This window comes from Achromobacter sp. ACM04 (assembly GCF_014851465.1).
GTDB classification, from domain to species: domain Bacteria; phylum Pseudomonadota; class Gammaproteobacteria; order Burkholderiales; family Burkholderiaceae_B; genus Achromobacter; species Achromobacter aegrifaciens.
On sequence record NZ_JACUZS010000003.1, the window covers coordinates 617381 to 672634 of the forward strand.

Below are 55254 nucleotides of genomic sequence, written 5' to 3' on the forward strand. Positions count from 1 at the left end.
TGTTCGCGCATTGCACGCAGGAGCAGTACCAGTACGCGCTGCAATGGGAGCCGGGCGACGTGGTCATGTGGGACAACCGCTGCGTGATGCACAAGGCCACCACCCGTGAACTGCCGGCCAGCATGCGGCGCACGATCTACCGCACCACGGTCATGGGCGAACGTCCCGTTTAGGCGCTGCCGATGTCCACCCGTCAGCCCTCAGGTCGCGCCGGTGGCGTGACGCAGTTGGAAGCCTTGCCATTGGACGGCGGGGGAACGCTGGCGCCGGTCCGGCTGGCCTGGGCCCGCTACGGTCCGCCGCCGGAGCGCGCGCGCGCCGTGGTGTTGCTGCTGCATGGCATATCCGGCAGCCACCAGGCCTTGCTTGCGGCCGAGGGAGAGGTCCATCCCGATGCCGGCTGGGCCAGTCCCTGGCTGGGGTCGGGAGCGGCGCTGGACACGCGCGATACCTGCGTGCTGGCGCCGAACGCGTTGGGATCCTGTTTCGGCAGCAGCGCGCCGATCGGGGCGGCCGCCAGCGCATTTCCTGACATATCGATTGCCGATGGCGTGCGCCTGCAGGGGGAATGGCTGCGCGCGATCGGCGTCGAGCGCCTGGATGCGGTGGTGGGTTATTCCTACGGCGGCTATCAGGCCTTCCAGTGGGCCGTGGCCGCGCCGCTGCCCGTCGGGCGGGTGGTGGCGCTGGCGTCGGCGCCGCGCGGCGGCGGCAGCATGGCGGACGCGCAGCGCCTGCGCCGCATCGCCGCCGCCCTCGACGCGGGCGATGCGCATGCCTGGAACGAATGGGTCGAATTGCGCTGCGCAACCCTGCGTCGCTATGGCTACGCGCAATGGCTGGCCGATGCGGGCGAACCCGCCGCGGAGCAGCGTTTGCGGGCCGAGGCGCAGGCCTGGGCGGCGCGTTTTTCACCGTGGTCCATGGCGGCGCTCAGGACGTCCGCCTGCCGCTACGACGTGCGCGACGCGCTGCTGGAAACCGCTACGCCCGTGCGTTGGCTGCGCTGCGTATCCGACGAGCTCTTTGCGCCCGACGACCCGGGCGCGGGGGCGCGGATCGCGTATCCCGCCCATATTGTCCAGACCAGCGTGGCTGGGCGCTACGGCCATCTGTCGCCGCTGCTGGAAGGCTGTCTGTGGGATGCCCAGCTGCGGCAGGCGCTGGCATAGCAGAGGCTGTGCCACTCCGGCGCAGGAAAACCCGGGCGAAAAAATGCCCGCTTGCGCGGGCATTTTTCATCTGTGCGGCAAGGCTTACTGGATCTTGGCCTTTTCGCGCAGTTCCTTCTGGTAGTCGGCCAGGGTTTGCTGGCGCAGCATTTCTTCCAGTTGCGGGCGCACCTGGTCGAGCGGCGGGAATTCCACCGGACGGGTGTCGTCGACCACGATGATGTGCCAGCCGTACTGGGTCTGGACCGGCTTGTCGACCATTTCGCCCTTCTTCAGCTGCGTCACGGCTTGCGCGAACGGCTGGACGTAGTTGGTCGGGGGAGCCCAACCCAGGTCGCCGCCCTTTTCGGCGCTGCCGGGGTCCTTGGAGTTCTTCTTGGCCAGATCGTTGAACTTGCTCTTGTTGCTCTTGATCTGGGCCAGCAGGTCATTCGCCGTCTTCTCGTCTTCGACGAGGATGTGGCGGACCTTGTATTCCATCTTGCCGGCCTGTTCCTTCTTGATCTTCTCGTATTCGGCCGTGACCTTGGCGTCCGACACGGGGTGCTTGGCCAGGTAGTCGGCCATCAGGGCGCGGACCAGGATGCCTTGGCGGGCCAGTTCGACTTCGGTCTGGACGTCGGCCTGCTTGGCGATACCGCTGGATTCGGCGGCTTGCACGAAGATCTGGCGGTTGATCATTTCCTGCTTGACCTGTTCGCGCAGTTGCGGCGAATCGGTGGCGCCCTGGCTGACCAGCAGCTTGACGAATTGATCCAGGCTCTTCTGCGAGATGGCCTTGCCGTTGACGGTAGCCACGTTCTGAGCGAAAGCCGGCACGGCGATGACGCAGGCCGCAGCCAGCATGACGATGCGTTTCATGAATATCCTTTTACTTTCTATTTGGGAGCCTGGGCATCTAGCGCAAGCGCATGAATCGGATAAGGGATCAAATCTTGCAAATGATGATACACCAGCCTATGCCGCGCAACGGGCGAAAGCCCCGCGAAGCAAGGCGCTACGATGATCACGCGATAGTGGCCGGCGCCGTTTTTACTGCCTTCGTGGCCGGCATGCAAATGCGAGTCGTCCAGAATGTCCAAACTGACAGGTTCCAGGGCGGCTAGCCGCTCCCGGATCAGGGAAATGCGGTCGGTGGTGTCTGACATGAGGAGTGAGGGTTGGTTCCGGCGCGGCGCGCCGGCCATGGATTTCGGAAGGGATCAGGGCTGGGGGGGCGGGGTGTCGGAGGAGGGGGCCTGTTCCTCCGTCTGGATATGCTTGCCCAGCCAGATCGACTGGCCGATCACGAAGACCACCATCAGGCCCATCAGGCCGAAGGCCTTGAAGCTGACCCACTGCGATTCGGTGAAGTGGCCGGAAAACGCCACATACAGGTTGAGCGCACCCGCGATCAGGAAGAAGCCGGCCCAGACCAGGTTCAGGCGTTCCCAGGCGGCGTCGGGCAGCTGGATCTGCTTTTCCATCAGGCGGCGGATCAGGTTGCGGCCGAACAGCAAGCGCGCAAAGACCAGCGCGCCGCCGAACAGCCAGTACAGCACCGTGGGCTTCCACTTGATGAAGACGTCGCTGTGCAGCCAGATCGTGGCCCCGCCGAACACCAGGATGACGGTCAAATTGATCCAATGCATGGCCTCGGTGGCGCGGCCCGTCGCTTTCAGCCAGACGATCTGCAGCACGGCCGCCGCCATGGCGACGCCCGTGGCGATGAAAATGTCCGTGTACCGATACGCAATGAAGAAAAGGAACAGCGGAAACAGGTCGAACAGGAACTTCTTCATTCAGTCTTCTATGGGTTCAAACGTCATCGACAGGGAATTGATGCAGTAGCGCAGTCCGGTGGGCTCGGGGCCGTCGGGGAAGACGTGTCCCAGATGCGAGTCGCAGACGTTGCACAGCACTTCGGTGCGGACCATGCCGTGGGTGGTGTCGCGCTCTTCGCGCACCAGTTCCGGGTCCAGCGGCTGGAAGTAGCTGGGCCAGCCGCAGCCAGCGTCGAATTTGGTGTCGGAAGCGAACAGCGCCGTGCCACAGCCCACGCAGCGGTAGATGCCGTGAGAGAACGTATTCCAGTAACGCCCGGTGAATGCCCGTTCGGTACCCTTTTCACGGGCGACGACGTATTCTTCGGGGGAAAGCTGGGCCCGCCATTCGGCGTCGGATTTTCGTACTTTGTCCATATGAGCTCTTGGAGTCCCGATGCCCGAAATGGTTCGGGCATAATCCCGCCCCATGTTAATCGAGTTTGACCAGGCGGTTGTTTCCACGCCCCAGGCGCAAGTGCTGAATGGGGTGAGCCTGACGCTGGCCGAACGACGCATTGGCATCGTCGGCCCCAATGGCGCCGGCAAGAGCACGCTGGCGCGCCTGATCAATGGGCTGGTCCTGCCCTCGGCCGGCAATGTGCGGGTGGGCGGGCTGGACACCCGGCGCGACTTGAAGGCCGTGCGCCGCCAGGTCGGGTTCGTGTTCCAGAACCCTGAAAACCAGATTGTCTTCCCCATCGTCCGCGAGGACCTGGCGTTCGGCCTGAAGCATCTGTCCCCGGACCGCCAGCAGCGCGAAGCCCGTATCGATGCGCAGTTGGGCAGCCTGGGCGTCGGTCACCTGGCGGACCGGACCAGCCACACGCTGTCCGGCGGCGAACGCCAACTGGTGGCGCTGGCGGCAGTGCTGGTGATGGAACCGGCGCTGATCGTGTTCGATGAACCCACCACCCAGCTGGACCTGCGCAATCGCAATCGCGTGCGCGACGCCATTGCGGGCCTGCCCCATGATGCCATCGTCGTCAGCCACGACCTGGAGCTGCTGGAGGATTTCGACCGCGTGGTGGTGGTGCGCGACGGTAACGTCGCGGCCGATGACCAGCCGGCCGCCGCGCTGCGTTGGTACCGGGAGCACTGCGCATGATGGAGCCGCTTTACGTCGCGGGAGATACCTTTCTGCACCGCCTGCCCGCCTGGCTGAAGCTGCTGGCGCTGATGGCGGCGGGCGCGGGCCTGTTCCTGCTGCGCGACCCGCGCTGGCTGGCGCCTGCCTTCCTGGCGGCCGCCGCGCTGGTCTGGTCCACGGGCGTGGCCGGGGCTGCCGTCTGGCGGCAGGTCAAGGGCTTGGCCTGGGTGCTGCTGGCCGTCGGCTTGTTCACGGCCTGGTTCCAGGGCGGCCTGGAGGCGCTGGCCGTGCTGCTGCGCGTAGGCGCGATGGTGGGACTGGCCCTGGCCGTCACGCTGGCCACGCGCACCTCGGATCTGATTGCCGTCTGCGAAAAGGCGCTGATGCCACTGGAACGCCTGAGGCTTGTCGATGCCGGCAAGGTTGCGCTGGCCTTGGCGCTGGCCCTGCGTTTCGTGCCGGAGATCTGGCGCAACTTCCAGGAAATCCGCGAAGCGCAGGCCGCGCGCGGCCTGGGCGCCAATCCGGTCGCGCTGATCGTGCCCTTGATCGTGCTGACGCTGAAAAGAGCGCAGGAAGTATCCGAAGCGATAGACGCGCGCAGCCACTGAGGCCCGCGCGCCCAGTTCCATCTCCCAAAGGGGAAAACCGTGAAATCCAGTAATACCGTGCTGATTGCGCTGTTCGCGGCGCTGATCGTCGTCCTGAGCCTGATCCCGCCGATTCCACTGCCCGCCATACCGGTGCCGGTCACGCTGCAAACCTTGGGTGCCATGCTGGCAGGCGCAATGCTCGGACCCGTCCGTGGCGCGCTGGCCTGCCTGCTGTACCTGGCGCTGGCGGCGGTCGGGTTGCCCGTCCTGCCGGGAGGCCGGGGAGGGCTGGGCGCCTTTTTCGGGCCTACCGGCGGCTTTCTCGTCGGCCTGGTGGCGGGCGCCTTCGTGACGGGCTGGCTGGCGCGCAGCCTGGCCGGCCGCGCCGCGGGCGGCTGGGGGAAGTTCGCCGGCTATTTGGCGGCATGCGTGGTGGGCGGCATCGCGGTGGTCTACGCCTGCGGCGTGCCCTGGCTGGCCGCCGTGACGAAAATGGGTTTGGCCAAGGCTGCGATGGCGGTCGCGGTGTTCCTGCCCGGCGACCTGGCCAAGGCCGTGGTTGCCGCCTGGGTGGCGTCGCGGGTGGAGCGCGTGTGGCCGATGTTGGGGCGTTGAGAGGCGCGCCGCAGTCCAAGGGAATCCCCCAACTGACGGCCGCAAAGCTTTTCTAGTACAAGTTCGCCATTAACGAATGCGTTTGCTGAATTGCGTTTTTCGTAGCACATCAGGGAATTACCGGAGTTGCGCATCGTCATTTGATACTGTTTTAACCCTATAATATTTTTTTCTGTATAACTTTAACTAGGCTCGCCCTGCCTCGACCGAGGCGCCTCAGAGCCACCACAGGAGACAAAAACATGCGCAAGCACTTCGGCTTGTCCGCGGCGGCTGCCGCCATTGCCCTGGCCCTGCCGCTACTGGCGAACGCCCAGGTCAAGGTTGGCGTGACCGTGTCCAGCACCGGCCCGGCTGCCTCGCTGGGTATCCCCGAGCGCAACACCGTGGCGCTGCTGCCCAAGGAAGTGGCTGGCCAGAAGATCGAATGGATCGTCCTGGACGACGCCACCGACACCACGCAAGCCGTCAAGAACTCGCGCAAGCTGGCCTCCGACGACAAGGTCGACGTGCTGATCGGCACCTCGGTCACGCCGGGCTCGCTCGCCATGGTCGACGTGGCTGCCGAAGCCAAAGTGCCGATGATCAGCGTGGCCGCCAGCGCCAAGATCGTCGAACCCGTGGACGACAAGCGCCGCTGGGTCTTCAAGACCCCGCAGAACGACGCCCTGATGGCCGGTGCCCTGGCTGACGCCATGGCCAAGTCCAAGGTCAAGACCCTGGGCTTCATCGGCTTTGCCGACGCCTACGGCGACGGCTGGCTGGACGTGATGCAAAAGGCCGCCAAGGCCAAGGGCATCGAGATCGTCGCCATCGAGAAATACAGCCGCACCGACACCAGCGTGACGGGCCAGGTGCTCAAGCTGGTCGGCGCCAAGCCCGACGCCATCCTGATCGCCGGCGCCGGCACTCCGTCGGCCCTGCCGCAAAAGGAACTGAAGGCCCGCAACTACGGCGGCACCATCTACCAGACGCACGGCGCCGCCAACAACGACGTGCTGCGCGTTTGCGGCAAGGACTGCGACGGCATGCTGCTGCCGGCCGGCCCGCTGCTGGTCGCGGCCCAGCTGCCCGATAGCAACCAGGTCAAGAAGTCGGCCCTGGCCTACGTCGAAGCCTATGAAAAGGCCAACGGCGCCGGCTCCACCAACACGTTCGGCGGCCACATGTGGGACGCCGGCCAGCTGGTCGTGGCCGCGCTGCCCGTGGCGCTGAAGTCGGGCGCCAAGCCCGGCACGCCGGAATTCCGCGTCGCCATGCGCGATGCCCTGGAAGGCGTGAAGGACCTGGCCGCGTCGCAAGGCGTGTTCAACATGTCGCCCACGGACCACGCTGGCTTTGACGAGCGTTCGCGCGTCATGGTCAAGGTGGAAGGCGGCAAGTGGGTCTACCAGCCCGGCCTGTAATCCTCCAGGATCGCCCGATCCAAGGGTGTGCAAAGCGCGGCGGCGCCCGCCGCGCGGCACCCTAGCAATGCTTCGCACCGGCCTTTCCGGCCGGTGTGTCGTATCAGTGTCCCGGGTGCGGCCGGAACACCAGAATAAATAAGGTTGTTAGATGGATTCCTCAATTGCGCTGATCCTGCTGCAAGACGGTGTCGTCAACGGCGCCATCTATGCCCTCCTGGGCATGGCTCTGGTGCTGGTGTTCGCCGTTACGCGCGTCATTTTCATTCCCCAGGGCGAGTTCGTGGCGTTCGGCGCCCTGACCCTGGCCATGCTGGTGGACGGCAAAGTGCCGGGCACCGCCTATCTCCTGCCGCTGCTGGGCATCGTCTGCCTGGCGCTCGAGCTGCTGCGCGCGCTGCGCACCCGCAGCGCAGCCGCCTTGCCCAAGGCCATCGCCACCTGTGTGGTTCTGCCGCTGGCGCTGCTCTGGCTGACCGTGACCTACACCGCACCCGGCAATTCGCTGTGGCTGAACATGCTGCTGACGCTGCTGCTGGTGATCCCGATGGGTCCGATGGTCTACCGCATCGTCTACCAGCCGCTGGCCGAAGCCACCGTGCTGGTGCTGCTGATCGTTTCCGTGGCCGTGCACTTCGCGCTCACCGGCCTGGCGCTGGTCTTCTTCGGCGCCGAAGGCTGGCGCACTCCGGCCTTCGTCAGCGGCCAGGTCGACCTGGGCTTCATGACCTGGTCGGCGCAAAGCCTGTTCGTGGTGGCGACATGCGCCATCCTGATCATCGGCCTGTGGCTGTTCTTCGGCAAGACGCTGTATGGCCGCGCGCTGCGCGCCACGGCCGTCAACCGCCGCGGCGCCCGCCTGGTCGGCATCAGCACCACCATGTCCGGCAGCCTGACCTTCACGCTGGCCGTTGCCATCGGCGCCATGTCCGGCATGCTGATCGCGCCCATCACCACCGTGTACTACGACACCGGCTTCCTGATCGGCCTGAAGGGCTTTGTCGGCGCCATCATCGGCGGGCTGGCCAGCTACCCCGTGGCGGCCGCGGGCTCGCTGCTGGTGGGCGTGCTGGAGTCCTTCTCGTCCTTCTGGGCCAGCGCCTACAAGGAAGTGATTGTCTTCACCCTGATTATCCCGGTTCTGGTCTGGCGTTCGTTCAGCACCCATCACGTGGACGAAGAGGAATAAACGTCATGAACCGCATTCTGCTTGCCGTCTTCATCGTCGTCCTGGCGGGCCTGCCACTGCTGCCGGTCACGCCCGAATTCTGGGTGACGCAACTCAATTACATCGGGCTGGCCAGCCTGGTGGTGCTGGGCCTGGTGCTCTTGACCGGCGTGGGCGGCCTGACCTCGTTCGGCCAGGCGGCGTTCGTGGGCCTGGGCGCCTACACCACCGCCTACCTGACCACGCAATACGATGTCTCGCCCTGGCTGGCGTTGCCGGCCGGGCTGATCCTGACGGCCGTCGTGGCCTACCTGCTGGGCGCGATCACCCTGCGCCTGTCGGGCCACTACCTGCCGCTGGGCACCATCGCCTGGGGCCTGTCGCTGTACTTCCTGTTCGGCAATATCGACTGGCTGGGCAAGCATGACGGCATCGCCGGCATCGAGCCCATCAGCATCTTCGGCATGTCCCTGGCCAGCGGCCGCCACATCTATTACCTGATCTGGGTGTTCGTGCTGCTGGCGTTGTGGGCGACCCGCAACCTGCTGAACTCGCGTCCGGGCCGCGCCATCCGCGCGCTCAAGAGCGGCGCCGGCATGGCCGAGTCCATGGGCGTGAACACCGCCGCCTACAAGGTCGTGATCTTCGTCTGGGCGGCGCTGCTGGCCTGCGTCTCGGGTTGGCTCTACGCGCACATGCAGCGCGCCGTCAGCCCCAGCCCGTTCGGCATCAACTACGGCATCGAGTACCTGTTCATGGCGGTGGTCGGCGGCGCCGGCTACGTCTGGGGCGCCCTGCTGGGCTCCAGCGTCATCCTGGTGCTGAAGGACCAGCTGCAGAACCTGCTGCCCAAGCTGCTGGACACCAACGCCAACTTCGAGATGATCGTCTTCGGCGTGCTGCTGATCCTGATGCTGCAATACGCCCGCAACGGCCTGTGGCCGATCCTGGCGGGCTGGTGGGACAGCATTACCGGCGCCGATAGCTCGCGCCGCAATCTGGCGCCGCCCGCGTCCGCGCCGGCCCTGCCGACGCGCGTGCGCCCGCAAGCCGGCCAGGTGGTGCTTGAAGTCGACGCCATCCGCAAGGAATTCGGCGGGCTGGTCGCCGTCAACGATATTTCCTTCAAGGTCGCGTCCGGCGAGATCATGGGCCTGATCGGTCCGAACGGCGCCGGCAAGAGCACGACCTTCAACCTGATCAGCGGCGTGCTGCCGGTGACGCGAGGCAAGGTTACCTTCATGGGCCAGCGCATCGACAGCCGTTCGGCGCGCGACATCGCCAAGCTGGGCGTGGGCCGCACCTTCCAGCACGTGCAGCTGCTGCCCGGCATGACCGTGCTGGAAAACGTGGCGCTGGGCGCGCACCTGCGCTCCGACGTCGGCGTGCTGGCGGGCGCCCTGCATTCGGACCGCGCCCGCGAGGCGCAGCTGCTGCACGAGGCCGCCGAGCAGATCAAGCGCGTCGGCCTGGGCGAGTACCTGTACGAGCAGGCCGGCAACCTGGCGCTGGGCCAGCAACGCATCCTGGAAATCGCGCGCGCCCTGGCCGCCGACCCCGTGCTGCTGCTGCTGGACGAACCCGCCGCCGGCCTGCGCTACAAGGAAAAGCAGGACCTGGCGCGCGTGCTGGAACAGTTGCGCGCCGAGGGCATGAGCATTCTGCTCGTCGAACACGATATGGATTTTGTGATGCGTCTGACCAACCACCTCGTGGTGATGGATTTCGGCACCAAGCTGGCGGAAGGCGTGCCGGCCGACGTGCAAAAGAACCCGGCGGTGCTGGAAGCCTACCTGGGCGGCATCGATGATGACCTGCCCGAAGCGGACCAGGCCAAGCCCGTGTCGGCAGGAGGCGTGTGATGAGCGCTCCCGTACTCGAAGTCAGCAACCTGTCCGCCCGCTACGGCAAGGTGGGCGCGCTGGTGGGCGCCTCTCTCACCGTGCCCGCCGGCAGCATCGTCACGGTGATCGGCGCCAACGGCGCCGGCAAGTCCACCATGCTGAACGCCATGATGGGCTCGCTGCCGCAGACCGGCCACGCGGCCGGCACCGTGCAATACGCCGGCACCGACGTATCGGGCTGGCAGGTCGAGCGCCGCGTCGCGGCTGGCATGTCGCTGGTGCCAGAGCGCCGCGAACTGTTCGGCACCATGTCGGTGGAAGACAACCTGCTGCTGGGCGGGTTCCGCCGCTACCGCGCCCGCGAAAGCGGCTGGCGCGACACGCTGAACGAAGTCTTCGACCTGTTCCCGCGGCTGCGCGAGCGCCGCGCCCAGCAGGCCGGCACGCTGTCGGGCGGCGAACGCCAGATGCTGGCCGTCGGCCGTGCATTGATGGCCAAGCCCAATCTGCTGATGCTCGATGAGCCCAGCCTGGGCCTGGCGCCGCGCATCGTGCGCGAGATCTTCCACATCATCGCGCGCCTGCGCGAGACCGGCGTGGCAATCCTGCTGGTGGAACAGAACGCGCGCGCGGCGTTGCAGGTGGCCGATTACGGCTACGTGCTGGAAACCGGCGAAGTCATCCTGCACGGCCCGGCGCGCGAGCTGGCCGGCGACCCGAAGGTCATCGAAAGCTATCTGGGCCTGGGCAAGGGCGGCGAGCAAAGCTGACCGACCCCGAGCGCACGAAGAGCCGGACGCCGCAGGGTGTCCGGCTTTTTTTTATCGTTCGAAGACCTCGACCACCCGGAACCGTTCGCACACCAGCACCAGGTCTGGCGCATAGCCGCCGTTGCGGTCGAAATAAGCAATGTGCGCATCGCGCCATGCCTCGTACGGGCCTTCGCCTTCGGCCAGCGCGAACGCCTCGTCCACCTGATCGAAGCGCTGGATCAGCACGCTGAGCGTCTCGATCACGCAAGCCGGGCGGCCCGAGCCGTCCAGCACCACGTCACGCCGACCGGCCTCGGGCACAGGTTCCTGTTCGTTGAAGTCGCGCAACGCGCCGCAGGTGGCGGTCTTCGTGCCGGCCAGCACCAGCGCAAGCAATTCGTCGGCTAACTCGGGCGAGTCGCCGAACTGGAAGGTCACGGCGTTTTCATAGGGAGCAGGTGGTTTCATGCCTGGGGTATCCATTGCAATATCAGCTCCTGTCCCATCGCGGGATCGGAAGTGGAGGGGGCGCCGGTTTCGATGCGGCCGGCCAGACGCCGCGTGTAGGTCGGATCGCCGCTTTCGCGCACGGTCAGGTCATACCATCCCGCACTGCGGGTCATGTCCCAGGACAGGCTGACCGTCTCGCCGGGAGCGAGCGTGGCATCCTCTTCCTGGGGATAGCCGTAGGCGTTGGCTTCCACCCGGAATGAACGGGCCTGCGGGGCGGGGTTGCGCAGCGTTAATTGCAGCGATGCGCCAGGCCCCTGGTAGGCGGCCAAGACCTCCAGCGCCGGCAGGCCGGCGCGGCCGGTGCAATGGCGATGGAAACCGTTGGGACCCAGCACCCACAGGTCGTAGCGTCCATCGTCAGCGGCGGTCTGCCATGCGCCCTCCAGATGCTTGCCGGCTTCCACGGTGTAGCGGCGCGGGCCGCGGTCCAGATGCAGCCGGTCATAGACGTGCAGCACCGCGCCCGCCGTGCCGCTGTTCTCGAAACGCAGCGTGACGCTTGCCGCGTCCGCGCGCGCGTGGACCTGCAACGCATAGGGCAGGGGGCGCGACGGGCGCGTGCCCGCCTGCTGCCGCGCCGGCCCCGGCTGCAGCGGCGCGGGCGGCGTGATGGTGCCCGGCAGCGCCGATGCGAGGCCGGCGCGTTCGGCGGTGGCTGGAAAGCCGCTGGGCAGGCCTGCGCCGTCCGGCGCGGCGAAATCGAAGATCGAGGTCAGGTCGCCACAGACCGCGCGCCGCCACGGCGAGATATTGGGCTCGGCCACGCCGAAGCGTTGCTCGATGAAGCGCAGCACGGAAGTGTGGTCGAACACTTGGGAGTTGACCCAGCCGCCCTTGGTCCAGGGCGACAGCACGTACATGGGCACGCGCGGACCCAGGCCGTAGACGCCGTGCAAATGCGCCAGCGTGTCGTCCTTCTCTGCGCCGGCGACGATCTCGTGATACTCGCCGCGCGTATTTACCGTGGACGCCCCGGCCAGCGCGCCCGATGCATCGCGCGCAGGCGGCGCGGGCGGCGGCATGTGGTCGAAGAAGCCGTCGTTTTCGTCGAACATCAGCAACAGGACGGTCTTGCTCCAGACCTCCGGGTTGGCCGTCAACGCATCCAGCACCCGGGCCGTGTAGTCAGCGCCTTGCGCCGGGCTGGACGGGCTGGGATGCTCGGAGCCGGCCTTGGTGGCGCAGATCCACGAGACCTGCGGCAGCGTGCCGTCCAGCACGTCCTGGCGTAGCAGGTCCAGGCCGCGGGTGGTGAGCGCCTTTTCCTTCAGCGCGGCCGCCGCGCCCGGCGCGCCATGATAGGCGTCGCGGTAGGCCTTGAAGCCGGCGGTCGGGTTCAGCGAATAATTGTCCGCCATGTTCTGGTAGATGCGCCAGCTGATGCCGGCGGCCTCCAGGCGTTCGGGATAGGTCGTCCAGGTGTAGGCGCGCGCCGGATCGCCGCCCGTGAGCTTGTTGTAGGTATTGCCCAAGGCCGGGCCGTTGCCGCGGCCCAGGCCGTCGTTGGTGCCGGTCCAGACGAACAGCCGGTTGGTGTTGGTGCCGCCGGTGAACGAGCAGTGATAGGCGTCGCAGACCGTGAAGGCGCGCGCCATGGCGTACTGGAAGGGCATGTCCTCGTCCGTGAAGTACGCCATCGAATGGTTCTTCTTGGCGGCCGGCCAGTTGCCCATGCGGCCCGCGTCCCAGGCGTCCTGCGCGTTGGACCAGGTGTGCGGCGTGCTGGCCACGCGCATGGTTTCGAAGGCCTCGCGCGTATCCAGATGGAAGGGCAGGACCGTGCGCGGCGCGCCTTCATCGGGTTTGTCGTTGTATTGCGCCCAGACGGTGCGATGGCGCGCGTCGGGGCTATCCGGCACGGGTATGGGAAAGCGGTCGCCAAACCCGCGTACGCCGGCCAGCGCGCCGAAGTAATGATCGAACGCGCGGTTCTCCTGCATGAAGATCACGATGTGTTCCACGTCGCGGATCGTGCCCGTGCGCCGCGCCGCGGGGATCGCGAGCGCGCGGCGGATGGAGGCGGGCAGCAGGGCCAGGGCGCTGCCGGCGCCGGCCAGCGTCGCGCCGCTGCGGAGAAAATCACGTCGGGTCTGCATGAGGCATTCCTGAGAACGACGCTGCCCGCACAGGGGCGGGCAGCAGGGAGGGGGCTGAAACGGCGGCGATCCTACTTCGCGCCGGTGCTTTCCGCGTAATCCATGTACAGCTTGTGCGCGCGGCGGGCCATGGGGCCGTATTCCAGCTGGCGGTCTTCCACGCGGTTCACGTGCACCACCTTGCCGTAGTTGCCGGACGAGAACACTTCATCGGCTTCCTCGATGTCGGCGCGGGTCAGGCTGCGTTCCTGCACGTCGACGCCGTCGGCCTTCAACAGCGCCAGCACGCGGCGGCGCGTGATGCCGTTCAGGAAGGTGCCGTTGTCGGCGGGCGTGGACACCACGCCGTTCTTGGCGATCCACAGGTTGCTGGTGGCGAATTCGGCGATGTTGCCCGCGCCGTCCAGCATGATGGCGTTGTCGAAGCCCTTTTCGGCGGCCTCGCGGATGGCGCGCTGGCCGTTGGGGTACAGGCAGGACGCCTTGGCGTCGGTGGGCGCCATGTTGGGCCAGGAACGTGCAAAGCTGGAGAAGCAGGCGGAGAAGCCCTGGTCGCCCGGCATCGGCACCTTGAACACGTGCAGCACGAACTGGGTCTTGTCGGCGTCCGGCAGCAGGAAGCCGTCGGCGCAATAGAACATGGGCTTGATGTAGAGTTCGCTGCCTTGCGGGAACTTGGCTACAGCCTGCAGGCACAGCTTTTGGATCTCTTCCCAGCCGATCTGGGGCTTCATCAGCATTTTTTCGGCCGAGCGCACCACGCGCTGGCAATGCAGATCCAGGTCGGGCGTCAGGCCGCGGAATGCGCGCGCGCCGTCGAACACCATGCTGGCCATCCAGAAGGCGTGGTCGGCCGGGCCGAGCAATTTGGGGTTTTCAGTGGTCCAGTGACCGTTGTGCCAGAACAAGGCATCCATGGTTGTCTTCCTTCACTTGAATTGGGGTGGCGCTATCGGCGCGCCGAAACGTCAGGATACATGAGGCAGCGGCCGGCTTCGCGCCGTCATTCGCGCGCCAGCGCCGCCTGCACGCGGTCGGCTGCCTGCGCCGGCATCCATTGCCGCCAGACCGGGCCGTACTGCTTGAGGAAATAGCGCGCGGCGTCCTCGGGTTCCTTGCCTTCGTTTTCCAGCCAGCCCAGGGTGGCGTCGATGGCGTCGCTGGGCACAGTCAGCTTGCCCAGGAATTCGGCGATCTGCGGCGCCTGTTTCGCGAACTCGGCGTTCACGCCGGTGACGACGGGGTTGGGCTTGAACTCGGTGGGCACGGGATTCGCGCACTTGGGATCGGTCATGCAGGTGTAGGCGGCCTGGTCGAACGCGGGCAGTTCCAGCTTCACCAGATCCAGCGCGCCGACCAGCGAGGTGGGCGTCCAGTAGTAGAAGACGATGTCGCGTTTGCGCTTGTAGGCGGACACGATGGCGGCTTTTTGCGCGGCGCCGGAGCCGGGCGCGAACATCGCGTAGTCCTTATCGAGCTTCAAGGCGCGCAGCAGGTTCTCGTTCAGGGTGCCGCAGGCCCAGCCCGCCGGGCAGCCGTAGATCCGGCCGCGGCCGGGTTCTTCGGGATCGGCGAACACGTCCTTGAAGCGCGCCAGGTCGGCCGCGGACTTCAGCTCGGGATGGCGCTCGACGGTGTAGCGAGGCACGTACCAGCCTTCGCCGGCGTCGTAGACGTGGCCCACGCCCAGCACCTTGCCGCTGGCCAGGGCCTTCTTCCATGCACCCTCGATCTGGCCAGGCCACACTTCCGGCGTGACGTCGACGTCGCCGCGTTGCAGCGCCGCCAGCATGGGCAGGGTTTCGCCGATTTCGACCGTGGTCTTGCAGCCGTAGCCGTGTTCCAGCACATAGCGTTCGATGCCGGCCAGCACCAGGTTGGATTCCCAGTTCAGGCCGCTGAAGCGGACGGGCCGTTTGACTTCGCATACCGGCGCGGCGGAATCCGCGGCTTGAGCAGCCGCGGGAAGGAGGGCTGCGGCCAGCGCCAGGGCGCCAAGGACGGGGGCGAGCGGATGCGGTTTGCGCATGGTCAGGCACCTGTTTGGTTGGGTGCCGTTCATTGTACGGGCGGCAGCCGCCGCGCCAAATGAAAACGGGGCCGCATAAAGCGGCCCCGTGCTTGCGCTGTCAGGATCAGGCGCGGGCGGCGCGGCGGCGATCGATGAAGGCGCCGACCTCGCCCACGATGCCGCGGCGGAAGGCCAGCACGCAGATCACGAAGATCAGGCCGATCACGATGGTGACCGATTCGCCCAGGCGCAGGAACCAGTCCACGCCGGTCAGGTTGGCCATCATCTGGCCGAAGTCGCCCACCTTGTTTTCCATCAGCACCACGATGAAGGCGCCGAGGATGGGACCGGTCAAGGTGCCCAGCCCGCCGATCAGCGTCATCAGGATGACCAGGCCGGACATCTGCCAGGTGGCATCGGACAAGGTGGCCGACACGAAGACCAGGGTCTTGGTGGCGCCCGCCAGGCCGGCCAGCGCGGCCGACAGCACGAAGGCCAGCAGCTTGAAGCGGTCGACGTCGTAGCCCAGCGAGATGGCCCGCGGTTCGTTTTCGCGCAGCGCCTGCAGCACCTGGCCGAAGGGCGAATTCACCGTGCGCCAGATGATGAAGTAGCCGATGACGAAGATGGCCATCACCACGTAGTACAGGTTCAGGTCCTTGGACAGGTCGATCAGCCCGAACAGGGTGCCGCGCGGCACGCTTTGCAGGCCGTCCTCGCCGCCGGTGAACTTCGCCTGGAGGAAGAAGAAGAACACCATCTGCGACAGCGCCAGGGTGATCATGGCGAAATAGATGCCGCTGCGGCGGATGGCGATGGCGCCCATCGCCAGGCCCAGCAGCCCCGCCACGGCCACGCCGAACAGCAGGCCGACCTCGGTGGGGAAGCCCCATACCTTGAGCGCGTGGCCGGTGGCGTAGGCCGCGCTGCCCAGGAAGGCGGCGTGGCCGAACGACAGCAGCCCGGTGAAACCCAGCAGCAGGTTGAATGCGCAGGCGAAGAGCGCGTAGCACATGATCTTCATGGCGAAGATCGGATAGACCCCGATAAAGGGAAGAATGGCCACCACGATGGCCAGTACCGCATAGCCCAGGAATTGACGATTCATTTTTCTTTTCCGAACAGCCCGGCCGGGCGGATCAACAGAACGATGGCCATGATGATGAACACGACCGTGCTGGAGGCCTCGGGCCAGAACACCTTGGTCAGTCCTTCGATCACGCCCAGGCCCAGACCGGTCACGATGGCGCCCATGATGGACCCCATGCCACCGATCACGACCACGGCGAACACGACGATGATGAGGTTGGAGCCCATCAGGGGGGAAATCTGCAGCACGGGCGCGGCCAGCACGCCGGCAAAGCCCGCCAGCGCCACGCCGAAGCCATAGGTCAGGGTGATCATGCGCGGCACGTTCACGCCGAAGGCCTCGACCAGGCGGGGGTTTTCGGTGCCGGCGCGCAACAGTGCGCCCAGGCGGGTGCGTTCGATGACGAACCAGGTTGCCAGACACACTACCAGGGAGGCTGCCACGACCCAGCCGCGGTAATTCGGCAGGATCATGAAGCCCAGGTTGGTGGCGCCGCGCAAGGCGTCAGGCGTGGGGTAGGGCTGACCCGAGACGCCGTAGAAGCTGCGGAACAGACCTTCGATGAGCAGCGTCAGGCCGAAGGTCAGCAGCAGCCCGTACAGGTGATCGAGCTTGTACAGATGTCGCAGCAACAGCTTTTCTATGATGATGCCGAACAGCCCGACGACCAGCGGCGCCAGGATCAGCATGACCCAGTAGTTCAACCCCAGGTACGACAGCCCCATCCAGGCGATGAACGCGCCCAGCATGTAGAGCGCGCCGTGCGCGAAGTTGATGACGTTCAGCAGCCCGAAGATGACGGCCAGCCCGAGCGACAGCATGGCGTAGAAGGAGCCGTTGACCAGGCCTAGCAAAAGCTGGCCGAACAAGGCCTGTATGGGGATGCCGAAAATGTCAGTCATCTTATGAAAATCCTGCGCGTACGGAGGGAAGCGAGCTAATCAAAACGCGGCCCGACGGGTAGGATCGCCGGGTCGCGTCTGGGGCACATGGGCTGGATTACTTCTTGACCAGCTTGCAGGTGGACTCGGACAACTTGGTGTAGACCTCGTCGCCGGGCAGCGTCGCCACGACCTTGTAATAGTCCCACGGGGCCTTGGATTCGGCCGGCGTCTTGACCTGCATCAGGTACATGTCGTGGATCATGCGGCCGTCTTCGCGCACATAACCGCCTTGCGCGAAGAAGTCGTTGACCTTGTTCGACTTCATCCACTTCATGACGGCGTCGCCGTCGTCCGTGCCGGTGGCCTTGATGGCGTTCAGGTAGAAAGCCGTGGCCGAGTAGTCGCCCGCCTGCAGCATGGAGGGCTTGCGGCCGACCTTGGCTTCGAACTTCTTGGACCAGGCGCGCGAGGCGTCGGATTGATCCCAGTACCAGCCGTCGGTCAGGTACATGCCTTGCGTGGCTTGCAGGCCCAGCGCGTGCACGTCGTTGATGAAGACCAGCAGGCCGGCCATCTTCATGGTCTTGGTCACGCCGAATTCATTGGCGGCCTTGATCGAGTTGATGGTGTCGCCGCCCGCGTTGGCCAGGCCCAGGATCTGCGCCTTGGACGATTGCGCCTGCAGCAGGAAGGACGAGAAGTCCGACGCGCCCAGCGGCGCCCGCACCTGGCCCTTGACCTCGCCGCCCGCGGCCTTGACCACGGCCATGGTGTCGCGCTCCAGCGCGTGGCCGAAGGCATAGTCAGCGGTCAGGAAGAACCAGCTCTTGCCGCCGTCTTTCACCACGGCGGAGCCGGTGCCGCGCGCCAGCGCCACGGTGTCGTAGGCGTAGTGCACGGTATAGGGCGAGCATTGGGCGTTGGTCAGGTCCGACGCGCCCGCGCCGATCGCCATGAAGGGCTTCTTCTTCGCTGCGGCCACGCCGGCCATGGCCAGGCTGGTCGACGAGTTGGTGCCGGCGATGATGACGTCCACCTTCTGCTCGTCGAACCATTCGCGCACGCGCGCCGAAGCCACGTCGGCCTTGTTCTGGTGGTCTGCGGAGACGACTTCGATCTTCTTGCCGTTGATCGAACCGCCGGCGTCCTCGATCGCCATGCGCACGGCTTCCAGACCGGCCTTGCCATCGATGTCCGAATACACGCCGGACATGTCAGTGATGAAGCCGATGCGGATGACATCGTCGGAGATACCTTGCGCGTGGGCGGTTGCCCCAGCAAATCCCAGGCCCGCCATGGCCAGTGCAGCAGTGATGGTGTGCAGCTTCATGGGATGACTCCTCTCTTCCCTACGGTGTAGTGTTGCCGGATTTCCGGCGGATGACACAGGTTCTAGACGCCCAGCAGTTCGTTGAGCGTGTCCTGTTTTTCTGAAAGTTCTGCGGCTTCGAAGTGCTCGACGATCTGGCCGTGCTCCATGACGTAGAAGCGGTCGGCCAGGGGCGCTGCGAAGCGGAAGTTCTGCTCCACCATGACGATGGTGTAGCCGCGCTGCTTCAGCGCCGTGATCATGCGAGCCAGCGCCTGCACGATGACAGGGGCGAGGCCTTCGGAGATTTCGTCGAGCAGCAGCAGGTTGGCGCCGGTGCGCAGGATGCGCGCCACGGCCAGCATTTGCTGTTCGCCGCCAGACAGGCGCGTGCCGGGAGAATTCCGGCGCTCCTGCAGATTGGGGAACATGTCGTAGATTTCTGCCAGCGACATGCCGCCGCCCAGCGAACCGACGACCGGAGGCAGCAGCAGATTTTCTTCGCAGGACAGGCTGGCGAAGATGCCGCGTTCCTCGGGGCAATAGCCCACGCCCAGATGGGCGATCTTGTAGGTGGGCAGGTCGATGGCTTCGGTGCCATGGATGCGCACCGAGCCCTTGCGCGATCCCGTCAGGCCCAGGATGGCCCGCAGGGTGGTGGTGCGCCCGGCGCCGTTGCGTCCGAGCAGCGTGACCACTTCGCCTTGTCCAACGCGCATATCCACGCCGTGCAGGATATGCGATTCCCCGTACCAGGCCTGCAGGCCCGAAATTTCCAGTGCCGGGGTGCTCATGCGTGCGCTCCTTGAAGTTCGCCGTCGGTGGTGCCCATGTAAGCCTGCATCACGGCCGGATGGCGGGAGACTTCGGCGTACGATCCTTCGGCCAGCACGCTGCCGCGCGCCAGCACAGTAATGGTGTTGGCGATGGAGGACACGACATTCATGTTGTGTTCCACCATCAGGATGGTGCGTCCGGCGCTGACGCGCTTGATCAGTTGCGTGACGCGGTCCACGTCCTCGTGGCCCATGCCTTGTGTGGGTTCGTCCAGCAGCATCAGCTCGGGTTCCATCGCCAGCGTGGTGGCGATTTCAAGCGCGCGCTTGCGGCCATAGGGCAGGTTTACAGTGGTTTCGTTGGCGAAGGCGCCCAGATCCACCTGCTCCAGCAGGTCGCGCGCCGGCTGATTCAGCACGGCGAGCTGCCTGTCGCTTTTCCAGAAGTGGAACGACAGGCCGGTCCTGCGCTGCAGCCCGATGCGCACGTTCTCCAGCACGGTCAGGTGCGGAAACACCGCCGAGATCTGGAATGAACGGATCACGCCGCGGCGCGCGATCTGCGCGGGCCGCTCGCCGGTAATGTCGATACCGTTGAACTTGATGCTTCCCGACGTGGGAGAAAGAAACTTGGTAAGCAGGTTGAAGCAAGTGGTCTTGCCGGCGCCGTTCGGCCCGATCAAGGCGTGAATCTCGCCCCGCTTGATACGCAAATCGACCCCATTGACCGCGACGAATCCGCGGAATTCCTTGGTGAGGCCTTTTGTCTCCAGGATCGTGTCGTCCATGTTCGCTGCACCGGCGTTGTATTTATTTCGGTCTCCACCTGCCGTCGTTGCGCCAGGTCCCCGCAGGGTCCGGAAAACTGTTCAGGAAATCGCAGTTTTCTTATGAGTTGCCGGCGAGTATGCGCACCTATTTATCAAAATTCCATGAGGGTTTGTCATAGGTTTTGCAGTGCGGAATGGGCAATTGTCGGCAGGCCGACAATGCTTGCGCCACAAGGGAATAAAGGCTTTCCATAATGGAAATGCAATGCAGCAAATATGCGTTGATCGTCATCAACGCCTGATGGATTTGAGAGGGAGGGAAAACCCGATTTGCGTGCACCGAATGCCGTGTCGGCGCGTAAGCTAACGCGCCGTCAGGCGGGCGTCTTCTGCTTGAATTCGCAGAGGTCGGAAATGCCGCATTGAGGGCATTTGGGTTTGCGCGCCACGCAGACGTAGCGGCCCAGCAGGATCAGCCAGTGGTGAGCGTCCTGCATGTATTCGCGCGGCACGAACTTTTCGAGTTTCTGTTCGACTTCCAGCACATTCTTGCCGGGCGCGATGCCGGTGCGGTTCGACACGCGGAAGATGTGCGTGTCCACCGCCATCGTGGGTTGTCCGAACGCCGTGTTGAGCACCACGTTGGCGGTCTTGCGCCCAACGCCGGGCAGGGCTTCGAGCGCTTCGCGAGTCTGCGGTACTTCGCCGCCGTGCTGCTCGATCAGGATCTTGCAGGTGGCGATGGTGTTCTTCGCCTTGGTGCGGTACAGGCCGATGGTCTTGATGTAGTCGGCCAAGCCTTCTTCGCCGAGCGCCAGCAGGGCTTGCGGCGTGCCGTAAGCGGGGAAGAATTTGCGCGTGGCGATGTTGACCGATTTGTCGGTCGCCTGCGCCGACAGCAGCACGGCAATCAGCAACTGGAACGGCGTGTCGTATTCGAGCTCGGTGGTCGGATGCGGGTTGGCGGCCTGCAGGCGGGCGAAGATCTCTCGGCGTTTGGCTGCGTTCATGATTGAGTGGGGTTGCGGCGGGCCCGGGCGCGGGCCAGCGCGGATTCAATGGCGGAACGCTTGCGGTCCTCATTGCGCGCCTCGTCGGCGGCGGGAGCGGAAGCGCTGGGCGCGGCAGCCGCTTCGGGCGCCATTAGGCGCGCGTTGTCGGCAGCCAGGCGTTCGGTGCGTGCCAGATGGCTGCGGTGGCGCTGGCGGCTGATGGCGGCATCCTGCGAATTCCAGGCGCGACCTGCCGGCACCATCTGGATGCAATCGACCGGACAGGGCGCCACGCACAGGTCGCAGCCGGTGCACCAGTCGGCCAGCACGGTATGCATATGCTTGTTGGCGCCCACGATGGCGTCCACGGGACAGGCCTGGATGCACAGCGTACAGCCGATGCAGTGCGCTTCGTCGATGCGCGCGACCAGCAGCGGGCCGGGTTCGCCGCGGGTGGCGTCCAGCGGCAGGATGGGGGTATCGAGCAGGACCGCCAGCGCGGCGATACCGTCGTCGCCGCCGGGCGGGCAGCGGTTGATCGGGGCGGAGCCGTCCGCGATGGCGTCGGCATAGGGCCGGCAGCCGTCGTATCCGCACTTGGTGCATTGCGTCTGGGGTAGCAAGGCATCGATGCGGTCGGCCAATGAGCGACAGGACATGGATGTGAAGATGAAATCGTGGGACGGGGGCGCGAAAGGCAGGAATCAGGGACCCCAAACGCGAATCGCGCGCAACCCATCAAACAGCGCTGAGATTTCCAGTCACCGCTGTTTGATGGGTTGCGCGCGTCGGAGGTCCGGATTCTAGTCCGGCTTGACTCGCGCTACACCCATCCTACGCAGATTGCCGGATGAATTCGGCAATTTTAGGACAGATCATTTCGCGCCAGCGGCGGCCCGAGAAAATGCCGTAGTGGCCGCAGTTGGGCGCCGTGTAGTGCGTCTTGCGCTCGGCCGGGATGTTCTTGCACAGCTTGATGGCAGCGCGCGTCTGGCCCTGGCCCGAGATGTCGTCCAGTTCGCCTTCGATGGTGAGCAGGGCGACCTTCTTGATGTCCGCCGGACGCACCAGCTTGCCGTCCACTTCCCAGGTGCCGTTGGGCAGCTGGAACTCCTGGAACACCATGCGGATCGTGTCCAGATAGAACTCGGCCGGCATGTCCAGCACGGCGTTGTATTCGTCATAGAAGCGGCGGTGCGCTTCGGCGTCGCTGTCGTCGCCGCGCAGCAGGTCCAGGTAGAAGTCGTAATGCGACTTCATGTGGCGGTCGGGGTTCATGGCCATGAACCCCGCGTGCTGCAGGAAACCCGGGTAGACCTTGCGGCCCGCGCCCGGATAGCGCGGCGGCACCGGATGGATGACCTGGTTCTCGAACCAGCCGTAGGGCTTGGTCGTGGCCAGGCGGTTGACCTGCGTGGGCGACTGGCGCGGGTCGATGGGACCACCCATCATCACCATGCTGCGCGGCTGACAGGGATCGTTGGCGGAGGCCATCAGCGAGACGGCGGCCAGCACCGGCACCGTCGGCTGGCACACGGAAATCACGTGCACGTCCGGACCCAGGTGGCGGATGAAATCCTGCACGTAGCGCACGTAGTCGTTCAGATGGAACGGACCGGCCGACAGCGGCACCATGCGGGCGTCGACCCAGTCGGTGACGTAGACGTCGTGGGCCGGCAGCAGGGCGCGCACGGTGTCGCGCAGCAGGGTGGCGTGGTGGCCGGACAGCGGCGCCACCAGCAGGACCTTGGGATCGTCGCGGCCCGTGTGGCGGACATCGCGCTGGAAGTGCAGCAGGCGGCAGAACGGCTTGTCGATGGCCACGCCTTCGATGACGCGGACGGACTTGCCGTTGATTTCGGTGGTGGGCAGGTTCCAGGCAGGCTTCTGGTATTCCTTGCCGATGCGGGTCATCAGCTCATACCCGGCTGCCATTTGGCGGGAGATCGGGGTATAGGCGAGAGGGCTGTAGGGACTGGAAAACAGCTGGGAACCGGCGTCCGTAAATGCAGCGAACGGAGTCAGGAAGGCGCGCTGCATTTCGTGCAATTGATACAGCATTTGAGAAAAGTCCTTCTGGGTCGTGCGTGTGTCCCGATTATTGCTCCGGGCACTAACGATATTTCTAAACAGCCTGAAGAAACGCCGACAAAAAAAGCAAATCTGTTGCTAAAAAGCGACCCAATACCCATTGAGCACCAGTTTAGGGCGCTTTTTACAACGTGCTGTCATACCAAAAGAAGGATTTATGCACTAAGTCGGACGGACCGAAGCTACCAGTAGTTTTCCACTGCCAGGTTGCCGGGGATGCCGCGGCGTCCAGGCTTGAAGCCGCGTTCGCCCAGCAGCTTGCGGGCGTCGGCCAGCATGTCGGGATTGCCGCAAAGCATGATCTTGGCCTGCTCGGGGTCCAGCGGCTGGCCTGCGAGCTGCTCCAGGCGGCCGTCGGCGATCAGCGTGGTCAGGCGTTCCTGCGGCATGCCGGGCAGGGCTTCGCGGGTGGCGATGGGCAGGTAGACGAGTTTCTGCGGATCCGCCGCGAAGAACTCGGCCAGCGCCGGCTGATTGCGCCAGGATTCGATTTCGGTGCGGTAGGCGAGCTCCGCGGCGGTGCGCACTCCGTGCACCAGGATGATGCGGCGGTAGGCCCGCCAGACTGCCGGGTCGCGCAGGATCGAAAGGTAGGCAGACAGGCCCGTGCCCGAGGCCAGCAGCCAAAGATCGCCGCCCGGCGCGAAGCGCTCCAGGGTCAGAAATCCGTAGGGCGTCTTTTCCACATATAGCGAGTCGCCAGGCTGCAGCCGCGCCATGCGCGGACTGAACAGGCCTTCGGGGACCACGATGGAATAGAACTCCAGCCAGGGTTCGTGCGGCGCCGACACCATGGAATAGGCGCGCCACAGCGTGGGTTCGCCTTCCGAGGCGCCGGCTTCCGGCAGACCGACCCGGGCGAACTGGCCCGGCTGGAACGTATACGCGTCGTCGCGCGTCACGCGCACGGAGAACAGCTTGTCAGGCACCCAGGTGTGGACGTGGGTAACGGTCTGGCGCGTGTATTTGGAGTCGTCGGTCATCGGTACATCGCGCGAGGCCGGCCGCCAGGGCGGGGCCGGCGTTCGCGGATTATTTTTCCAGGTATTGCAGCTTGTCCTGCTTGCCATTCCATTCGTCGGCGTCGGGCAGGGGCTTCTTGGCACGGCTGATGCTGGCGAACTCGGGCGAGAGTTCGGCATTCAGGGCGATGAAATTCAACTGGTCCTGCGGCACGTCTTCTTCGGCGTAGATGGCATTGGCCGGGCATTCCGGGATGCAGACGGCGCAGTCGATGCATTCGTCAGGGTCGATCACGAGGAAGTTCGGACCCTCACGAAAACAGTCCACCGGGCACACGTCTACGCAGTCGGTGTACTTGCACTTAATACAGTTTTCGGTGACAACGTGGGTCATTCAGGAACTCCGGGAGCGGCGGCTTTTGTGTCTTGTTGGGCGGATTTTACCCAATGCCGCGCCGATGTGCCGGCAATACCCGTATTGACATAGTGGCCCTTCGCCCTGAACAGCGGGAGCTCTATGCTATGGTGTCGCGAAACGAAACGCGCCATCATGATAATCACTTCGCTGCTCGACACCGATCTGTATAAATTCAGCATGATGCAGGTGGTTCTGCATCATTTTCCCGCTGCCCAGGTCGAGTACCGTTACAAATGCCGCACGCCCGGGGTCGACCTGCGTCCCTACCTGGACGAAATCCGCGAGGAAGTGCATCAGCTATGCCAGTTGCGCTTCACCGAGGACGAACTTAAATATCTGGGCGGCTTGCGCTTTATCAAAAGCGACTTCGTCGATTTCCTCGAACTGTTCCATCTGCCGGAGCGCTGCATTCACATCGGCGTGGGCGATGGGCCGGGCGAAATCAGTATCGAGGTCAAAGGCCCCTGGCTGCATACGATCCTGTTCGAGATCCCGGTGCTGGCCATCGTCAACGAGGTCTATTTCCGCAACACCCGCAAGAATCCCGACTGGGAAGAGGGCCGCAAGCGCCTGCAGTCCAAGATGCACCTGGTGCTGGACGATCCGGCGCTGGCCGATTTCCGCGTGGCTGAATACGGTACGCGGCGCCGCTTTTCCAAGATCTGGCACGAAGAAATCGTGTCCACCATGAAGTCGCAGATGGGCGTGCATTTCGCCGGCACCAGCAACGTGTTGCTGGCCAAGCAACACGAAGTGCTGCCCCTGGGCACGATGGGCCACGAATACCTGCAAGCCTGCCAGGCGCTGGGTCCGCGGCTGCGCGATTCGCAGGTGTACGCGCTGGAGGTTTGGGCCAAGGAATACCGTGGCGACCTGGGCATTGCGCTGTCGGACGTCTACGGCATGGATGCCTTCCTGCGTGATTTCGACATGTATTTCTGCAAGCTGTTCGACGGCGCGCGGCATGATTCGGGCGATCCCTTCGTCTGGGGCGAGCGCCTGCTCGAGCACTACCGCAAGAACCGCGTGGATCCGCGCGCCAAGACGCTGGTGTTCTCGGATTCGCTGACTTTCCCGCGCGCCATCGAGCTGGCCCGCCAGTTTTCCGGTCGCTGCAAGGTGTCCTTCGGCATCGGCACCAACCTGACCAACGACCTGGGCCACGAGCCCCTGCAGATCGTCATGAAGATGGTCCGCTGCAATGGCCAGCCGGTGGCCAAGGTGTCCGACGCGCCGGAAAAGACCATGTGCGACGATCCGGCCTACCTGGCCTATCTGCGCCAGGTATTCCAGCTGCCCCCCGCCTGACGGCGGCTCGGGGTAAATTGCGGGTTCTTCAGTATCGTTCCACCCAACCCACTCGAATCTAGGGGACTATTCATGAGCAGCATCAAGCGCTTCCACGTGGCCAAGCGCCTGTCCGACATGGCCGTGTACAACGGCGTCGCGTACCTGGCCGGCCAGGTGCCGGACGATTCCACGCTGGACATCACTGGCCAGACCGAACAGGTGCTCGCCACGATCGACCGCCTGCTGGCCGAAGCCGGCACCGACAAGACCAAGATCCTGATGGCCCAGATCTACGTGGCCAACATGAAGGAATTCGATGGCATGAACAAGGCCTGGGACGCCTGGGTCGCCGACGGCAATTCGCCTCCGCGCGCCACCGTCGAAGCCCGCCTGGCCAATCCGGACTACAAGGTCGAAATCGTCGTGACGGCTGCCGTCTAAGACGCCTGCCGCGTCGGGCGCCCCGGGCGCCTGATGCGTGCACGGGGGCGGGCTGGCGCGTGCGCCACCCGTCTCATCATCCCGCGTTGTGCCGGCTACTGCCCGAGCAACAGCGTCGCGGCCAGCAGGCCGCCCAATTCCTCGCATTTCGCAATATCCGCGCCGGCCACGATCTTGGGCGCCAGGATCTGCTGCGCCGTCTGCGCACCCATGTTGACGATGAGCGCCGGCGCCAGCGCGTTGAGCCGCCAGCCCGTGCAGATGCGCTCGACCTGCCGCGCCGCACCCGCGCCGTCGCTGCCCGCGCTGATGGCGCAGGCGTAGGGCAAGCCTTGTATCCGGTCCAGCACCGCGTAATAGTTGCGGTCGAAGAATTCCTTCATCTCGCCGCTCAGCGAGGCCAGGTTCTCGGGGGCGCAGAACAGGTAGGCCTGGCTGGCGAGCATTTCTTCGGCCTGCGTGTCGGCGGCGCGCCGCAAGACCACGTCCAGGTCTGCCGTCTGTTCCAGTTGCGCGGCGGCCGCGCGCGCCCCGCGCGCAGCGGCTTCGGCCATCTGCCGCGCGGCGCCGGTGCGCGAATGCCACACGATCAGCAGCTGTTTCATGCGTAGCGTTCCAGCGGATCCTGCCGGTAGTAGGTCCGCAGCAGCCCATACCATTGCGGCAACGCTTCGTGCATGGGGTAGGGATCCACGAAGAAGTGTTCCGAGCTGACCGCGAAGAACTCGGCTTCGTCGGTGGCGGCATACGGGTCCATCGGCAGTTGGCCGTACCAGGCGTCGGCGGCCTCGCTTTCCGGATCCACATCATGCGGGATGGCGGCCTCGACCGCATCCACGGCAGCGATGAAGCGGTCCAGGCTGTCGTCCAGGATGCGGCGCCAGGCCTGTGGCTTGAGTTCGGGGTGCGCGGCCAGCGAGGGCATGCCGTCGGCATAGCCCGAACGCAGGTCCAGCTTGTGGGCGAACTCGTGGATGACCACGTTGAAGCCGCCGTCGGAGAACTGCGTGTCTTCCCAGGACAGCACCAGCGGCCCGCCTTCCCAGGCTTCGCCGGCGGCGTCCTCCAGGTATTCGTGCACCACGCCGTCATCGTCCTGGCGCGAGCGCGGGATGCGGAAGCTGGCGGGGTACACGATGATCTCGTCCCAGCCTTCGTACAGTTCGGGCGCCAGGTTGAGGATGGGCAGGCTGGCCTGGGCCGCGATGCTCAGGCGCATGAAGTCCGAGACCTCCAGTCCTTGCGCGCCGTTGATGTGCTTGCTGGCCAGCAGCCAGGCCGAACGCGCCTGCAACTGGGCCGCTTCATCGGCTTTCAATGCCGCCAGGAACGGGTGGGCGTCCAGCACCTGTTGCCACAGTTCCGGGGAGATGCGGGCCTGCATTTCGGCCACCGCGGAGGGGCGGGCGCCCCGGCCCTTGAGCCAGCGCAACATAAGCTTCGGTTCCTTCCATATGCCGGGGCTAGCGGCTGCTTTTGGTGTCTACAAACCCTAGTGTAGAGTGTCGGGATATCAAACTACATCCGCCTGCCGTCCGTCATGTCCGCCCCGCCTGTTCCCGACGCGCCTACGCCTTTCGACGCTACCTGGCGCCAGGAGGTAGGCGCCGGCCTGGATGCCGAGGGCGTGGCGCTGATCGACCAGGCCGTGGCCTGGGCCGAACCGCGTTTCGAAGGGCAGCAGGCGCTGACCGGCGAACCCCTGGCCGGACACGGCGCGGGCGTGGTCCGCATCCTGGCGGCCTTGCATACCGATGCCGCCACCCGCGCCGCGGCGTTGCTGGCTGCCTTGCCGACCGACCTGATGGCGCCCGCGCCGTCCCTGCGCAGCGATCCGGTCGCGGCCGCCTTCGGTCCCGAGATCGCGCGGCTGGTGCAGGGCACGCGCGCGCTGCTGCGCCTGGGCGTGGTGGCGCGGCAGGCGAGCGACGCCGCCGCCGAAAGCGGCTCGCAAAAGGAAATGCAGCGCAAGATGCTGCTGGCCATGGCGGCCGACCTGCGCATCGTGCTGATGCGGCTGGCCTCGCGCCTGCGCACCTTGCGCTGGCACGCGGAAAGCAAGGCGCCGTGCTCCACCGATTTCGCCCGCGAAACCCTGGACCTGTATGCGCCGCTGGCGAACCGCCTGGGGATCTGGCAGATCAAGTGGGAAATGGAAGATCTGGCGTTCCGCTTCCTGGAGCCCGACAAGTACAAACAGATCGCCCGCCTGCTGGAAGAAAAGCGGGTGGAGCGCGAAGCCTTCATCGCCGGCGCCATCGAGCGCCTGCAGACGGGATTGGCCAAGGCGGGCGTCGAGGCCGAGGTCAGCGGCCGGCCCAAGCACATCTACAGCATCTGGAACAAGATGCGCGTGAAGCGGCTGGATTTCTCGCAGATGTACGACCTGCGCGCGCTGCGCATCATCGTTGACGACGTGCGCGCCTGCTATACGGCGCTGGGCATGGTGCACGAAATGTGGACGCCGATCTCGGAAGAATTCGACGACTATATTTCGCGGCCCAAGCCCAACGGTTACCGCTCGCTGCACACTGTGGTGGCCGACGACGACGGCCGTCCCTTCGAAGTGCAGATCCGCACGCGCGAAATGCATCAGTTCGCCGAATACGGCATGGCCGCGCATTGGCGCTACAAGGAAGCGGGCGCCAAGGGCGGCCAGGTGGCGGCCTCCAGCGAATACGACCGGCAACTGGCGTGGATGCGGCAACTACTGGCCTGGAACAGCGATGTCGAGGGCGGCGGCGAACCCGCCCAGCCCGCGCCCGCCAAGCCGGCATCGGGCAGGCAGCGCGGCCCGGCGGCGGCGCCGGCCCATACCGATGAGCGCATCTACGTGCTGACGCCGCAGGCGCGCGTGATCGAACTGCCCGCCGGCGCCACGCCGGTCGATTTCGCTTATCACCTGCACACCGACCTTGGCCACCGTTGCCGCGGCGCCCGCGTCGACGGGCAGATGGTGCCGCTGCAGACCCATCTGTCCACCGGCCAGACCGTGGAGATCATCTCCGCCAAGTCCGGCGGGCCGTCGCGCGACTGGCTCAACCCGCAGCTGGGCTTTCTGGCCAGTCCGCGGGCCCGCGCCAAGGTGCGCATGTGGTTCAACGCGATCGAATTGCAGCAGCGCATCACGCAGGGCCAGGCGCTGGTCGAAAAGGAATTGCAGCGGCTGGGCAAGACTGCCGTCAATCTGGAACAGCTGGCGCAGAACCTGGGATTCGCCCGCGCCGACGACCTGTACGTGGCGGCGGCCAAGGAAGAGTTCAGCCTCCGGCAGATCGACACCCTGTTCCAGCAGCCCGGGCCGGTCGTCGAGCCGCAGCCGGCCGCCTTGCGCCATGCCAGCGCCGGCAGCGCCGAGAAAAGCGGCAAGAGCGGCGTGCTGGTGGTGGGGGTGGGGTCGCTCTTGACGCAGCTGGCGCGCTGCTGCCGTCCGGCGCCGCCCGATCCGATCGCCGGCTTTGTCACGCGCGGACGCGGGGTGTCGATCCACCGCAGCGATTGCCACAGCTATCTGGCGCTGGCCGCGCGAGAGCCGGAGCGCGTCATCGAGGTGGCCTGGGGCGAAACCGCCGACACGTTCTACCCGGTGGACATCAGTGTGCGCGCGCACGACCGTTCCGGCCTGTTGCGGGACCTGTCCGAAGTCTTTGCGCGGCTGCGCCTGAACGTGGTGGGCGTGAACACACAGAGCAAGCAGTCGCTGGCCCATATGGTGTTCACGGTGGAAGTGCGCGGCGGGGAATCGCTGTCGCGCGCGCTGGACGCCCTGGCCGAAGTGCCGGGCGTGTCGTCGGCGACACGCCGCTAGGCGGGAAACCCGGGCCGGGCGGCCCGGGCGGGAGCAGGACTCAGTTGTCCAGCTCTTCGTGCGCGCGGTCGCGCATGTAGAACGCGGCGATCAGCCCCAGCGCCACGCCGAACATCACGTAATAGGCGGGCGCCATCGGCGAGCCGGTGGTCTTGATCAGCCAGGTCACGATGAACTGCGCGAAACCGCCGAAGATCATCACGGCCACGTTGTAGGCCAGGGACAGGCCCACCGAGCGCACGCGCGCGGGGAACAGTTCCGCCATCACCGTGCTGAACACGCCGAAGAATGCCGACACGAACAGGCAGACCACGACCTGCACGGCCAGCAGGCGGCCGATGGACGGCGCGTCCGACAGCCAGTAGTACAGCGGATACAGCACGATCAGGTAGCCGATGAGCGAGCCGATCACCAGGGGGCGGCGGCCGATGCGGTCGGACCAGGCGCCCATGAAGGGCGTCAGCAGCACCATCAGCGCCGCGCCCGCCATCTGCACCAGGAAGGTCTGGTTCAGCGGCAGCTTCAGGATCTGCGTGGAGTAGGTCACCAGATACGTGAAGGTGATGTAGATGGACACGGTCGCGGTCACGACCAGGCCCACGCCGATCAGCGCTTCGCGGGTATGCGTCTTCAGCATCTGGCCCAGGCTCAGGCGCTGCACGTCGCCGCGGGCGGCGGCTTGGCGCTCTTCTTCCTTGATCTGCTTGAACGCGTCGGTTTCATCGACGTTGCGGCGGATATAGATGGCGATGGGGACAATGACCAGGCCGAACGCGAACGGCAGGCGCCATGCCCAGTCGGCGATCTGTTGCGGGGTGAAGAACTCGGTGATGAGCGTGCCGCAGGCCGCGCCGATCAGCAGCGCCAGCATCTGGCCGGCCATCTGCCAGGAACCGTAGAAGCCGCGCTTGCCGTTGGGCGCCATCTCGATCAGCAGCGCCGTCGAGGTGCCGAATTCGCCGCCGGCGGAGAAACCCTGCAAGAGGCGGGCGATCAGGATGAAGATCGGGGCCAGGATGCCGGCCGCGTGGTAGGTGGGGGCCACGGTGATCAGCGCGATCGACACGGCCATCAGCGAGGTCACCATGACCATGGCGGCCTTGCGGCCTTTCTTGTCGCCGTACAGGCCAAGGATGATGCCGCCCACGGGGCGCATGAAGAAGCCGACGCCGAAAATGGCGGTGGTCATCAGGATGGCGTTCAGCTCGCTGCCGGGAACGCTTGGGTCGGTGGGGAAGAACAGCTTCGAGATGATCGGCGTCATGAACGCGAACACCAGGAAGTCATACCATTCGAGGGCATTGCCTATTACTGCCGCCACGATGTTGCGTGTGGGAACTGCTTTGTGCTGCACGGTTTCTCCTTGGGGTTTGCCTAACCGGGCGACATTCTAGGCGCTTCGCGCGCCGGACCACGCCGAGACGCGAAGGCGCGCTGGCCTTACACTCCTGTTTTTCCCCAAGAGAGTAGTGACATGAACGCGCGCACCTGGCTGGAAACGCTGGTTGGCTTTGACACCACCAGCCGCAATTCCAATCTTGCCCTGATCGAAACCGTCCGGGATTGGCTCAAGGGCCAGGGCGTCGACGCATGGCTGGCGCACAATCCGGAGCGCACCAAGGCCAACCTGTTCGCGACCTTGCCCGCCCAGGACGGCGGCATGCAGGGCGGCATCGTGCTGTCCGGCCACACCGACGTGGTGCCGGTCGACGGCCAGGAATGGAGCACGGATCCGTTCAAGCTCGTCGAAAAGGACGGCCTGCTCTATGGCCGCGGCAGCTGCGACATGAAGGGTTTCATCGCCAGCTCGCTGGCAATGGTGCCGGAATTCCTGGCCATGCCGCGCAAGAAGCCGATGCACCTGGCGTTCTCGTATGACGAGGAAGTCGGCTGCGCCGGCGCGCCCTACATGCTGGCCGACCTGCACGAACGCGGCATCCGCCCCGAAGGTTGCGTGGTGGGCGAGCCCACCGGCATGCAGGTGGTGGTGGCGCACAAGGGCATCAACCTGTTCCGCTGCAAGGTGCACGGCAAGGCGGCGCACTCGTCGCTGACCCCGCGCGGCTGCAACGCCATCGAATATGCCGCCCGCCTGATCTGCCGCATCCGCGACCTGGCCGACAGCTTCAAGGCCAACGGCCCCTACGACCAGTTCTACGACGTGCCGTTCTCCACGATGACCACCAACCAGATCCGGGGCGGCATCGCGGTCAATACCATCCCCGAACTGTGTGAATTCACCTACGAATTCCGTAACCTGCCCGGCATGCAGCCCGACGAGATCCAGGCAGAAGTTGAAAAATACGTGCGCGAAGAGCTCCTGCCGCGCATGAAGGCCGAATTCGACGGCGCCAGCATCGAAATCGAGACGGGCGCGGCCGCGCCCGCCCTGGAAGCGTCCGAGGAAGCCGCCATCACCCAGCTGGTGCGCGCCCTGACCGAAGACCGCGCCACCCGCAAGGTTGCCTACGGCACCGAGGCCGGCCTGTTCCAGGGCATCGGCATCCCCACCGTGGTCTGCGGCCCCGGCCATATCGAACAGGCCCACAAGCCCAACGAGTACGTCGCGCTGGACCAGTTGGCTGCCTGCGACACCTTCCTGCGCCGCCTGGGGCAGTCGCTCTGAGGGCAGGCTGACGGTTCCCGGGGCGGCTGGGGCGTTGCCCCCGGCCGCTGCCGGCGTCAGGTAAAATGACGGGTTGCAAACCGGATTTGCGGCCGGCAGTGGCCTGCCGCGATACCCGGGGGAGATGCTTGGTGAAACCTTACGACTTTCCGGATGCCCAGGGCCATTTTGGCCCTTATGGCGGTGTTTTCGTGGCGGAAACGCTGATGCACGCGCTCGACGAGCTGCGCGCGGCCTATGACCATTACCGTGTCGACCCCGCCTTCCAGGAAGAGTTCAACTACGAACTCAAGCATTTCGTCGGCCGGCCCAGCCCGGTCTACCACGCACGCCGCTGGTCGGAAATGGTGGGCGGCGCCCAGATCTGGTTCAAGCGCGAAGACCTGAACCACACCGGCGCCCACAAGGTCAACAACTGCATCGGCCAGGCCTTGCTGGCCAAGCGCATGGGCAAGCCGCGCGTCATCGCCGAAACCGGCGCCGGCCAGCACGGCGTGGCCACCGCCACGGTAGCGGCCCGCTACGGCATGGAATGCGTGGTCTACATGGGCAGCGAAGACGTCCGCCGTCAGGCCTCGAACGTCTACCGCATGAAGCTGCTGGGCGCGACGGTGGTGCCGGTCACGTCCGGTTCGCGCACCCTGAAGGACGCGCTGAACGAAGCCATGCGCGACTGGGTCACCAACATCGAAAACACCTTCTACATCATCGGCACGGTGGCGGGTCCCGACCCCTATCCCCGCATGGTGCGCGATTTCCAGACCGTCATCGGCAACGAATGCCTGACGCAGATGCCCGAGGCCACCGGCCGCCAGCCCGACTACGTCGTGGCGGCGGTGGGCGGCGGCTCCAACGCCATGGGCATCTTCCATCCCTACATTCCGTACGAAAATGTGCGCCTGATCGGCGTCGAGGCGGCGGGCGAGGGCATGGACAGCGGCCGCCATGCCGCTTCCCTGGCCGCGGGCCAGGTGGGCGTGCTGCACGGCAACCGCACCTATGTCATGCAGGACGCCGACGGCCAGGTTCAGGAAACGCATTCGGTCTCCGCCGGCCTGGACTATCCCGGCGTGGGCCCGGAACATGCCTGGCTGAAGGACTCCGGCCGCGCCGAGTACGTCGGCATCACCGACGCGGAAGCCCTCAAGGCCTTCCACGATTGCTGCCGCATCGAAGGCATCATGCCCGCGCTGGAGTCCTCGCACGCCATCGCGCAAGCCGTGAAGATGGCCGCCACGCTGCCGCGCGACGCCGTCATCCTGGTCAACTTGTCGGGCCGTGGCGACAAGGACATGCATACCGTGGCCGAACAGGCCGGCATCGAGCTCTGAGGCCCTGTCCATGACCACTCGCATCGACCGCATTGCCGCCGCTTTTGCGCGCACCGCCGAATCCGGCCGCGCCGCGGCGCTGATTCCCTACATTGCCGCCGGCGATCCTTCGCCCGCCGCGACCGTTCCCCTGATGCATGCGCTGGTCGAGGCCGGCGCCGACGTCATCGAACTGGGCGTGCCGTTTTCCGATCCCATGGCTGACGGCCCGGTGATCCAGCGCGCCGCCGACCGCGCCATCGCGCAAGGCGTGGGCCTGGCCCGCGTGCTGGAGCTGGTGGCTGAATTCCGCCAGCGCGACGCATCCACGCCGGTGGTGTTGATGGGTTATGCCAACCCGATCGAACGCATGGGCCAGGCCGAGTTCGCGCGTCGCGCCGAGCAGGCGGGCGTGGACGGTGTGCTGGTGGTGGACTATCCGCCCGAAGAAGTCGTCGAGTTCGCCGCCACGCTGGGCGGGCACGGCATTGCGCCCATCTTCCTGCTGGCGCCCACGTCCACGGAAGCGCGCATCAAGGCCGTCGCCGAAGTGGCGCGGGGTTACGTGTACTACGTGTCGCTCAAGGGCGTCACGGGTTCGGGCTCGCTCAACACTGACGACGTTGCCGAGCGCCTGGCCGTGATCCGCCGCCACGTGCGCGACATTCCGGTGGGCGTGGGCTTCGGCATCCGCGACGCCGAAAGCGCCCAGCGCGTGGCGCGCGCGGCGGATGCCGTCGTGATCGGCAGCAAACTGATTGAAACCATGGAGCAGGCGGCGGCGAATGCCCCCGCGGCCCAGAAAACCGACGCCGCAGTCACCGCCGCCAGCGGCTGGCTGCGCACCATCCGGCAAGCGCTGGATCAAGTAAAACGAGCAAGCGCGTCGGCCTGAGCGGCGGGCGTGACCTCATACGGGATGAATAATCAATGAGCTGGATCGAAAAACTCCTGCCTCCTCGCATCAATAAAACCAGCGAAAGCGGCCCCCGCCGCGTTCCCGAAGGCCTATGGGTGAAATGCCCGTCGTGCGAATCGGTGCTGTACAGCGAAGACCTCGCGGCCAACCTGCACGTCTGCCCCAAGTGCGACCACCACATGCGCATCGGGGCCCGTGCCCGCATCGACTCGCTGCTGGATGTCGAGGGCCGCGTCGAGATCGGCCAGACCACGCGTTCGGTCGATACGCTGAAGTTCAAGGACACCCGCAAGTACCCCGAGCGTCTGCAGGAAGCGGTCAAGCAGACCGGCGAAACCGACGCGCTGGTGGTCATGAGCGGTTCGATCCGCGGCGTATCCGCAACGCTGGCCTGCTTTGAATTCGAATTCATGGGCGGCTCCATGGGCTCGGTGGTGGGCGAGCGCTTCGCGCGCGGCGCCCAGGCCGCGCTGGACAACAAGACGCCCTTCATCTGCGTGGCTGCCTCGGGCGGCGCGCGCATGCAGGAAAGCCTGCTGTCGCTGATGCAGATGGCCAAGACCAATGCCATGCTGACCCGCCTGTCGGCGGCCGGCCTGCCGTTCATCAGCGTGTTGACCGACCCCACCATGGGCGGCGTGTCAGCCAGCTTCGCCTTCATGGGCGACGTGGTCATCGCAGAACCCAAGGCGCTGATCGGCTTTGCCGGCCCGCGCGTGATTGAACAGACCGTGCGCGAAAAACTGCCGGAAGGCTTCCAGCGCGCCGAGTTCCTGCTGCAGAAGGGCGCCATCGACATGGTCGTGGACCGCCGCCAGCTGCGCGAGGAAATCGCCCGCCTGCTGGCCTTGCTGACCAATCAACCGGCGGACGTGGTTACGGCCTGAGTTTGCCCCGGCCTGCGCCTGAGGGGACGGGCCAGACGAACAGCGCCAAGATGCCGCCGGCAGCCCAGGGCTTCCGGCGGCATTGTCATATGCGGCCCCGGGGCCGCATATGACGAACAATTTGCGGAACAGTGTTTTCCATCCGCGATGTTGCCTGCGTGCGACAAAGCTTGAGCCTTCCGGCCCGGATTTTGCTATGTTGCGTACTAGGTTTGAAATCTACGGAGTTTTCCAATGCAGTTGACCAAGAAGAAGATGCTTACCGGCCTTGTGGGACTTGCCCTGGCTGCAACCGCGTCGCTGGCAAGCGCCCAATCGTCCGAGGGTACTCAGGGCGGCGTCAGCGTGCATTACGGCATTGGAGACCACTATCAGCGCCTGACGATCAACTACGAAACGGCTTCGGTCTGGACCTACCAGTTCGGTGGCAACTGGGGCCGGCTGGACCTGACGCCCGAACTCGGCGCGTCGTACTGGAAGGCGAGCGGCTCGCGCTCCCCGGGCCATGTCTGGCAGCTCAACGCCATCCCGATGTTCCGCTGGTGGACCGGCGAACGCTTCTACATTGAAGCGGGTATTGGCGCCACGCTCTTCTCCAGCACGCGTTTCGCCGACGAGAACATCAGCACCGCTTTCCAGTTTGGCGACCACATCGGCATGGGCTTTCTCGTGACGCCGAACAATCGCATCGGCCTGCGCTATTCGCACTTCTCGAACGCCAGCATCAAGCGCCCGAACCCGGGCCTGGACGTGGTGCAGCTGACGTACACCTACCAGTTCTGATCACGCCATATATGTGGGCGTGGCGCGGCCCCAAGGGCCCGCTGCACAGACAGATCCACCCTCAGGGGTGGATTTTTTTTGGGCTGCTGTGCTGCGTTGCGGCAAGTCTAATTTGATACCTCAAAAATATTATGTTCTGACGCTGCGTATACATACTTGTTGGTAGGGAGTGCAATCGCCAGAATGCTCTGGCACTGCACAACACACAACGAGCCGCCGCGCGGCTCCGCTTCCCGGCACGCTTGGCTGCGGCCGGGGAGGGGCGCGACGATGGCATACGGAGACCAACGCATGAACACCCCCTGTACGCCCGCGCGTCCCCTGACGCGCATGACGGTAGCCCTAGGCCTGGGCCTCGCGCTTTTCTGCGGCTCATCCGCCGCCATGGCCGAGGAGTTTCCTAACAAGCCGCTGCGCATGGTCGTGGGCTTTGCCCCGGGAGGCGGCGCGGACATCGTGGCGCGCCTGGTCGGCGCCAAGATGGCAGAAAGCCTGGGGCAGCAGGTGGTGGTCGAAAACCGGGCCGGCGCCACCGGCACCATCGCCGCCGACAACGTCGCCCGTTCGCCTGCCGATGGCTACTCGCTATTCCTGGGTTCGCAGTCCACCATGGTGGTGGCGCCTTCGCTGTTCCCGTCCTTGCCCTTCAAGCCCGAGAAGGACTTTGCGCCGGTATCGCAGATCGTGACCATGCCGCTGATCCTGGTGGTCAATCCAGCCTTGGTGGATGCCAAGACCGTACAGGAGCTGACGGAACAGATCCGCAAGGCCGGGGATGGCGCAATGAGCTATGCCTCGTCCGGCCAGGGCGGCCCGCAGCACATAGCCGGCGAGCTGTATGCGCACATGGTGGGCACCAAGGTGACGCATGTGCCGTACAAGGGCGAATCGGCCGCCATGGCCGACGTGCTGGGCGGGCACGTGCCGTACATGTTCGCCAATCTGCCTGTGGCCTTGCCTCACATCGCATCGGGCAAGGTCCGGCCGTTGGCCATTACCAGCCTGAAGCGCGACCCCAAGGCGCCGCAAATCCCGACCCTGGCCGAGTCCGGGTTCAAGGACTTCGAAGTGTCGACCTGGTATGGCGTGTTCGCGCCGGCCAATACGCCCAAGCCCGTGGTGGCCAAGCTTTCCGATTCCATCCGCGCCGCCGTGCAGCAGAACGATATGCAGGCCAAGCTCAGCGAGCAGGGCTTCACAGTGGTGGGCAGCGATTCCGATACCTTCACGCGTTTCGTGGGTTCGGAGCTGCCGCGCTGGTCGGTGCTGATCCGCGACATAGGCATCAAACCCGAATAGGCGTCCAGCCCGCGCGGGCGAGCCTTTATCCCTACGAGATCCAGACATGATCGATTTCACTGAAAAACGTGCAGCCGGCCCCGTCATCCGGCTGCATTCCGCGGACAACGTCGTGGTGGCGCGCGTGCCCATCGGCATAGGCATGGCCGTACCCTCCGAAGGCATCGTCAGCCGCAGCCAGATCCCGGCCGGGCATAAGATCGCGGCGCGCGACCTGCGCGCCGGCGAGCCCATCCTCAAGTACAACGTCTGCATCGGCTTTGCAGCGGGCGACATTCCGGCCGGCACCTACGTCCATTCGCACAACATGGACTTCCAGGAGTTCGACCGGGACTACGCGCACGCCCGCGATTACGTGGCGACGCCGGTCCTGCCCGAGTCCGAGCAGGCGCGCTTTCTCGGCATCGTGCGCGCCAACGGACAGGTCGCCACGCGCAACTACATCGGGGTCATGGCGACGGTCAACTGTTCGGCGACGGTGGTGCATCGCATTGCCGAAGCTTTCACGCCGCAGCTGATGGCCGCCTATCCCAATGTGGACGGCGTGGTGGCGCTGAGCCATGGCATGGGCTGCGGCATGGAAATGTCCGGCGAACCCATGGATTTGTTGCGCCGGACGATGGGCGGTTACGCCTGTCACGCCAACTTCGCCGCCGTGCTGATCGTCGGGCTGGGCTGCGAGCGCAATCAGCTGGATGCCTTGCTCAAGGACCAGGGCCTGGAGGCGGGCGCGCGGTTGAAGACTTTCATCATGCAGGAGACCGGCGGCACGCGCAAAACCATCGAGGCGGGCGTCGCCGCGGTGCAGGCGCTGCTGCCCGAGGCCAATCGGGTCGAGCGCGTGCCGGTGCCGGCGCGGCATCTGACGGTGGGCCTGCAATGCGGCGGTTCGGACGGCTTTTCGTCCATCACCGCCAATCCCGCATTGGGGGCGGCCATGGACATCCTGGTGCGCCACGGCGGCACCGCCATCCTGTCCGAAACGCCTGAGATCTATGGCGTGGAGCACACCTTGACCTCGCGCGCCCGCAACCGCGAGGTCGGCGAAAAGCTGGTGCAGCGCATCCGCTGGTGGAAGGAAGAGTACTCGCCGGGGCGCGACGTGCAGATCAACGGCAAGGTCAGTCCGGGCAACCAGATGGGCGGATTGGCCAACATCTTCGAGAAGTCGCTGGGCTCTTCGATGAAGGGCGGCACCACGGCGTTGATGGAGGTCTACCGCTACGCGGAGCCGGTGCGCCAGCCCGGCATGGTGTTCATGGACACGCCGGGCTTCGACCCCGTGTCCGCGACCGGACAGATCGCCGGCGGGGCCAACATGATCTGTTTCACCACCGGGCGCGGTTCGATGTTCGGCGCCAAGCCCGTGCCCTCGATCAAGCTGGCGACCAATACGCCGATGTATGAAAGGCTGACGGAGGACATGGACGTCAATTGCGGCGACATCCTGGACGGCACCGCGACGCTACAGGAAGTGGCGCAGCGCATCTTCGAGGAAATCCTGCTGGTGGCCTCCGGCACGCGCAGCAAGAGCGAGCTGCTGGGACTGGGCGATCACGAGTTCGTGCCCTGGAACATCGGCGTGGTGAGCTGAGCGGCACCGCCAAAAGAAGCGCCCCGGCGCACGGCTTCAGGTCGCCGTGCGCCGGGGCGCTTCGTGCTGCGGATATTGCGCTGTTCAATCCCGCGGACAACTAGCGCCCGCGGGATTGGGCGCTAGTTGTCCGCCAGGGTCTGCGCGCCGGGCATGTCGAAGCCGTTCTCATCCAGGGCGGCCTGCAAGGCGGTGCGCTGTTCAGCGTTCAGTTCCACCAGGGGCGGGCGTACCGTCGCCCAGGCCGGATCGCCGGATTTCCAGGCAATCGCGGCCTTCATCGCGGGGATCATGGGGAATTTGCCGAACACGTTGCGGGTCGCGTTCAGACCGGCCTGGCGAGCGTCGGCGTCGGCTTCCTGCCAGCGCTGCTGCAGGGCGACGATGGGGCCCGGATTGACGTTGCCGGTGGCGGTGATGCAGCCCACGCCGCCCGCGCGCAGGGTCTGCAGCAGGAAGGCTTCGCTGCCCGCGTAGACCTTGAAGCCGCGCGGCGCGAAGCGTTCGATCATGGCCGCCGTGTTGTTCCAGTCCCCACCACTGTCCTTTACCCCGGCGACCTGGCCGGGATAGCGGTCGAGCAGGCGGTCGATCAGGTCCAGGCTCAGCGGCACCTGGCTCACGGGAGGGATGTGATACAGGTACATGCGCAGCCGGTCGTCGCCCACGCCTTCGATCAGTTCGGCGTAGTAGCGGAACAGGCCTTCGTCGCTCACGCCCTTGTAATAGAAGGGGGGCAGGACCAGCACGCCCATGCTGCCGCTGCGCACGGCGTGGCGTGTCAACTCGATCGCGTCGGGCAGCGCGCAGGCGCCCGTGCCGGGCATCAGCGCCGACGGTTCCACGCCCGCTTCCAGCAGCGCGTCCAGCAGGCTGCGCTTTTCCGACAGGGCGAGCGAGTTGGCTTCCGAGTTGGTGCCGAATATGGCCAGCCCGACGGATTGTTCGCGCAGCCAGCGGCAGTGCTTCACATAGCGTCCCAGCGCCGGGCGATAGGCTGCGTCGAATGGCGTCAGGACCGGAGAAAAAACGCCGGGAATGCTGGCTTGGGTGCTCATTGTCTCTACTCGTTTTCTGATGAATGAAAAGGACGCGCCACGGGGCGCAGCGGCAACGTCTGATTCTGGCACCGAAGCGGCCAGTGAACATCTGCTGTTTAATTGCTTCAATCCATAAAATTGTTGTGGTTTGCCCTGGCGCAAACCATGCCTGCAGAAAAAGAGGGGGGACGCTTTGGATACGCGATATGTGCAGAGCTTTGTGTCGGTGGTCGAATGCGGATCGCTGGCGGAGGCCGCGCGCCGGCTGGACCTGACCCCCGCTGCCATTGCGGCGCGGGTGCGCACCCTGGAGGAAGAGCTGGGCGCCACGCTCATCAAGCGCGTGGGCCGCAGCGTCAAGGCGACCGAAGCGGGCCTGAAAGTGCTGGAACGAGCCCGCAGCGTGCTGCGCGAAGTGCGCGACCTGCGGGCCAGCGCCAGCGACGACGCGCCCTTGGGCGAGTTGAGGCTGGGCGTGTCGGTGTCGGCGCTGACGGGCATCATGCCCACCGTGCTGGCGCGCCTGTACCGGCGCCTGCCCAAGCTGGCCGTTTTCGTGGAGCCAGGCACCTCCAATCACCTGTACCACCGGGTGATCAACGGCGACCTGGACGCGGCCTTCATCGTCAAGCCGCAATTCAACCTGTCCAAAGGCTACGCCTGGAAATTGGTGGCGGAAGAGCCTCTGGTGGTGCTGGCGCCGCCCGATACCGTGAGCAATGACGCCCACGAGCTGATGAGCACGCAGCCTTTCATACGCTATGACCGCAACGTCTGGGGCGGCCGGCTGGCGGACCAGTATCTGCGCCAGCACGGCATCGTGCCGCGCGAGCGCCTGGAGGTCGACGGCCTGATGGGCATCGCCTGCATGGTGTCGGAAGGGCTGGGCGTGTCGCTGGTACCCGATTGGGCGCCGGATTGGGTGGACAGCCGGCGCGTCAAGCGAGTGCCGCTGCCGGGGCGCGCGCCTCTGCGCTGCATGGGGATCATCTGGGCCCGGCATATGCCGCATTCGGCGTTGGCGGAAGCGTTCGTCGAAGAGGCCGGCCTGGCTTTGAACCTGCCCGCGGAGCCGATAGAGGACGAGTGAGCGGCCGAGGGGGCGCGCTGCGAATCGCGCGGGGCGTCGCTGCCCTGCGGACCCACCATGAAAAACACCCCGTACGCTGGATCGGTATCCAGCGTACGGGGTGCGATGTGCTGCCAGTCGCAAGCCCTTGCGGGCCTGCGGTTTAGTGGCGCGTTTCGACCTGAACCAGCGGCTCGTTGGAAACGGGCGCGACCGGCTTGCGCTCGCGGCCCAGGCGGACCGGTGTGTGCGCAGCGGCGATACGCAGCTGGGTCTGGGCGTGGCGGTCCGGATCGGTCTCCACCCACTGCAGGCCGGCGGCATTCACCACGTCGTGCAGGGCCTGGGCCTTGGCCGACGGGGCGACAGCCGGCACCACGATGGGCTGGCTGGCTGCGGGCGTCGCGGCAGCCGCTTCCTGTGCGACAGGCGCGGCCGGAGCAACCGGGGCGACCGGCGCCGGGGCGGGAGCAACCACGGGCTCGACGGCGGCGGCTTCCACCGGCGCCGGCTCGGTCGCTGCGGGGGCGGAAACCTCGCTCGCGGCCTGCACGGACACCGGCTGGGTCACTTCGGCGGCAGCCGTCTGCACGGGCTGGGCCACGGGTTCGACGGCTTGCTCGGCTTGGGCCTGCACGGGCGCAGCCGGCTGGGTTTCAACCGGAGCAGCGGCAACCTGGACGGGCTCGGCTGTCGTCGTTTCGGGCTGCTGGGCTTGCGCCGGAGCGGCCTGGACCTGTGCGGCAGGTTCCTCGGTTTGCGCAGCGGTCACGGCGGGCTGGGCAGCGGCTTCTTCCGACTGTTCGATGCTGTCGTCGTCGGCGCCATCTTCCTGCTGGTCGTCGCTGCCGGCCAAGCCAGCTTCTTCCTGGCTGCGGCGGCCACGGCGGCTGCGGCGGCGGCGGCGCTTGCGCTCGGGATCGGCGGCGCCTTCGGCGCCTTCCACGGCGGGTACGCCATCGGCGGTCTGTTCGAGCACGGCTTCGGCTTCGCCGGCCTCGGCGGTCACCGCGGCGGCTTCAGGAGCCGGTTTGGTTTCGGGCAGGGCGGTGGCGACCGTCTGCGCCAGGGCGGCGACCATGCTTTCCTGTTCGCTCATCGGGGCGTCGGACTGGCCTTCCTCGCGGCGATTGCGGCCACGGCCGCGGCGGCGGTTGCGGCCGGCGCCGCTGTCCTCGCCGCCAGCTTCCACGGCTTGCTCGGGGCGGTTGGACGCCAGGGCAGCTTGCGCAGCCTGGGTGTCGCGTTCGCCACGGGTGTCGTTGCGGTTGTTGCGGTCGCCGCGTTCCTGGCGCTCGCCCTCGGCGCGGCGGTTGCCGCGGACGTGGTGGCGGCCGCCTTCGCTGCCCTCGGCGCCTTCGCCGCGGGATTCGCCGCGGCGGTTGCGGTTGCGGTCCGAACCATGGCGTTCGCCACGGCGTTCCTGGCCGTCATGGCTGCTGCGGCCCTTGCCGCGGCCGGAGCTGGCGCGCTTGGCGCTGTCTTCCTGGGCAGCGGGAGCGGGCTTGGCCGCTTCGGAGCTGCCGCCCAGCCACCCGAACAGGCGCTTGAACAGGCCGCCCAGGCCGCCGGTTGCTGCCGGCGCGGGAGCCGGCGCAGCGGGAGCCGGGGTCGAAACAGGAGCGGGCTGCGAGGGCGTGATGCCCTTGACCAGCGCTTCCGGACGCGACTTGATTTCGTGCTCGCGCGGCTGCCAGGGGGCGTCCGTGGCCGGGGCTTCAACCAGTTCGAAGCTGGTCTTCAGTTCTTCCAGGCGCGGATCGTCGTGGCGCAGGCGCTCGATGTGGTGGTGCGGCGTTTCCAGATGCTTGTTGGGGATCAGCATCAGGTTGACCTTGAGGCGGGCTTCCATCTTGGTGATGTCGGCGCGCTTTTCGTTCAGCAGGTAGGTTGCAACGTCGACCGGCACTTGGGCGTGCACGGCGGCGGTGTTTTCCTTCATGGCCTCTTCCTGCAGCAGGCGCAGCACATGCAGGGCGCTGGACTCGGCGTCGCGGATCACGCCGGTGCCGTTGCAGCGCGGGCAGGTGATGTGCGAGCCTTCGTTCAGGGCGGGACGCAGGCGCTGGCGCGACAGTTCCATCAGGCCGAAGCGCGAAATCTTGCCCATCTGGACGCGGGCGCGGTCGAAGTGGAGGGCGTCACGCAGGCGCTGTTCGACGGCGCGCTGGTTCTTGCTGTCCTCCATGTCGATGAAGTCGATGACGATCAGGCCGCCCAGGTCGCGCAGGCGCAACTGGCGGGCCACTTCATCGGCTGCTTCCGAGTTGGTGCGCAGCGCGGTTTCCTCGATGTCGGCGCCGCGCGTGGAGCGGGCCGAGTTGACGTCCACGGAAACCAGGGCTTCGGTGTGGTCGATGACGATGGCGCCGCCCGAGGGCAGCGTGACCGTGCGCGAGTACGCCGTTTCGATCTGGTGTTCGATCTGGAAACGGGAGAAGAGGGGGATATCGTCGCGGTAGCGTTTGACGCGTTGGACGTTGTCCGGCATCACCACGCTCATGAAAGCCGTGGCCTGGTCGGCGATCTCGTCGGTATCGATGAGGATCTCGCCGATTTCCGGGGAGAAGTAGTCGCGGATGGCCCGGATGACCAGGCTGGATTCCAGGTAGATCAGGATCGGCGCGGAGTTGTCGCGCGCGGCGCCGTCGATCGCGGTCCAGAGCTGCAACAGGTAGGACAGGTCCCACTGGAGCTCTTCGACGTTGCGGCCGATGCCGGCGGTGCGGGCGATGATGCTCATGCCCTGGGGCAGATCGAGCTGCTCCATCGTGTCGCGCAGTTCCTGGCGGTCCTCGCCCTCGACGCGGCGCGAAACGCCACCGCCACGGGGATTGTTGGGCATCAGGACCAGGTAGCGGCCGGCCAGCGAGATGAACGTGGTCAGGGCGGCGCCCTTGTTGCCGCGCTCTTCCTTTTCAACCTGGACGATCAGTTCCTGGCCTTCGCGCAGGGCGTCCTGGATGCGGGCGCTGCGGACGTCCACGCCTTCCTTGAAGTAGCTGCGGGCCACTTCCTTGAAAGGCAGGAAACCGTGACGGTCTTCACCGTAGTTGACGAAGCAAGCTTCGAGGCCGGGTTCGATCCGGGTGATGACACCTTTGTAGATATTGCCTTTGCGTTGTTCGCGGCCGGCAGTCTCGATGTCGAGGTCGATGAGTTTTTGCCCATCGACGATAGCGACGCGTAATTCTTCCTGATGCGTCGCATTGAACAGCATGCGCTTCATGAGAGGGGTTCTCCGTTGTCATGACGCGCCGATATCGGCGCGTGACCTCGGGTCACTCGGGCTGCGGGCTGAAGCGGGCAAGAGTTGCGGACCGTACCTGGGCGGCGCCCAGGCGTATCCGCCGCGGGTCAGGCGGGCACGTCGAGCCGTGGGGCTCGGGGTTCTGTCAGCAGGAGGGTCAGCTTCACTGAATGTGGTTTGACGGAAAAGTGCTGTGAACGGCAGTTGCGGTCGGATTGGTTGCCCACGCGCAGCTGGTGCTTTAAATATGCGACGATTCTTGCGGTGCTTCAGAGCCGCTTGCGGCATGCAACGGACCTGCTGGGACAGCGGGCAAAATGAATGCCACACCACTATCCGGCAGGGCGCGGTTGCGCCGGCGACCAAATGACCCCGGGGGTTGAATGAGCAGGCAGTACAATGGCGGCCCGCGCGCTCGACGGAGTTGCGTAACGTTGCATCTCTACGTCAGGCGGCTAGTTCAGCCCCTTTAGGCTGTCCCGATTATATGTCGCTTTTCGCAATGCGCAAAGAAACTTCCCCCTCGCTTTCCCTCTCTAAAGCTCCCCCTGCCGTCCGGATGGTGGAAGTCGATGCCGAGCATGCCGGCCAGCGTCTGGACAACTACCTTGCGCGGCTGTGCAAGGGCGTCCCCAAAACCCATATCTACAAGGCCATACGCGGCGGCGAAGTGCGGGTAAACAAGGGACGCACTTCGGCCGACTACCGCGTCGCCGAGGGCGACGTGGTCCGCGTTCCGCCGCTGCGGCTGCCCGACCCGGGCAAGCCCCGGCCGGTGCCTGGCGCCGAATTCCCCGTGGTGTTCGAGGACGAGGCGTTGCTTGTCGTGGACAAGCCCGCCGGCGTGGCGGTCCATGGCGGCAGCGGCGTGTCCTTCGGCGTGATCGAACAGCTGCGGGCGGCCCGGCCCGGCGCCAAGTTCCTGGAACTGGTCCATCGCCTGGACCGGGAGACCTCGGGTCTCTTGATGGTGGCCAAGAAGCGCAGCGCCCTGCTGGCGTTGCACGCCATGCTGCGCGAAGGAAAAGGGGACAAACATTACCTGGCCCTGGTCGAGGGCGATTGGGTCAATGACCGCCAGCACATCAAGCTGGGGCTGTCCAAGTGGACCACCCAGTCCGGCGAGCGCCGGGTCAAGGTCGATCCGGACGGCCAGTCGGCGCACACCATCGTCACGCTCAAGCAGCGTTTTGGTGGCTATAGTCTGGTCGACGCCGAATTGCGTACCGGTCGCACCCATCAGATCCGGGTGCACCTGGCCGCCAGCGGCTTCCCCATCGTGGGCGACGACAAGTACGGCCACGACGAAGTACGGGCGCAGTTCGCGCGCATGGGTTTTGGCAGGATGTTCCTGCACGCCCACCAATTGACCTTGGCCCACCCGGTGACGGGCGAGTCCCTGACGCTTACCGCCGAGCTGCCCCCAGCTTGCCGGAAAATACTGAAACAACTGGAGTCGGTCTGATTATGTCGTATTCGCTGGTCGTTTTTGACTGGGATGGCACCCTGATGGATTCCACGCACAGCATCGTGGCCGCCATCCAGGGCGCCTGCCGCGACCTGGAACTGGCGGTGCCTTCGGCATCCGATGCCAGCTGGGTGATAGGCCTGTCCCTGGAAAGCGCCCTGCGCCGCGCGGTGCCGGAACTGACGCAGGCGATGCTGCCGCGCTTCCTGGAGCGCTACCGCACGCACTATCTGCTGCGTGATCCGGAATTGCGCCTGTTCGAGGGCGTGCAGGAACTCTTGGCCGAACTGGCCGGGCAGAACGTGCGCCTGGCGGTGGCTACCGGCAAGAGCCGCGTGGGCCTGACCCGCGCGCTGGCCGCGACCGGCCTGGGGCCGCTGTTCGATGCCACGCGCACCGCCGACGAAACTTTCAGCAAGCCGCATCCGGCGATGCTGCACGAGCTGATGCAGGAGCTGGGCGTGGATCCGGACCGCGTCGTGATGGTGGGTGACACCTCGCACGACCTGCAGATGGCGATCAATGCCGGCGTGCATGGCCTGGGGGTGACCTATGGCGCACATACCCTGAAGGAGCTTGAGGGTTGTTCGCCCCAGGCGGTGCTCGACAGCGTGCCGAAGGTGCGCGAATGGCTGCTGCCGCGTATCTAGCGACCTGGCGCCCGGGATTCTCCGGGCGTGCGCAGTCCGGGCGCGGAACGCCCGCCGTACGCGCGGGTCTATAGGAAATACCCGCAAGCGCCGGCTGCCGCGGAATATCATGGGGCGGCGCGGCGTCCATGGCTTGCGCAGGGCGCGTCCATGATCCTGCGGGCGCTACACCGGAGACCATGATGTTGATACGCAAGCCCGACGATATTCTTCCGTCCGAGATCACCTCCGAGGACGTCTGGCGTTCGCGCCGCGAACTTATGCTGCGCGCGGGGCTGGTCGCGGCCGCCGCAGGCCTGCCGGGGTGGGCCATGCGCAGCGCGCACGCCCAGGAGGCCGGCGTTCTGCCGGGCAAGCTCAACCCCGCCTTGAGCGTCATGGACAAGCAGACGACGCTGGCCGACGTCACCTCCTACAACAACTACTACGAGTTCGGCGTGGATAAGGGCGATCCGGCCGCCAATGCCGGCAAATTGCAGACACGCCCCTGGAGCGTGAGCGTCGAGGGCGAAGTCGGCAAGCCGCGCACCTTTTCCATCGAAGAGCTGCTCAAGCTGGCGCCGATGGAAGAACGCGTCTACCGGCTGCGCTGCGTCGAGGGCTGGTCCATGGTGATTCCGTGGATGGGCTATTCGCTGTCGGCGCTGCTCAAGCAGGTCGAACCCACGGGCAACGCCAAGTACGTGGAATTCGTCACCGCCGTGCAGCGCGAGAACATGCCGGGCGTGCGCGCCGCGATCCTGGAATGGCCTTATGTGGAGGGCCTGCGCATCGACGAAGCCATGAATCCCCTGGCCATGCTGGTGTTCGGCGTCTACGGAAAGGTGCTGCCGAACCAGAACGGCGCGCCGCTCAGGTTGGCGGTGCCCTGGAAGTATGGTTTCAAGTCGGCCAAGTCCCTGGTCAAGATCCGCCTGGTCGAAAAGCCGCCCGTGTCGTCGTGGATCAAGGCCGCGCCCCAGGAGTACGGCTTTTACGCCAATGTGAATCCCGACGTGCCTCATCCGCGCTGGAGCCAGGCCACGGAACGCCGCATTGGCGAGGACGGGCTGTTCTCCCCCAAGCGCAAGACCTTGATGTTCAACGGTTATGCCGAACAGGTGGCGTCGCTCTACCAGGGGATGGACCTGAAGGCGAACTACTGAGGCGATTCCATGCCTGACGGCACTCCGCAGGTGGCTCCGGCCACGCCGCCGCGCAAGACCCAGTTTTCCGCCAAGACTGTGGGGCGCTTCAAGCCGTTCCTGTTCCTGCTGGGGCTGGCGCCGTTCGCGCGCTGGATCTGGCTGGGCGTGAATAACGGGCTGACGGCGAATCCGGTCGAGTTCCTGACCCGTTCATCGGGCACCTGGACCCTGGTCTGCCTGCTCGTGACCCTGGCCATCACGCCGCTGCGCCGGCTGACTGGCCAGCCGGCATTGGTGCGTCTGCGGCGCATGTGCGGTTTGTTCGCGTTCTTCTATGGATCCATGCACTTCATGGCCTGGGTCTGGTGGGATCGCGGCTTCGATCCGGCGGGCATGCTGCGCGATATCGGCGAACGCCCCTTCATCATGGTGGGATTTGCGGCGTTCGTGCTGATGGCCGCTCTGGCGGCTACCTCCACGCAGTGGGCCATGCGCAAGCTGGGCAAGCGCTGGCAAAGCCTGCACCGCGCCATCTATGCCATCGGCCTGCTGGCGGTGCTGCATTATTGGTGGCACAAGGCCGGCAAGAACGACCTGGCGCAGCCCGCCCTGTACGCCGCCGTGCTGGCCTTGTTGCTGGGCTGGCGGCTGGTCGCCTGGTTGCGCGGCAGGCGGTAGCGCGCTGCGCGTCCCTACAGCATCGCCAGCATGATGGCGGCAGTCTCCGCGTCCGGCTGGCCGTCGTACAGTGTCGGTCGGTAGTGCATCTGAAAGGCTGCCAGCGCGCCGATGGTGGCCGGGCTCAGTGTGCCGTCCTGTGGACACGCATAGCCCAACCGTGCCAGCTGTTTCTGGAACCATGCGACATCCGGGATGCCCTGGACCTGAAGGCGCGCGAGGTGTTCGGCGGCTCCGGTCTCGTCGTACCAGCGCCCGATTCCCGCCTCGGCCAACGTTTTCCACGGGAAAAGAGGGCCGGGATCCACCTTGCGCTGGGGCGCGATGTCGCTGTGGCCCACGATGTTCTCGGGCGTGACGCCATGCCGTTGCGCAATATCGCGCAGCAATATGGTCAGTGCGCGCAATTGCTGGTCGTTGTACGGATGCCAGACAGGCTTGCCGTCAGAGCCCTCCGTCCAGCCTGGGTTGACGATTTCTATGCCGATGGACGTGCTGTTCATGGCGATGTTGCCATACCAGGAGCTGGCGCCGGCATGCCAGGCGGCGCGGTTCTCGTCGACCAGCCGGTAGACGCGGCCGGCGTCGTTAACCAGATAGTGCGAACTGACCTTGCCCTTGGAGAGCAATTCCATGGAACGGGCGTCGTCCACGCTGGTGTAGTGCAGCACGATGCTGCGTACCCGGCTGGCCTGGCTGACCGCAGTGATCGAGGTGTCCAGGTCCAGGCCGGCGGGGCCGCGCGCGGCGCATCCCGCCAGGATGGCCGCGGCAAGCGGCACAAGGAATAGGCGGCGCATGGATCAGCGCGCCAGGAAGAGGAATAGCGTGGGCAGCTTGTCGAGCTGGGGCGCCGGCTGCTTTTTCCAGTCGGCCACGCTGCGGGTGACGATCCATTCGTCGGCGGTCGTGACCGAGCGCGCCACGCACAGCTTGGTGTCGCCCTTCAGGCTGGCCAGCAGCGTGGCGAACATGGCGGCGTTGCGATAGGGGGTCTCGATCAGCAACTGGGTCTGGTTGTGCTTGGCCGAGTGCTGTTCCCAGGCGCGCAGCTGCTTGGCGCGTTCCGCGGGGTCCACCGGCGCGTAGCCATGGAAGGCAAAGCGCTGGCCGTCCAGTCCGCTGGCCATCAGGCCCAGCAGGATGGAAGAGGGGCCGACCCAGGGTTTTACCGTGATGCCCAGGCGGTGCGCGGCGTCCGCGACCTTGGCGCCCGGGTCCGCGACCGCGGGGCAGCCAGCCTCGGAGACCAGGCCGATTTCCGCGCCCTTGAGCGCCGGTTCCAGCCAAGCCTTGATCTGGACGGCGTCTACCTTGTCGTTCAGGGTGTGGATGGTGATTTCCTGCAGCGGCCGGGTTGTGCCGATCAGCTTGAGGAAGGCGCGCGCGGTCTTGGCGTTTTCGGCGATGTAGGTGTCCAGCTGGCCTGCCAGGGTGCGGACCTCGGCGGGGAGCCAGCGCTCGGGTGGGGCTTCACCCAGGCCGACCGGGATCAGGTGCAGCGCGCCGCTCATGCGGATGCTCCGGGGGCGTCCAGCGGATCCAGGCCGAACTGCGCCAGCATGCCGGTCAGTGCGATCAGCGGCAGCCCGATGATGGCGGTGGGGTCGTCGCTCTGGATGCTTTCCATCAGGGCGATGCCCAGGCTTTCCGCCTTGGCGCTGCCTGCGGTATCGTAGGGTTCTTCGGCGCGCAGATAGGCTTCGATCGCGCGGTCCGACAGCTGGCGGAAATGGCAGCGCGTGACGATGTCGGCTTTTTCCACCCGCTGGCCGTCCGTGACCGCCAAGGCGCTGTGAAATTCCACGATTTGACCCGACAGGGCCCGCAATTGCGCCAATGCGCGCGGGAAATCCCCCGGTTTGCCGATGGGATGTCCGTCGGTGGTGGCCACCTGGTCCGAGCCGATCACGATGCTGCCGGGGTAATTGGCCGCGACCGCCATGGCCTTGGCCACGGACAGGCGCAGCGCCAGGGCTTCGGGCGTTTCGCCGGAGTGTGGCGTTTCGTCTACATCGGGGGAAATCGCCGTGAAAGGCAGGCGCAGGCGGGACAGCAGTTCTTTGCGGTAACGCGAGCTGGACGCGAGGATCAGGCTGGGCTTGGAAGGCATGCGATATTTGACGTTAAGGCGTAAGTCACAGTATTATCTAACGTTTTGCGGGATTTTTGCATGAATGGACGCGCGAGCAAGCCGGTGGCGAAGCTTGGCGGCCTCGGCAAAATCATGGGTTCTGGGTTTTCCGGGGTTTAAACCCCCGGGGTTTTAAACCCGCGAGTTCGGGCTCTGTGAACAGCCCCGCGAATGCAAAGGACTGAACATCAAGCGCATCGATGCATACGCATTTGCCCAGATGGGCAAGGAAGCGCAAGGAACCATACCTCTTGTGCGGCTTACGCGCGTGGTTGACGGGCTGCCCGAACAACCGCAGGGCGATGCCGGACTCGTGACGTGGTCCGTGCGCGGCGAAATGGGTAGAACCGGCCTGCTGATGGGCCGGCCGCTACTGCATATCCATGTGCAGGCGAATCCGGTGCTGGTGTGCCAACGGTGCAACGAGCCGTTCGTGTATCCGATCGACAGCGAAGTCCTTTTGCAGCTGGTCAAGTCCGAAGCCGATCTCGACGACGATGCTTCCTACGGGGATCCATCCGGCGAGGACGACGAGGACGAAGAAGGAAATGGTTTTGTGTCCAACCTGCCTGAAAAGGTGGTGGGTTCGCATCATTTTGATCTGCTGGCCCAGATCGAAGATGAGCTCATTCTGAGCGTTCCGTATGTGCCCAAGCATGATGTATGCCCGGGCGCGCTGGCCAAGGTCAGCGAAGCTTCTCCCGAGGAGCCCGCTGTCAAGCGTCCGTCGCCGTTTGCGGTGCTGGAACAACTGAAGCACAAAGATTGAGATCAACATCGGGCCGCATCGCGTACAATGCGCCCCGTTTCTAGGAGTCATCATGGCCGTTCAACAAAACAAGAAGTCCCCGTCCAAGCGCGGTATGCACCGCTCGCACGATTTTCTGGTGAACCCGCCGACCGCGATCGAACCCAACACGGGCGAAGCGCATCTGCGTCACCACATCAGCCCCAACGGCTTCTACCGCGGCCGCAAGGTCCTGAAGACCAAGGCCGACGAATAAGGCCCCCGGGCCGAACTCGTACTCGGACCATTTCGGCTGAGCGCTGATACCTGGCACCCGTGATACGCATCGCCATAGACTGTATGGGCGGAGACTTCGGTCTGCCCGTCACGATTCCGGCTGCGATCGAGTTCGCCCGGCAATTTCCGGATACCCGGCTATTGCTGGTCGGGCTTCCCGACGCCATCGAAGCGGCGCTCTCCGAGCACCGCGGCGTGGCGCGTGATCGCATTGAGATCGTGGCGGCTTCCGAAGTCGTCACCATGGACGACCCGGTCGAGGTCGCCCTGCGCCGCAAAAAAGACTCCTCCATGCGCCTGGCCGCCCAGTCCGTCAAGGACGGGCGCGCCGACGCCTGCGTTTCCGCGGGCAATACCGGCGCGTGGATGGCCATTTCACGCTATGTGCTCAAGACGCTGGACGGCATAGACCGCCCCGCGATCGCCACGTCCATTCCGAACCAGACGGGCCGCGCCACCACGGTGCTGGACCTGGGCGCGAATGTGGACTGCACGGCCGAGCATCTACTCCAATTCGCCATCATGGGCGCCGCGCTGTCGCAGGCGGTGGACCATCGCGAGCGCCCCTCGGTGGGCCTGCTCAACATCGGCGAAGAAGTCATCAAGGGCAACGAAGTCGTCAAGGAAGCCGCCGAGCTCCTGCGCAGCAGCCCGCTCAACTTCTACGGCAACGTGGAAGGCAATGACATATTCAAAGGCACGGTCGACGTCGTCGTCTGCGACGGTTTCGTCGGCAACGTCGTGCTCAAGTCCGTCGAAGGGCTGGCGAAGATGTTGTCCAGCGTCATTCGCGAAGAGTTCAAACGCAATCTGATCACGCTGCTGGCTGGCGCGGTGGCCAAGCCGGTGCTCAACCGCCTGCGCACCCGCGTCGACAACCGGCGCTATAACGGCGCCGCGCTGCTGGGCTTGCGCGGCGTGGTCATCAAGAGCCATGGTTCCGCGGACGTCTACGCCTATGGATTTGCGTTGCAGCGCGCCCGTGAAGCCGTAGTGAGTAAACTGCTGGAGCGCACCGCTGAGACGGTCGCTCAGATTACCAAGCGCGTTCAATCTGGCGAAGGCCCCTCGGTGTCGTCGCCAAACGTGGCTGGGGACACCGCTTGATGGATACCGCAATGAAATATTCCGTGATCGCGGGCACCGGCAGCTTCCTGCCGGAACGCGTGGTTTCGAATGACGAACTGGCGGCGGAGCTGGCGACGCGCGACATCGCCACCTCCGACGAATGGATCGTCGAGCGCACCGGCATCCGCCAGCGCCATCTGGCCGAGCGCGGCGTGACCACCAGCGTGCTGGCGACCGAGGCCTCGCGCCGCGCGCTCGCCGATGCCGGCGTGGACGCCTCCGAGGTCGACCTGATCGTCCTGGCCACCTCGACGCCGGACTTCGTGTTTCCGAGCACCGCCTGCATCGTGCAGTCCAATATCGGCGCCAAGGGTTCGGCGGCATTCGACGTGCAGGCCGTGTGCAGCGGTTTCGTCTATGCGATGACCACCGCCGACAGCTTCATCCGTGCCGGCCGTGCGCGTTGCGCGCTGGTCATCGGCGCTGAAGTCTTCTCGCGCATCCTGGACTGGAACGACCGCTCCACCTGCGTGCTGTTCGGCGACGGCGCCGGCGCCGTGGTGCTCAAGGCTTCCGACAAGCCTGGCATCCTGGCCGCGCAACTGCACGCCGACGGCAGCCAGGCCAAGATCCTGAACGCTGCGGGCAACGTAGCCTATGGCGACGTGACCGGCGATCCGTTCCTGCGCATGGACGGGCAGGCCGTGTTCAAGCAGGCCGTTACCGTGCTGGACCGTTCCGCGCGCGACACCTGCGCCGAAGCGGGCGTCGAGATCGCCGACGTCGATTGGCTGATCCCGCACCAGGCCAACGTGCGCATCCTGAATTTCCTGGCGCGCAAGCTTGCCGTGCCGGTCGAGAAGGTCGTCGTCACCGTCGACAGCCACGCCAACACCTCTGCAGCCAGCGTGCCGCTGGCCCTGGACGCCGCGCGCCGCGACGGCCGCGTCAAGCCGGGCCAGTTGATCCTGATGCAAGGCGTGGGCGGCGGATTCACCTGGGGCTCGGTACTGGCCCGCATGTAAGGGCGCGCTCCGGCGCGGCGTGGCGCTCGGCGCCGCGGCCGCCGGAACGATGTGCCTGGCATTCCACACAGACACTGAATCAATCCAAACGGTCAAACATGAAAATCGCTTTTGTCTTTCCTGGCCAAGGTTCCCAAGCTGTCGGCATGCTGGACGCCTGGTCCGGCGTCGCGGCCGTCACGGACACCGTGGCGCGCGCCTCGCAGGCGCTGGGTCAGGACCTGGGCGCGCTGATCGCGCAAGGCCCTGCGGAACAGCTCAACCTGACCACCAACACCCAGCCCGCCATGCTGACCGCTGGCGCTGCGTTCTACGCGGCCTGGTGCGCTGCTGGCGGCCGCAAGCCCGACGTCGTGGCCGGCCACAGCCTGGGCGAATACGCCGCGCTGACGGCCGCGGGCTCGCTCGCGCTTGAAGATGCCGTGCGTCTGGTGCGCGTGCGCGCCGACGCCATGCAGGCCGCGGTGCCGGTAGGCACCGGCGCCATGGCCGCCATCCTGGGTCTGGACGACGACGCCGTGCGCGCGGCCTGCGAAGCCGCCGCCCAGGGCGAGGTTGTCGAGGCCGTGAACTTCAACGCGCCCGCGCAGGTCGTGATCGCAGGCCACAAGGCCGCGGTCGAACGCGCTTGCGAACTGGCCAAGGCCGCAGGCGCCAAGCGCGCGCTGCTGCTGCCGGTGTCCGCGCCGTTCCACTCCAGCCTGCTCAAGCCCGCCGCAGACGTGCTGGCCGGCGCGCTGGCCGGCGTGACCGTGTCCGCGCCGCAGGTGCAAGTGATCAACAACGTCGACGTGGCTTCGCCTGTCGAACCCGATGCAATCCGGGATGCGCTGGTGCGCCAGGCATGGCATCCTGTGCGCTGGGTCGAAACCCTGCGCGCGATGAAGGCGCAAGGCGTCACGCACGTCATCGAATGCGGTCCCGGCAAGGTGCTGGCCGGCCTGACCAAGCGCATCGATCCCGAACTCACGGGCATGGCCATTACCGATCCTGCTTCGCTTGAAGCAGCGTTGGCCGCCGTCAACGGAAATTAAGAACATGGACAACACCTCGATCGAACTGCAGGGCAAGATCGCGCTGGTGACCGGCGCCACGCGTGGCATTGGCCGCGCCATCGCCCAGGAACTGGCTGCGCGCGGCGCCACCGTCGTCGGCACCGCCACGTCCGAATCGGGCGCTGCCGCCATCACCGAAGCGCTGGCGCCCCTGGGCGGCCGCGGCGTGGTGCTGGACGTGACCGACGCCGCTGCCTGCGATGCGCTGATCGACGCGCTGGGCAAGGAGGGCGGCGGTCCCCACATCCTCGTCAATAACGCAGGCATCACCCGTGATACGCTGGCGATGCGCATGAAGGATGAGGACTGGTCGGCTGTCATCGATACCAACCTGGCTTCGGTTTTCCGCCTGTCG

56 protein-coding genes and 1 pseudogene (2 of these 57 only partly in view) are annotated in these 55254 nt (G+C 65.7%); 30 read left to right on the top strand and 27 right to left on the bottom strand.

From position 1 onward, the window contains the following. Both IB259_RS19180 and IB259_RS19185 read left to right on the top strand, forming a co-directional pair. Nucleotides 1–173, top strand: partial view of a TauD/TfdA family dioxygenase gene (locus IB259_RS19180; protein WP_225588992.1) — the end only. 670 nt of this gene lie to the left of the window's left edge; 173 of the gene's 843 nt are visible here — the last part of the coding sequence; its start codon lies beyond the left edge, outside the window; its stop codon occupies nt 171–173. 9 nt (nt 174–182) lie between these two features. Beyond that, the gene (locus tag IB259_RS19185) at nt 183–1172 is read left to right on the top strand and encodes an alpha/beta fold hydrolase (RefSeq protein WP_192329919.1); all 990 of its coding nucleotides are present in this window, start codon (nt 183–185) and stop codon (nt 1170–1172) included. 84 nt (nt 1173–1256) lie between these two features. On the opposite strand, the gene IB259_RS19190 is transcribed toward IB259_RS19185, so the two are convergent. The 4 genes from IB259_RS19190 to msrB are packed head-to-tail and all read right to left on the bottom strand — an operon-like array spanning nt 1257 to nt 3352. Then, nucleotides 1257–2033 (bottom strand): peptidylprolyl isomerase, encoded by a 777-nt coding sequence (locus IB259_RS19190; protein ID WP_175164515.1) that lies wholly within the window; start codon nt 2031–2033, stop codon nt 1257–1259. A gap of 17 nt (nt 2034–2050) precedes the next feature. Then, nucleotides 2051–2320, bottom strand: coding sequence for a BolA family transcriptional regulator (locus IB259_RS19195; protein ID WP_082400667.1), 270 nt, complete (start codon nt 2318–2320; stop codon nt 2051–2053). A 54-nt stretch (nt 2321–2374) separates the two neighbouring features. Then, a complete protein-coding gene (locus IB259_RS19200; protein WP_119450986.1) occupies nt 2375–2953 on the bottom strand; it encodes a septation protein A in 579 nt (192 codons plus the stop codon). Continuing rightward, complete coding sequence (gene msrB, locus IB259_RS19205) at nt 2954–3352, bottom strand: peptide-methionine (R)-S-oxide reductase MsrB (protein WP_054450538.1); 399 nt, start codon at nt 3350–3352, stop codon at nt 2954–2956. It abuts the gene before it with no gap. A gap of 52 nt (nt 3353–3404) precedes the next feature. Between msrB and IB259_RS19210 the strand changes: the two genes are divergently transcribed. The 7 genes from IB259_RS19210 (at nt 3405) to IB259_RS19240 (ending at nt 10460) form a co-directional block, all read left to right on the top strand. After that, nucleotides 3405–4082, top strand: coding sequence for an energy-coupling factor ABC transporter ATP-binding protein (locus IB259_RS19210; protein ID WP_054450540.1), 678 nt, complete (start codon nt 3405–3407; stop codon nt 4080–4082). Continuing rightward, nucleotides 4079–4675, top strand: a complete 597-nt coding sequence (locus IB259_RS19215; protein ID WP_192329921.1) for an energy-coupling factor transporter transmembrane protein EcfT — start codon at nt 4079–4081, stop codon at nt 4673–4675. Before IB259_RS19210 ends, IB259_RS19215 begins: the two co-directional genes overlap by 4 nt. A gap of 39 nt (nt 4676–4714) precedes the next feature. After that, the gene (locus IB259_RS19220) at nt 4715–5272 is read left to right on the top strand and encodes a biotin transporter BioY (RefSeq protein ID WP_054450544.1); all 558 of its coding nucleotides are present in this window, start codon (nt 4715–4717) and stop codon (nt 5270–5272) included. A gap of 242 nt (nt 5273–5514) precedes the next feature. Next, nucleotides 5515–6678, top strand: coding sequence for an ABC transporter substrate-binding protein (locus tag IB259_RS19225; protein WP_054450546.1), 1164 nt, complete (start codon nt 5515–5517; stop codon nt 6676–6678). A gap of 151 nt (nt 6679–6829) precedes the next feature. Beyond that, nucleotides 6830–7867: a branched-chain amino acid ABC transporter permease gene (locus IB259_RS19230; protein WP_054450548.1), complete on the top strand. Its 1038-nt coding sequence runs from the start codon at nt 6830–6832 to the stop codon at nt 7865–7867. 5 nt (nt 7868–7872) lie between these two features. Next, nucleotides 7873–9708 carry an ATP-binding cassette domain-containing protein gene (locus tag IB259_RS19235; protein WP_054450549.1) on the top strand — a complete coding sequence of 612 codons (1836 nt, stop codon included), beginning with the start codon at nt 7873–7875 and terminating at the stop codon, nt 9706–9708. After that, nucleotides 9708–10460 carry an ABC transporter ATP-binding protein gene (locus IB259_RS19240; RefSeq protein ID WP_054450551.1) on the top strand — a complete coding sequence of 251 codons (753 nt, stop codon included), beginning with the start codon at nt 9708–9710 and terminating at the stop codon, nt 10458–10460. Before IB259_RS19235 ends, IB259_RS19240 begins: the two co-directional genes overlap by 1 nt. A gap of 51 nt (nt 10461–10511) precedes the next feature. Here IB259_RS19240 and IB259_RS19245 read toward each other — a convergent pair whose 3' ends face one another. The 14 genes from IB259_RS19245 to fdxA form a co-directional block, all read right to left on the bottom strand. After that, a complete protein-coding gene (locus tag IB259_RS19245) occupies nt 10512–10910 on the bottom strand; it encodes an ASCH domain-containing protein (protein ID WP_054450553.1) in 399 nt (132 codons plus the stop codon). Further along, entirely contained in the window at nt 10907–13051 is a 2145-nt protein-coding gene (locus IB259_RS19250; RefSeq protein ID WP_119450985.1) for a phosphocholine-specific phospholipase C, read from the bottom strand. Before IB259_RS19250 ends, IB259_RS19245 begins: the two co-directional genes overlap by 4 nt. Nucleotides 13052–13122: 71 nt before the next feature. Further along, on the bottom strand, nt 13123–13968 hold the full coding sequence (locus IB259_RS19255) for a branched-chain amino acid aminotransferase (protein ID WP_054450557.1): 846 nt from the start codon (nt 13966–13968) through the stop codon (nt 13123–13125). Nucleotides 13969–14054: 86 nt separating this feature from the next. Further along, nucleotides 14055–15080, bottom strand: coding sequence for an ABC transporter substrate-binding protein (locus IB259_RS19260; protein ID WP_054450558.1), 1026 nt, complete (start codon nt 15078–15080; stop codon nt 14055–14057). 106 nt (nt 15081–15186) lie between these two features. Next, on the bottom strand, nt 15187–16170 hold the full coding sequence (locus tag IB259_RS19265) for a branched-chain amino acid ABC transporter permease (protein WP_054450559.1): 984 nt from the start codon (nt 16168–16170) through the stop codon (nt 15187–15189). Beyond that, nucleotides 16167–17054: a branched-chain amino acid ABC transporter permease gene (locus IB259_RS19270; RefSeq protein ID WP_054450560.1), complete on the bottom strand. Its 888-nt coding sequence runs from the start codon at nt 17052–17054 to the stop codon at nt 16167–16169. The genes IB259_RS19265 and IB259_RS19270 overlap by 4 nt, the downstream gene beginning before the upstream one ends. A gap of 97 nt (nt 17055–17151) precedes the next feature. Further along, nucleotides 17152–18366 carry an ABC transporter substrate-binding protein gene (locus IB259_RS19275; protein WP_054450561.1) on the bottom strand — a complete coding sequence of 405 codons (1215 nt, stop codon included), beginning with the start codon at nt 18364–18366 and terminating at the stop codon, nt 17152–17154. A 62-nt stretch (nt 18367–18428) separates the two neighbouring features. Further along, nucleotides 18429–19139: an ABC transporter ATP-binding protein gene (locus IB259_RS19280; protein ID WP_013392192.1), complete on the bottom strand. Its 711-nt coding sequence runs from the start codon at nt 19137–19139 to the stop codon at nt 18429–18431. Then, nucleotides 19136–19909: an ABC transporter ATP-binding protein gene (locus tag IB259_RS19285; protein ID WP_054450562.1), complete on the bottom strand. Its 774-nt coding sequence runs from the start codon at nt 19907–19909 to the stop codon at nt 19136–19138. The genes IB259_RS19280 and IB259_RS19285 overlap by 4 nt, the downstream gene beginning before the upstream one ends. Nucleotides 19910–20265: 356 nt before the next feature. Further along, nucleotides 20266–20901: an endonuclease III gene (nth, locus tag IB259_RS19290; RefSeq protein ID WP_054450563.1), complete on the bottom strand. Its 636-nt coding sequence runs from the start codon at nt 20899–20901 to the stop codon at nt 20266–20268. After that, nucleotides 20898–21542: an electron transport complex subunit RsxB gene (gene rsxB, locus IB259_RS19295; protein WP_119450984.1), complete on the bottom strand. Its 645-nt coding sequence runs from the start codon at nt 21540–21542 to the stop codon at nt 20898–20900. Before rsxB ends, nth begins: the two co-directional genes overlap by 4 nt. Nucleotides 21543–21717: 175 nt before the next feature. Further along, a complete protein-coding gene (locus IB259_RS19300; RefSeq protein WP_192329923.1) occupies nt 21718–22944 on the bottom strand; it encodes a polyhydroxyalkanoate depolymerase in 1227 nt (408 codons plus the stop codon). A gap of 212 nt (nt 22945–23156) precedes the next feature. Beyond that, nucleotides 23157–23957 carry a ferredoxin--NADP reductase gene (locus IB259_RS19305; protein ID WP_054450568.1) on the bottom strand — a complete coding sequence of 267 codons (801 nt, stop codon included), beginning with the start codon at nt 23955–23957 and terminating at the stop codon, nt 23157–23159. Nucleotides 23958–24006: 49 nt separating this feature from the next. After that, nucleotides 24007–24330 (bottom strand): ferredoxin FdxA, encoded by a 324-nt coding sequence (fdxA, locus tag IB259_RS19310; protein ID WP_006389264.1) that lies wholly within the window; start codon nt 24328–24330, stop codon nt 24007–24009. Nucleotides 24331–24486: 156 nt separating this feature from the next. On the opposite strand from fdxA, the gene pncB reads away from it, so the two are divergent. Beyond that, on the top strand, nt 24487–25662 hold the full coding sequence (gene pncB, locus IB259_RS19315; protein WP_054450570.1) for a nicotinate phosphoribosyltransferase: 1176 nt from the start codon (nt 24487–24489) through the stop codon (nt 25660–25662). Nucleotides 25663–25734: 72 nt separating this feature from the next. After that, on the top strand, nt 25735–26085 hold the full coding sequence (locus IB259_RS19320; protein WP_042796825.1) for a RidA family protein: 351 nt from the start codon (nt 25735–25737) through the stop codon (nt 26083–26085). A 95-nt stretch (nt 26086–26180) separates the two neighbouring features. Here IB259_RS19320 and IB259_RS19325 read toward each other — a convergent pair whose 3' ends face one another. Both IB259_RS19325 and IB259_RS19330 read right to left on the bottom strand, forming a co-directional pair. Continuing rightward, complete coding sequence (locus IB259_RS19325) at nt 26181–26690, bottom strand: NAD(P)H-dependent oxidoreductase (protein WP_119450981.1); 510 nt, start codon at nt 26688–26690, stop codon at nt 26181–26183. Continuing rightward, nucleotides 26687–27520, bottom strand: a complete 834-nt coding sequence (locus IB259_RS19330; protein WP_125472677.1) for a zinc-dependent peptidase — start codon at nt 27518–27520, stop codon at nt 26687–26689. The genes IB259_RS19325 and IB259_RS19330 overlap by 4 nt, the downstream gene beginning before the upstream one ends. A gap of 105 nt (nt 27521–27625) precedes the next feature. Here IB259_RS19330 and IB259_RS19335 point away from each other — a divergent pair, with 105 nt between their 5' ends. Further along, nucleotides 27626–29893, top strand: a complete 2268-nt coding sequence (locus tag IB259_RS19335) for a bifunctional (p)ppGpp synthetase/guanosine-3',5'-bis(diphosphate) 3'-pyrophosphohydrolase (protein ID WP_054450575.1) — start codon at nt 27626–27628, stop codon at nt 29891–29893. A gap of 40 nt (nt 29894–29933) precedes the next feature. Here the strand turns inward: IB259_RS19335 and IB259_RS19340 are convergent, their stop codons facing one another. Continuing rightward, nucleotides 29934–31247: an MFS transporter gene (locus IB259_RS19340; RefSeq protein ID WP_059374811.1), complete on the bottom strand. Its 1314-nt coding sequence runs from the start codon at nt 31245–31247 to the stop codon at nt 29934–29936. A 120-nt stretch (nt 31248–31367) separates the two neighbouring features. On the opposite strand from IB259_RS19340, the gene argE reads away from it, so the two are divergent. From argE to IB259_RS19375, 7 genes are all read left to right on the top strand, one after another. Beyond that, nucleotides 31368–32519, top strand: a complete 1152-nt coding sequence (gene argE, locus IB259_RS19345) for an acetylornithine deacetylase (protein WP_054450578.1) — start codon at nt 31368–31370, stop codon at nt 32517–32519. A gap of 131 nt (nt 32520–32650) precedes the next feature. Next, nucleotides 32651–33850, top strand: a complete 1200-nt coding sequence (gene trpB, locus IB259_RS19350) for a tryptophan synthase subunit beta (RefSeq protein WP_054451311.1) — start codon at nt 32651–32653, stop codon at nt 33848–33850. Nucleotides 33851–33860: 10 nt separating this feature from the next. Next, nucleotides 33861–34724 (top strand): tryptophan synthase subunit alpha, encoded by an 864-nt coding sequence (trpA, locus tag IB259_RS19355; RefSeq protein WP_054450579.1) that lies wholly within the window; start codon nt 33861–33863, stop codon nt 34722–34724. Nucleotides 34725–34759: 35 nt separating this feature from the next. Beyond that, entirely contained in the window at nt 34760–35635 is an 876-nt protein-coding gene (gene accD, locus IB259_RS19360) for an acetyl-CoA carboxylase, carboxyltransferase subunit beta (protein WP_054450581.1), read from the top strand. A gap of 234 nt (nt 35636–35869) precedes the next feature. Then, on the top strand, nt 35870–36418 hold the full coding sequence (locus tag IB259_RS19365) for an acyloxyacyl hydrolase (protein ID WP_054450583.1): 549 nt from the start codon (nt 35870–35872) through the stop codon (nt 36416–36418). Nucleotides 36419–36709: 291 nt separating this feature from the next. Beyond that, the gene (locus tag IB259_RS19370; protein WP_192329925.1) at nt 36710–37717 is read left to right on the top strand and encodes a tripartite tricarboxylate transporter substrate binding protein; all 1008 of its coding nucleotides are present in this window, start codon (nt 36710–36712) and stop codon (nt 37715–37717) included. Nucleotides 37718–37763: 46 nt separating this feature from the next. Further along, nucleotides 37764–39311 carry a UxaA family hydrolase gene (locus IB259_RS19375; protein WP_054450586.1) on the top strand — a complete coding sequence of 516 codons (1548 nt, stop codon included), beginning with the start codon at nt 37764–37766 and terminating at the stop codon, nt 39309–39311. A gap of 122 nt (nt 39312–39433) precedes the next feature. On the opposite strand, the gene IB259_RS19380 is transcribed toward IB259_RS19375, so the two are convergent. Beyond that, complete coding sequence (locus IB259_RS19380; RefSeq protein ID WP_054450588.1) at nt 39434–40369, bottom strand: dihydrodipicolinate synthase family protein; 936 nt, start codon at nt 40367–40369, stop codon at nt 39434–39436. A gap of 175 nt (nt 40370–40544) precedes the next feature. Between IB259_RS19380 and IB259_RS19385 the strand changes: the two genes are divergently transcribed. After that, the gene (locus IB259_RS19385) at nt 40545–41441 is read left to right on the top strand and encodes a LysR family transcriptional regulator (RefSeq protein WP_054450590.1); all 897 of its coding nucleotides are present in this window, start codon (nt 40545–40547) and stop codon (nt 41439–41441) included. Nucleotides 41442–41583: 142 nt separating this feature from the next. Here IB259_RS19385 and IB259_RS19390 read toward each other — a convergent pair whose 3' ends face one another. Together IB259_RS19390 and IB259_RS31245 are read right to left on the bottom strand one after the other, a co-directional pair. Continuing rightward, a complete protein-coding gene (locus IB259_RS19390; protein WP_225596907.1) occupies nt 41584–44640 on the bottom strand; it encodes an Rne/Rng family ribonuclease in 3057 nt (1018 codons plus the stop codon). After that, nucleotides 44624–44671: pseudogene (locus IB259_RS31245) on the bottom strand (hypothetical protein); the annotation flags it as partial. The gene IB259_RS19390 and the pseudogene IB259_RS31245, both read right to left, overlap by 17 nt. A 501-nt stretch (nt 44672–45172) precedes the next feature. Here IB259_RS31245 and IB259_RS19395 point away from each other — a divergent pair. The 4 genes from IB259_RS19395 to msrQ all read left to right on the top strand — a co-directional run bounded on the left by IB259_RS19395 (nt 45173) and on the right by msrQ (nt 48593). Continuing rightward, nucleotides 45173–46135 (top strand): RluA family pseudouridine synthase, encoded by a 963-nt coding sequence (locus tag IB259_RS19395; RefSeq protein ID WP_175181235.1) that lies wholly within the window; start codon nt 45173–45175, stop codon nt 46133–46135. Between the two features lie 2 nt (nt 46136–46137). Next, nucleotides 46138–46788 (top strand): HAD family hydrolase, encoded by a 651-nt coding sequence (locus tag IB259_RS19400; RefSeq protein WP_192329929.1) that lies wholly within the window; start codon nt 46138–46140, stop codon nt 46786–46788. Nucleotides 46789–46970: 182 nt separating this feature from the next. Then, nucleotides 46971–47933, top strand: a complete 963-nt coding sequence (gene msrP / locus IB259_RS19405; protein ID WP_175214069.1) for a protein-methionine-sulfoxide reductase catalytic subunit MsrP — start codon at nt 46971–46973, stop codon at nt 47931–47933. Nucleotides 47934–47942: 9 nt separating this feature from the next. After that, a complete protein-coding gene (gene msrQ, locus IB259_RS19410; RefSeq protein ID WP_175213949.1) occupies nt 47943–48593 on the top strand; it encodes a protein-methionine-sulfoxide reductase heme-binding subunit MsrQ in 651 nt (216 codons plus the stop codon). A 14-nt stretch (nt 48594–48607) separates the two neighbouring features. Here the strand turns inward: msrQ and IB259_RS19415 are convergent, their stop codons facing one another. Genes IB259_RS19415 through IB259_RS19425 form a run of 3 tightly spaced genes read right to left on the bottom strand, consistent with a single transcriptional unit; the run spans nt 48608 to nt 50706 of the window. Continuing rightward, a complete protein-coding gene (locus IB259_RS19415) occupies nt 48608–49393 on the bottom strand; it encodes an N-acetylmuramoyl-L-alanine amidase (protein WP_054450601.1) in 786 nt (261 codons plus the stop codon). A gap of 3 nt (nt 49394–49396) precedes the next feature. Further along, nucleotides 49397–50107 (bottom strand): SAM-dependent methyltransferase, encoded by a 711-nt coding sequence (locus tag IB259_RS19420; protein ID WP_054450604.1) that lies wholly within the window; start codon nt 50105–50107, stop codon nt 49397–49399. Further along, on the bottom strand, nt 50104–50706 hold the full coding sequence (locus tag IB259_RS19425) for a Maf-like protein (protein ID WP_192329931.1): 603 nt from the start codon (nt 50704–50706) through the stop codon (nt 50104–50106). The genes IB259_RS19420 and IB259_RS19425 overlap by 4 nt, the downstream gene beginning before the upstream one ends. A gap of 241 nt (nt 50707–50947) precedes the next feature. Between IB259_RS19425 and IB259_RS19430 the strand changes: the two genes are divergently transcribed. The 6 genes from IB259_RS19430 to fabG all read left to right on the top strand — a co-directional run. Next, entirely contained in the window at nt 50948–51496 is a 549-nt protein-coding gene (locus IB259_RS19430) for a DUF177 domain-containing protein (protein WP_199728318.1), read from the top strand. A 52-nt stretch (nt 51497–51548) separates the two neighbouring features. Further along, the gene (gene rpmF, locus IB259_RS19435) at nt 51549–51731 is read left to right on the top strand and encodes a 50S ribosomal protein L32 (RefSeq protein ID WP_013392223.1); all 183 of its coding nucleotides are present in this window, start codon (nt 51549–51551) and stop codon (nt 51729–51731) included. Between the two features lie 59 nt (nt 51732–51790). Further along, a complete protein-coding gene (plsX, locus tag IB259_RS19440; protein ID WP_054450609.1) occupies nt 51791–52858 on the top strand; it encodes a phosphate acyltransferase PlsX in 1068 nt (355 codons plus the stop codon). Then, nucleotides 52858–53844: a beta-ketoacyl-ACP synthase III gene (locus tag IB259_RS19445; RefSeq protein ID WP_054450612.1), complete on the top strand. Its 987-nt coding sequence runs from the start codon at nt 52858–52860 to the stop codon at nt 53842–53844. The genes plsX and IB259_RS19445 overlap by 1 nt, the downstream gene beginning before the upstream one ends. Nucleotides 53845–53942: 98 nt before the next feature. Continuing rightward, a complete protein-coding gene (gene fabD / locus IB259_RS19450; protein ID WP_054450614.1) occupies nt 53943–54878 on the top strand; it encodes an ACP S-malonyltransferase in 936 nt (311 codons plus the stop codon). 4 nt (nt 54879–54882) lie between these two features. Continuing rightward, nucleotides 54883–55254 carry the beginning of a 3-oxoacyl-ACP reductase FabG gene (gene fabG, locus IB259_RS19455; RefSeq protein ID WP_059374778.1) on the top strand. Its footprint extends 381 nt past the window's final position, so the window shows 372 of its 753 coding nt (coding positions 1–372); the start codon lies at nt 54883–54885; its stop codon lies off the right edge, out of view.

What these genes read in the sequence shown, in the direction of transcription:
- IB259_RS19390 (WP_225596907.1), bottom strand. Translation starts at nt 44,640, where the DNA reads ATGCTGTTCAATGCGACGCATCAGGAAGAATTACGCGTCGCTATCGTC.
- msrP (WP_175214069.1), top strand. Translation starts at nt 46,971, where the DNA reads ATGTTGATACGCAAGCCCGACGATATTCTTCCGTCCGAGATCACCTCC.
- IB259_RS19210 (WP_054450540.1), top strand. Translation starts at nt 3,405, where the DNA reads ATGTTAATCGAGTTTGACCAGGCGGTTGTTTCCACGCCCCAGGCGCAA.
- IB259_RS19225 (WP_054450546.1), top strand. Translation starts at nt 5,515, where the DNA reads ATGCGCAAGCACTTCGGCTTGTCCGCGGCGGCTGCCGCCATTGCCCTG.
- IB259_RS19285 (WP_054450562.1), bottom strand. Translation starts at nt 19,909, where the DNA reads ATGGACGACACGATCCTGGAGACAAAAGGCCTCACCAAGGAATTCCGC.
- IB259_RS19260 (WP_054450558.1), bottom strand. Translation starts at nt 15,080, where the DNA reads ATGCGCAAACCGCATCCGCTCGCCCCCGTCCTTGGCGCCCTGGCGCTG.
- IB259_RS19320 (WP_042796825.1), top strand. Translation starts at nt 25,735, where the DNA reads ATGAGCAGCATCAAGCGCTTCCACGTGGCCAAGCGCCTGTCCGACATG.
- IB259_RS19395 (WP_175181235.1), top strand. Translation starts at nt 45,173, where the DNA reads ATGCGCAAAGAAACTTCCCCCTCGCTTTCCCTCTCTAAAGCTCCCCCT.
- IB259_RS19305 (WP_054450568.1), bottom strand. Translation starts at nt 23,957, where the DNA reads ATGACCGACGACTCCAAATACACGCGCCAGACCGTTACCCACGTCCAC.
- rsxB (WP_119450984.1), bottom strand. Translation starts at nt 21,542, where the DNA reads ATGTCCTGTCGCTCATTGGCCGACCGCATCGATGCCTTGCTACCCCAG.
- IB259_RS19400 (WP_192329929.1), top strand. Translation starts at nt 46,138, where the DNA reads ATGTCGTATTCGCTGGTCGTTTTTGACTGGGATGGCACCCTGATGGAT.
- IB259_RS19430 (WP_199728318.1), top strand. Translation starts at nt 50,948, where the DNA reads ATGGGCAAGGAAGCGCAAGGAACCATACCTCTTGTGCGGCTTACGCGC.
- IB259_RS19275 (WP_054450561.1), bottom strand. Translation starts at nt 18,366, where the DNA reads ATGAAGCTGCACACCATCACTGCTGCACTGGCCATGGCGGGCCTGGGA.
- msrQ (WP_175213949.1), top strand. Translation starts at nt 47,943, where the DNA reads ATGCCTGACGGCACTCCGCAGGTGGCTCCGGCCACGCCGCCGCGCAAG.
- IB259_RS19375 (WP_054450586.1), top strand. Translation starts at nt 37,764, where the DNA reads ATGATCGATTTCACTGAAAAACGTGCAGCCGGCCCCGTCATCCGGCTG.
- IB259_RS19190 (WP_175164515.1), bottom strand. Translation starts at nt 2,033, where the DNA reads ATGAAACGCATCGTCATGCTGGCTGCGGCCTGCGTCATCGCCGTGCCG.
- IB259_RS19415 (WP_054450601.1), bottom strand. Translation starts at nt 49,393, where the DNA reads ATGCGCCGCCTATTCCTTGTGCCGCTTGCCGCGGCCATCCTGGCGGGA.
- nth (WP_054450563.1), bottom strand. Translation starts at nt 20,901, where the DNA reads ATGAACGCAGCCAAACGCCGAGAGATCTTCGCCCGCCTGCAGGCCGCC.
- IB259_RS19240 (WP_054450551.1), top strand. Translation starts at nt 9,708, where the DNA reads ATGAGCGCTCCCGTACTCGAAGTCAGCAACCTGTCCGCCCGCTACGGC.
- IB259_RS19335 (WP_054450575.1), top strand. Translation starts at nt 27,626, where the DNA reads ATGTCCGCCCCGCCTGTTCCCGACGCGCCTACGCCTTTCGACGCTACC.
- IB259_RS19425 (WP_192329931.1), bottom strand. Translation starts at nt 50,706, where the DNA reads ATGCCTTCCAAGCCCAGCCTGATCCTCGCGTCCAGCTCGCGTTACCGC.
- pncB (WP_054450570.1), top strand. Translation starts at nt 24,487, where the DNA reads ATGATAATCACTTCGCTGCTCGACACCGATCTGTATAAATTCAGCATG.
- IB259_RS19365 (WP_054450583.1), top strand. Translation starts at nt 35,870, where the DNA reads ATGCAGTTGACCAAGAAGAAGATGCTTACCGGCCTTGTGGGACTTGCC.
- IB259_RS19200 (WP_119450986.1), bottom strand. Translation starts at nt 2,953, where the DNA reads ATGAAGAAGTTCCTGTTCGACCTGTTTCCGCTGTTCCTTTTCTTCATT.
- IB259_RS19280 (WP_013392192.1), bottom strand. Translation starts at nt 19,139, where the DNA reads ATGAGCACCCCGGCACTGGAAATTTCGGGCCTGCAGGCCTGGTACGGG.
- IB259_RS19195 (WP_082400667.1), bottom strand. Translation starts at nt 2,320, where the DNA reads ATGTCAGACACCACCGACCGCATTTCCCTGATCCGGGAGCGGCTAGCC.
- IB259_RS19265 (WP_054450559.1), bottom strand. Translation starts at nt 16,170, where the DNA reads ATGAATCGTCAATTCCTGGGCTATGCGGTACTGGCCATCGTGGTGGCC.
- IB259_RS19255 (WP_054450557.1), bottom strand. Translation starts at nt 13,968, where the DNA reads ATGGATGCCTTGTTCTGGCACAACGGTCACTGGACCACTGAAAACCCC.
- rpmF (WP_013392223.1), top strand. Translation starts at nt 51,549, where the DNA reads ATGGCCGTTCAACAAAACAAGAAGTCCCCGTCCAAGCGCGGTATGCAC.
- IB259_RS19380 (WP_054450588.1), bottom strand. Translation starts at nt 40,369, where the DNA reads ATGAGCACCCAAGCCAGCATTCCCGGCGTTTTTTCTCCGGTCCTGACG.
- IB259_RS19370 (WP_192329925.1), top strand. Translation starts at nt 36,710, where the DNA reads ATGAACACCCCCTGTACGCCCGCGCGTCCCCTGACGCGCATGACGGTA.
- IB259_RS19185 (WP_192329919.1), top strand. Translation starts at nt 183, where the DNA reads ATGTCCACCCGTCAGCCCTCAGGTCGCGCCGGTGGCGTGACGCAGTTG.
- msrB (WP_054450538.1), bottom strand. Translation starts at nt 3,352, where the DNA reads ATGGACAAAGTACGAAAATCCGACGCCGAATGGCGGGCCCAGCTTTCC.
- IB259_RS19330 (WP_125472677.1), bottom strand. Translation starts at nt 27,520, where the DNA reads ATGTTGCGCTGGCTCAAGGGCCGGGGCGCCCGCCCCTCCGCGGTGGCC.
- fabD (WP_054450614.1), top strand. Translation starts at nt 53,943, where the DNA reads ATGAAAATCGCTTTTGTCTTTCCTGGCCAAGGTTCCCAAGCTGTCGGC.
- fdxA (WP_006389264.1), bottom strand. Translation starts at nt 24,330, where the DNA reads ATGACCCACGTTGTCACCGAAAACTGTATTAAGTGCAAGTACACCGAC.
- IB259_RS19325 (WP_119450981.1), bottom strand. Translation starts at nt 26,690, where the DNA reads ATGAAACAGCTGCTGATCGTGTGGCATTCGCGCACCGGCGCCGCGCGG.
- trpA (WP_054450579.1), top strand. Translation starts at nt 33,861, where the DNA reads ATGACCACTCGCATCGACCGCATTGCCGCCGCTTTTGCGCGCACCGCC.
- IB259_RS19445 (WP_054450612.1), top strand. Translation starts at nt 52,858, where the DNA reads ATGGATACCGCAATGAAATATTCCGTGATCGCGGGCACCGGCAGCTTC.
- IB259_RS19245 (WP_054450553.1), bottom strand. Translation starts at nt 10,910, where the DNA reads ATGAAACCACCTGCTCCCTATGAAAACGCCGTGACCTTCCAGTTCGGC.
- accD (WP_054450581.1), top strand. Translation starts at nt 34,760, where the DNA reads ATGAGCTGGATCGAAAAACTCCTGCCTCCTCGCATCAATAAAACCAGC.
- argE (WP_054450578.1), top strand. Translation starts at nt 31,368, where the DNA reads ATGAACGCGCGCACCTGGCTGGAAACGCTGGTTGGCTTTGACACCACC.
- IB259_RS19420 (WP_054450604.1), bottom strand. Translation starts at nt 50,107, where the DNA reads ATGAGCGGCGCGCTGCACCTGATCCCGGTCGGCCTGGGTGAAGCCCCA.
- IB259_RS19235 (WP_054450549.1), top strand. Translation starts at nt 7,873, where the DNA reads ATGAACCGCATTCTGCTTGCCGTCTTCATCGTCGTCCTGGCGGGCCTG.
- IB259_RS19270 (WP_054450560.1), bottom strand. Translation starts at nt 17,054, where the DNA reads ATGACTGACATTTTCGGCATCCCCATACAGGCCTTGTTCGGCCAGCTT.
- IB259_RS19250 (WP_119450985.1), bottom strand. Translation starts at nt 13,051, where the DNA reads ATGCAGACCCGACGTGATTTTCTCCGCAGCGGCGCGACGCTGGCCGGC.
- IB259_RS19215 (WP_192329921.1), top strand. Translation starts at nt 4,079, where the DNA reads ATGATGGAGCCGCTTTACGTCGCGGGAGATACCTTTCTGCACCGCCTG.
- IB259_RS19300 (WP_192329923.1), bottom strand. Translation starts at nt 22,944, where the DNA reads ATGCTGTATCAATTGCACGAAATGCAGCGCGCCTTCCTGACTCCGTTC.
- IB259_RS19230 (WP_054450548.1), top strand. Translation starts at nt 6,830, where the DNA reads ATGGATTCCTCAATTGCGCTGATCCTGCTGCAAGACGGTGTCGTCAAC.